Consider the following 57,671-nt stretch of genomic DNA (forward strand, 5'->3'; position numbering starts at 1 on the left):
CAAACTGCGCACGGCTTGCACCACGGGTCCCCCAATGTAAGGACCATCCGACCCCGGCTATCATCAGAAGGAACTTTTCCCCCACAACTTGCCCCCGAGGAGACTGCATGCCCCAGTCCGCAACCACGCAGCAGGACGGGGATCACCGCGGTTCCGAACGGGTCCAGCGGCGCAGGGATCGCCGTCGCGCCCAGATCTTGGCCCAGGCCACCCGGGTGTTGATTGCCCACGGGTATCAGGGCCTGCACTTGGAAGACGTGGCAGAGCGCGCCGACATTGCCAAGGCAACTCTGTACCACTACTACCCCAGCAAAGATGCCCTGGTGGCAGCAGCCCTGAACAACATTTTTGATCAGGTCATGGCGCGACTCCGCCATCGTTTGGAGACGACCACATCCACCTCCGCTCAGTCCTTATTGCGGGAACTCATTGCTGAACAGTTGTTGATCAGCACGGAGGCTGACACCCAGGATGTTGCCGTGTTCTTCTACCCCAGCACCTGGCCCGCCACCTTTGAGGAGGACATTCGGGCCAAACGCCGGGAACATGATGCTTTGATCCGTGCGGTCGCCCAGCGCGGCATGGACAACGGGGAATTCACTTGCCCCGATCTTGCCGTGGCCATGCACTGCCTTCACGGCGTCCTCAACCAGGCACCCCTGTGGGTTCGCCCCACGTGGCCACACGATCAGCGGCAGACCGCACGTGACCAGGTGGCCAACAGCGCCATGCGGCTTTTCCTCTGAAATACGCTCGAACGACGACGCCGGTCGGCACCCAAGGGGGCCGACCGGCGTCGTTGTGGGGTCAGGTGACGCTCAGCGCGAGAGGGCGGTCATGTCCATCTTGTGCAGGGTTTCGTTGGCCTCGCGGGCACCCAGCAAATCACTCTTGCGCATGAACAGCAGGCCCAGCAGTGAAACCGCAGCGGTGACGGCAAAGAACCAAGCCGGAGAGGACACGTTGCCGGTGTTGGCGATCAGCCAGGAGGCAATGAACGGAGCCGTACCGCCAAAGAGTGCCACCGGAATGTTGTACCCCAACGCAATGCCGGTGGAGCGGACCCGTGTTGGCAGCAATTCACTCATGATGGCGTATGGGACGCCGCAGTAGAGCCCGAATCCGATCGCCACGGCAATCAGCGGTAGCAACAGGCCTGCGGGGCTGGCGGTCGGTGCTGTGTAGAAGAACCAGACAACGGCGGCCGTGAAGTAGATGGTCACCCCGATCAGGAAAATACGCCGATCCCCCATCCGATCTGTGATCAGACCACCGACGGGCATCAGAGCAGCGCCGATACCGCCAGCCACCAACACGTAGGTGAAGGTGATGCCGGGCTGCATCTCAAGGATGGTGGCCAAGTACGTGGTCATGTAGGTGAGGACCAGGTAGAAGCTGGAGGCCAACAGAGCGATCACGGATGCGGTCAACAACAGCTGGCGGGGGTAGCGCAGGACTTCGCGCAGCGGTGCTTTGGAGAGTTTGTTCTCCTTCTGCAGGGCCTTGAATTGCGGGCTGTCTTCCAACTTCAAGCGGATGAAAATGGCGACTGCACCCAGCGGACCCGCCAGTAGGAACGGAATACGCCAGCCCCAATCCGTCATGGTCTGCGCGCCCAGCGCCCACGTCATGCCGTTGCCCACCACGGCACCGATCAATAGCCCTGAAGCGGCAGTGGTCATCAGAAAACTGGTGGCCAAGCCGCGCGAACCCTTTTTGGCGTACTCGGCAATGAATGCGGTGATGGTCGAAACCTCGCCACCGGCAGAGAAGCCCTGGACCAGGCGCAGCAGCACCAACAGTGCGGGGGCCGCCACACCAATGGCGTGGGCGGTTGGCAACATGCCGATCAACATGGTGGCACCGCACATCATGGTCAAGACGATCAGCAGCGTGGACCGCCTGCCAATCTTGTCCGCCAACGGGCCGAAGAACAGACCGCCCAGAGGGCGGATGAAGAAGCTCAGGGCAAACACCGCAAAGGCGCTGAGGATTCCCACCAGAGGGTCCTCCGAGATGAAAAAGTTGGCCCCCACGTAGACAGCCAGGAAGCCGAAGATGCCGTAGTCATACCACTCGATCAGGTGGCCAACGGTGGCTCCAATGAATGCTCGACGGCGCTGTTGCGGCGAGACCTCGATCATGACGGACGGCGCTTCAGCCTCGGCAGTACGGGCGGACTCAACGGGATGGCTCACAGGCACTTGCTCCTACCGTGTGTGGGGATTCCAGCTGAATGCGCGGGCCTGCTCACCTGCGACAGCTGGAACGTTGAGCCTTACGGTAAGACCATTCGGGTGTGATTTCAATCACTTGGTCGAAAAATCGACTCATCGGTCGAAGATTTCAGGATGCTGTGCCCCCGAACCGCCGACTCCCCATCTGGCTGCAGAATCCGCCTCCAGGACGTGGGGCGTCGGCGCAAACCGGGGAGCTCGACAGCCAGATGGGAAGTGGATTCATCCTGCGGGACCTGATGGTCCGCTTGCCTCGCTCACGTTTCCGGATGATCAGTGGAAACCGGTCCGCTTTGATCACCGAAACGCATGCTTGACGTGTTCGTCAACGCCCCAGCAGTACTTGTCTGGCCGCGTGGAGACCGCTGTTCCAGGCACCGTGCACCGTGCCCACATGTGACTCAGCAAGTGCCTCCCCCGCAAAATAGATTCGCCCCTCCACGGGGGAGCGCAACACGGCCCGGTCTGCCTGATCTCCGTTGCTGCCGACATAGGAATATGACCCCTTCACGGATGGGTCCAAGGACCACCCGGTGGTCACCCAGTCAATGGGCTCCGGAACATGAGGGCCGTACATTTCCCGTAGGGCGACCATGGCATCGGCTCGAACTGTCTGCGGGTCTGCCGATTCGTATTCGCGTGCCACATCACCCCCGTTGAAGCCAATCAGGAGGTTTTGGTTTTGATGGCGCGGACGAAACCAACTGACCCATCGGACAGGATCTGTCCCCACCAGGTTGTGCCAATCTGCCTGGGGTTCCCAGAATGGTTCCTCGAACAGAAACGCCGTTTTGCTCAGACACCCCATGGGAATCTTTGATGCAGCCTGGAGATGGTCATCAACAAAGTCGTCAAACTCCATGGCTCCCGAGGCCAACACGGCTGGCGGGACAGTCACAACCACGGCGTCAGCTTCAAAGACACCGGCGGATGACCCCACCGCTACCCCACGGTCAGTGGCACGCACGGTTGTCACCTGTGTGTTGAGCAGGATTCGGAGGTCGGCCATCACCGGTGCGAAAACACCCATGTATCCGTCTGGGAACGTGACATCACCACCATCCAACTCTCCGTCAGAATCTGCCCAGCTCGCCGAGATTTCACGGGGGCTGGCTCCGTAGTTCAGATCGAACAGGTTGGTCATCTGAACCCGTAGGTCATGTGCTTCAGCTGCGGTGAGTGGCCGTTCTGACAGATAGTTGTCAACGGCACTCTGGACCGAAACCTGAGGATCGTCCACCTCGGCAAGGGCTGCCCAGATGATGTCATCCCAGCTGGAGGGGGTTGCGCCCGGACCGGCTACGGGACCACGCTCGGTCTCCCCCTGGGTTAGCACCGTCGCAACTCCGGCATCTTTGGCCAGCCTTGTGATGGGATTTCCGTCAATGCCATGAATCCACGATGCACCCACATCGAGAGCCAACCCGTTCCACATCACAGTATGCACTCGGCCCCCGGCTCGATGCCTTGCCTCCAACAGCGTGACCTCAACACCGGATTCTTGAAGTAAAGAAGCTGCTGCCAGTCCAGCAGCGCCGGCGCCAACAACAATGACGCTGGCGGGTGTACTGCGCGATGATCCCGTGCTAACCATAGTGGCTCCCAAACCTGCTGTTCCAAGGATGAGCGAACGTCGTGTGAGTACGTGGGGACGTCCACCCATGCCTCGCTCCTGCCGCTACCCGCTAACACTTAACCGCTGACCTGCGGATCGAGAGCTCAAATGTATCGCGGCGGATACGAAAAAGGTCAGCCTCCGCGAGCATTCGCGGAGGCTGACCTGGTGGTGGAGCTGAGGGGACTCGAACCCCTGACCCTTTGCATGCCATGCAAATGCGCTACCAGCTGCGCCACAGCCCCATGTGTTGACCCGGAAACTCTACCATGCTGATGGGTGTATCAACGGTGGTTGGAACATGTCCCGTTGGTTCGATGTTCGTTCCCTGTTCGGACAACGCTGTAGAGCCTAGGTCAGATTGATTCAAACCCGCAAATCCACCGCACGCGATCCCTGCGTGCGCCGCTTCCTGTGGTGCACATCTTGCTGTGGATCACATCGAACACACAGAACTCCACGTACACCGGTCAGATCACGGTGGACTGCAACGTGTGCCTGTACTTGCCCCGGAAGAGGCGTCTGGTGGCGGGGTCCAGGAACCAGAGGTAGGCGCCGTATGCAATGGCGATCACAGCGGCAATGGTCCGCCCGGAACTGAGATCAATGTCCAGGTAGGGGAATACGTCGATTTGATCGGAGACCGCGTAGATCATGAAGAACGCGGTCAGGAAGAACAGCACGTCAACCTGCCAATCGGATCGGATTCCGGTCACGGCAAACAGCGGAATCAGCCACACCACGTACCAGGCTTGAATCATGGGTGCAAAAACCACAATGGCAGCAAAAGCCAAGGTCAAACGGCGAATGATCCGCTCATCCCGCCCCACGAACATCATGTAGAGAATCACCGGCACGGCCAAAAGCTGGCCGATGCTGTGGACCAGATCCATGGCTGTGCCCCCGTTGCCACCCACCAAGCCCACCAACACGCTGGCCAGCACCCCCAGCATGCCTACTGGGGCATACCAGATGAACACGGAGCCGGGGGTGGACATGGCAGAGACCCAACCGAACCCGAAATCTGAGACCAGACCCATCACCGCCATGATCGCCACAGACCACAGCAGCGTCAGGAACCAAATCAGGAACTTACGCGGCCAGGAGGCACCCTTGCCTGCCCACAACAAACCGATGAACGGCAGAAACACCAACGTGATGGGTTTGATGGCCACGGACATGGTCACCAGAAAGGCCCCCAGCAAACCGCCACGCCAGTCCCGCCAGGTGGCAGCCGCCAGCACACCTCCCAACGCCAGGGCAATCATGATGGCGTCATTGTGGGCGGCCAGGATGAAGTTGACCAGGAACAACGGGTTTGCAATGGACAACCACAGTGCTCGGGTGGGGTTGATCCCGTGCATCCGCGCCAATTTGGGCACCATCCATGCCATGGCAATCACGGAGATCACACACAAAGCGCGGAACAGCAGAACCGACTGGTCCGGCTGGGCATCCGTGATGGCCACTACGCCCTGTTCCATCCACAAAAACAGCGGACCGTACGGGGGTGGGGATTCACTCCACAGTTGGTCAGCACCCAGTTGAAAAAAGTTCTCAATGTAGGAAACGCCGTACTCATACGGGTTGAGCCCGGACTGCATGACCCGGCCCTGCCCAATGTAGGAGTAGATGTCGCGGCTGAACATGGGAATGGCGACCATCATGGGCAGGGACCACGCAATCATGGCCGCGTTGATCCACTTCCGTGTATCCGGGCCCCAGTGGTTGAGTTTCTGTCCCAACCGCAGCCACTCACGGACCAGCAGCATCCCGCCCAGGGCCACCAAGATGATGGACACGATGGCACCTGGCGTGGTGAAACGCAGCGCAATCACCACGGGGTTTTGCCTGATCTCAGAAACCGCCGCCAGCCATCCCACACCCAGGGAACCCACAAAGAGAAAAATCGAGCCGATGGTTCCGGCAATCACAGTTCGCAACGGAGAACGCCGCAGCCGATCCTGAGAGATGACCCCGGGCTGCGTCGTCGTCGTGCTGCCCGTGCGCTCAGCCGCGGCAGCGCCCTCCCCCGTTGTGGAGTGGCCATTCGCGCTGGACGGGCTGGGGTTGGAATTGGCTGCTGACACAGGTCCCCTCTGGTGTGGGCTGAGGAATGCGGGATACCTGACAACCACTGAATGAACCGCGTGTGCCCAACACAGTGAGGGGAGGATGCCCGCGGTCCAAGGCCGTGAATCTGCGGTCGATCGTGGGCCATCCTACCGGGGGCCATGCGGCGTAACCCGGGCGCCATGCGCATGACCGTGGCATTACAGGTGCAGTCGGGGGCTATAAAGTGGTGTGAGTGGCTATTTCCAATGAACGAATCGTGTGGATCGACTGCGAGATGACTGGGCTCTCCCTGGAGGATGACGCCCTCATTGAAGTTGCCGTTCTGGTGACTGACGATCAGCTCAACGTGCTCGGCGACGGTGTGGACGTGGTGATCAAACCCACGGATGAAGCGTTGACGCAGATGAACGATTTTGTCCGCAACATGCACACGTCCTCGGGTCTCCTGGAGGAACTACCCCAGGGCACCACCATGGAACAGGCGCAGCAAGCGGTCCTGGATTACGTTCGCCAGTGGGTTCCAGAACCCGGCAAAGCACCGCTGGCCGGCAACTCCGTGGGCACTGATCGTACGTTCCTGGTCCGGGACATGCCGGAACTGATTGAGCACCTGCACTATCGCGTCATAGATGTCTCCACCATCAAAGAACTGTCCCGCCGTTGGTACCCCCGCGCGTATTTCCAGTCCCCACCCAAGACCGGCAACCACCGTGCCCTGGGTGACATTCAAGATTCCATTGACGAGCTGCGCTACTACCGCGGTGCGGTTTTTGTTGCCGATCCTGGACCGTCCTCGGACAAAGCCCGGGACGTTGCGGCCAGCATTGAAGCCTCCCGCACCGGCAGCGACTCACACACCGCCACCCCCAACGACGACGCCCCGCGAACCAACCTCAGCTGAGCACCTCACACGCGGCACGCAGTCCATCACAAATGGGTTATAGTGGTCCGCGTTGCTTTCGCGGCTGGAGGATGTTCCGCTGTCCGTGAAGTGCATCTTGGTGGGCGTAGCTCAGTCGGCAGAGCGCCTGGTTGTGGTCCAGGAGGTCGCGGGTTCAACCCCCGTCGCTCACCCCATCACTTTGTGAGGCCAGCTTTCCCGTACGCAGCGGGAAAGCTGGCCTCACGTTTTCTTCTGTGCCGGCTGAAAACTCACACTCGGCTGGAGGCTCGGGCTCACGGACACTCGGGGCGCCGTCGACTTCCCCCTGTGCGGTCGACTTCCCCGGAAAGCGCCGAGCTCCCACCTTGTAGGGCCCAAAAATGCAGCCGGGTGGGAAGTCAACGCCCGGGTGGGAAGTCAACCGCATTCCTGACCCGCGTAAGGTGGTTCCGTGAACACCCCTGAACACCCAGCGAGCGGCGGAACCGCCGAACACCAGCCCTCCCCGCGCGGTCACACTTCCGGAACCTCCTGGGATTCACTGATCCGTAACGGCGCCCTACTCCTGGTGCTGCTGGTCATGGTGTGGCTGGTGTTCAACGTTGATCTACCCACCGCTGCTCAGATGGAAGACCGGATAGATGATTTCGGTTGGCTGGCCTGGTTGGTGTTCATTGGCGTTTACGCCGTCGTAGCGCTGACTCCCATCCCGGTCACGGTCATGGCGGTCACCGGCGGCCTGCTTTTTGGCGTGGGCTTGGGCAGCGGCCTGTCCGTGATCGGAGTGCTGCTGGGCTCGTGGGGTGGGTATTGGATCGCACGGGCGTTGGGCACTGATCTGGTGCGCAAGCTCCTGGGCTCGCACGGGCAGAGGGTGGAAAGTTATCTGGATGGAGCAGGTTTTGAAGCCGTTGCAACCCTGCGGCTGATGCCCGGTATCCCGTACTGGCCGGTCAATTACGGCAGCGGGGCATTTGGCATTGACCAGCGCACATTTCTGTCTGCCAGCGTGGTCTCCGTGGTGCCTGGGCAGATCTCACTGGTGGCGTTGGGCGCCGTCGTTGCCAATCCCACCTGGTACAACATGACCGCCGTGGGCGTGGGATGGGCTGCGGTGATCACCATGACCGTGGTGGCATCCCGGCGCTGGAAGCGCGCCACCCGCGAAAACCGCAGCCATGGCTGACACTCCACTGCACCCCACAACGACGACGCCCCTCCCCCGGCCCACGCTCAGGCCTTGCGGGTTCTGAATCCCTCCGGTGCCACTGCGAGCTTCACGGCAAAGGCCAGGAACAAGGACATTGGAACAATCTCTCCCAGGGTCTCCGTCCAGGCCACAACACGCAGCACCTGACCGGGAACGTGGCCTTGCAGCATGATCGCCAACATGTCCAAACCGATAGCAAAGACCGCCAACAGCGCCAAGATTCCCACCATGACCCACGATTGTTTGCGGGCCCAGGCATCCGCTTTGAGGTATGCGGTGACCAGTGGAACCAGCACCATGATGCCCAGTACCGCCCAGATCAGCAGCTCCCCAAAGTCCTCCGGGCGCAAGCCCAGTGCGGGTTGCAGTCCCAGGGACTCAGCCAACACCTCACCGGCTTCCTCGTGGACCTGAAAGAGGTCGTCAACAACCACCACGAACAGCGCGAAGCCCCAGGCACCCAGCAGCGCACTGCGGTGGGCTCGGGCCAGGACGGCCAGAACAACTGCGGCGGCGAACAGTTGGATGTGGCCCCAAATCTCAATGTGGGAACCGTCGTAATCTCCCTCCCAAGCCAACGGGGCAAAGATGCCGAGGATGCCTTCCTCGGTACCATCGCCCATGTTGTGAGCCACGTTGGCCAGCATGAAGAAGGCATTGACCAACAACAGGATCAGCAGCGTCCACCACACCACGCTGCGGGCAGGCAAGGGTGCACGCAGGGTGGCAGCCCGTGCGGATTCTGGAGGCACTGACCACTCGGCCGCAACGGCCGCTGAGTCTTCCCGTGACGTGGTGTGCTTGCTCATGTTGATCCCCCAATGATCGAGTTGCTGAGTCGAGCCCGTGTCACACCCGTGACGGCCCGCGTTCCCAATGGCACGCCATGGTAGCCCGGAAAATTAAGAGAGTTTTAATGTGGTGTTCACCGGGAATGCCCAGCTCTGTGATCCGCAGCCAGCTGGGTCAGCCTCTGCGCGTCACGGCTCGCACGGCCAAGAACAGTCCCAGGGCGGCCCAGATCGCCAAAATCAGAACATCTCTGCCACTGGCGGTGAAGGTCTCCGAGGCCAGTCCAGCCCGGATCAGATCGGCTGCCGGACGCACGGGAAGGGCATCGTGAACAGCTGCAAACCACTGCGGCAGCTGGGATGCCGGGAACGTCACGGGCGAGAACAGCAACACAAAAAACACCAGAACCTGTGACAGCAGCTGCGCGACCATGGGCTTGAAGGTCAAAGCGATGGCATAGCCGACCGCTGTGGCCGTGATCGCCACCAACAGCGCGGCCCCCACCAGCTGAGCCCAGCTGATCGAGAGCTCCAACTGATAGCGCACTGCCGCCACGGCCACGCCTGCCGCCACTCCGGGTAACCCCACCACCAGCCACAACACCAGATCCACCAGAACCAGCAGCGGGCGGGCAATGGGCAGTGAGCGCATGTAGTCCAACGTGCCATTGAGCCTGGCCGTGGCCACCGCTTGGGGCACAATCACCAGCCCTATGGTCATCAGCAGCACCGTGGGGATACCGGTGGAGAGAAACAGCGCGGTGTCCGAGCTGATATCGGGGATGATGAAACCAAAACCGACCGCTATTCCGGCGGCCATCATGACTTGGACAATCAGCACCAGTGGCAACATGGGCCCCACTGCAGCCAGTTGCCAACGCAGCAGGGTGGTGCACTGTGTTGCCAAGCCCACCGCCTGAGCCTGGGGAGCAGCCAGCCCATCCGGTTCCCGCCACCCATGGCCATGCCTGAGCTCATGGCCACGCCTGAGCTCATGGCCGCTTTGGGGCTCATGGCTGTCGCGCTGGACGGGACTCATGCCGCCTCCCCTCCGACTTCCCCGGTCAGGCGCAGATACACCTGTTCCAGAGAACTGGCGGGATCGTCGTGGCCTCCGACTGCGGGCAGCAGCTCCCCCGGCGTTCCGTTGGCAACAACCCGGCCCCGATTCATCACCACCACCTGGTCCAGTACCCGTTCCGCCTCCACCACGTTGTGCGTCACCAACAGCACCCCGGCGCCGTCGTCCGCACGGCGTCGTACCGCATCCCAGAGACGACGACGCCGTGCAGGGTCAATGTCGTTGGTCGGTTCATCCAAGATGATGACCGGCGCGGGAACAGCCACCGCCATGCCGAATGCCGCCAAGCGGCGAATACCGCCGGACAAGCCCCGCCCTTCTGGAAGGGCCCGCTGATCCAGCCACTGGGCAATGTCCAGCTCCTCTGCCAGTTCCGTGGCCACCTGTTTGGCGTGGGACCTTGAGGCGCCACGCAATCTGGCAGACAGCCATATGGCTTGACGTGGGGTGAGGCCATCTATTGGCGCCTGCGACTGCGATTGGGCTGCCACCACGGTCCGAGCCTTGCCGGGGTGTGCCACAGCATCAATGCCTACAACCTGGATCTTGCCGCTGTCCGGGCGCAGCAACCCCAGAACTTGGGAGACCAACGTGGTTTTCCCCGCGCCGTTATGTCCCAGCAGCCCCACCACCTGGCCGGATGAGACGGACAGGCTGACGTCGTCGTTGGCCACAACCGACCCGAATCGACGAGTCACGCCCTGAATCTGGAGCAATGCACTCACATCATCACCTCAAATACTGTTGGTATCCGAATACCAACAGTATTTGAATTTGTGAATGCCGGTCAAGGCCATCAGACAATTAAGCTCTATCCATGACCGCCGATCACCGCGACCCCTTGTCCCGCAAAGACCGGCAAGAGCAAACCCGTCAGTCCTTGATCTTGGCGGCGCGCTCCGTTTTCGCCCGGGATGGTTACCACAAGGCCAATCTGGCAGCCATTGCCCAGGAGGCCGGCTTCTCCAAAGGCGCGGTCTACTCCAACTTCCCCCACAAAGCTGCGCTGTTTCTGGCCGTGATGGACGTGAACATGCTGACCTCCGGCCATGCCGATGACTGCACCTCCACCGCTGCTCTGACCCGCACCACCGTCCCCGACACCGCACCGCCCGATGCCGTACGAGGTTTTGCCCTGGCCACCCTGGAGTTCATTGCCGTGGCTGCCCGTGATCACACGCTGAGCCACGAACTCGCCGAGCGCCAGGTCAAGCTCACGGAGCACTACACCGTGATCGCAGAAGCGCAGCGCCATGAGCATGACCCCTTGACCGCTGGAGAGCTGGGGAGCCTGATGGCGGCACTCGATCAGGGGATTGGGTTCCTCACGTTGGCCAACCGTGATGCTGTACCGCAAGAACTGCAGCACGTGGGCATGCAGCGTCTTCTACGCTCATCTGTCTAGCTGGAGAGGCTGAGCCGGGCACCGGCGGGCAACTGAATTGTTGTGGTCACAGCTGTGACACCTGGAACGCGCGGTGTGGAACTGAACCCAAAAGTTGGTGCAGGCACCACGTCCGTCAAATCTCCCAAGGACAGACCGTCCCAGTGCACTCGGGAGTGGGTCAGACGGTGGAGGTCATGCGCTGCGTACCATTCGGTGCGATCCCCTCCGGCAGAGCCGAGGGTTTGCACCCCCGGCATCACACGGGCAGCCACAGGGTTGGCCAGCCGTGCAAAAGTGTGCGTCCTACTCATCTGTGGCGGCACCGCACACAGTAGATGTCCCAGGGAAGTTCGCGGCCCGACGGTGAAATCCCAGGTCAGTGGGCCGACAGAAACCGACCAGTTGGAACCACGGTTGGTGCCCGTGCGCGCCAGATGCACGGGTGTGACCACCACCTGGTCAAAGCCATAGGTGCTACTCACAAACTCCGCCGCCCAAGGATCAGGAGCCAACAACACGCGGTGGCCATCGGATCGTTGCACCATGACATCCGCAAAAGCCCCGTGCGGCGTGCGCCACCAGCTACCCAGAACCAAGCGCGTCCCTTCGGCTGTCCCAGCCCCCACAATGTGACCGTGAAAACGCAACCGCTGTGATCCATACATGCTTCGATGCTAATGAACGCTCCGCGTGGAGCACCTCGACTCACCAGGAGCGGATGCCGCCGCGCCACCCCTCCCGCCGCTGGATGCCATGTCATACCGTGGTCTCATGTCCTTTCTGACGCGCAACCTGCCGCTTTCCACCGCCGGCTTGCTGGCACTCGGTGTAGCACTGACCTCGTGCGGTGAATCCCGGGACTCCTCCCAGCCGTCCCCCACCACGTCCGTTGCATCCCCCGCATCCGGTGCAGGCAGCCCAGGTTCGCCCTCCGCAACCGGTGAAGACGACGACGCTGCGGGGGCGACGTCGTTCTCACTGTCTGAGGAGCAAAATCCCCCGTTTTCGGTGGAGGCCGTGGGGACCTACGACTCTCCGTGGGCGGTGGAGATTCTGCCCGGGGGCCAAAGCCTTCTGATCACCACCCGTGACGGCACTGTGATCCTGCGCGATCTTGACGGTGACCGTGAGCTTTCGCTCACCGGGGTGCCTGAGCCCGTTGTTGCAGGTCAAGGTGGTTTGGGGGACGTGGTGGCCGGTCCCACGTATGACCAGGACGGCACGGTGTACCTCAGCTGGGTGCAGGCTGGCGATACCGGCACAGGTGCTGTGATCGGGCGCGCCACCTTGGAGGATTCGGGCGATCAAACAGCCTTGGAAGACCTGGAAGTGATCTGGGAGCAGGTTCCCAAAACCACCGGCAACGGTCATTTCGGCCATCGCATGGCCTTCAGCCCGGACGGCGAGCATCTGTTTGTGACCTCCGGTGACCGGCAAGAAATGGACCCGGCCCAAGATCTGGACAGTTCACTCGGCAAGATCCTGCGTCTGACCCCAGACGGGGAACCGGCGCCGGGCAATCCCTTTGCCGACCGCGGTGAGGTGGCAGCCGAGGTGTGGAGCTACGGCCACCGGAATCCGCTAGGGCTGGCTTTTGCCCCGGATGGCACGCTGTGGTCCTCGGAGATGGGACCCCAGGGAGGTGATGAACTCAACCGCATTGAGGAAGGCCAGAATTACGGGTGGCCGCAAGCATCCAATGGTTCGCACTACGGCGGTGGGGACATCCCGGATCACACCGACTCAGACGAGTTCACCGGCCCGCAGGCCTGGTGGAATCCCAGCGTCTCCCCCGCGGGCATGATCATCTACGACTCTGATCTGTTCCCGGATTTCCAAGGGGATGCGCTGATCGGAGCACTCTCCGGGCAGGCGCTGATCCACGTCCGGATTGACGGCGACCGTGCCATTGACGGGCAGATTTGGCCGATGGAAGCGCGGATCAGGGACATCGCACAGGCACCGGATGGCTCCATCTGGGTGATTGAGGACGGCAGCGACGCTCAGTTGTTACGCCTCACACCGCAAACGTGAACGGCCAAAGCTGCCCCGGTCCACGGGAAACGCAGGAATCTCAGGTATCTCGGGAAGCTCAGGCGCGAGAAATACGCGATGCCTCCGCCACCTGTTCACCCGACGGGCGTACGCCGGTGTAGAGCACAAATTGCTCCGCGGCCTGCAGGGCAATCACCTCAGCACCGGTGATGACGGGTTTGCCCACTGACCGAGCGGCCAAGACCAAGGGGGTTTCCGAAGGAAAGGCCACAACGTCAAAGATGGTCTTGGCGCGGTCGATGGCATCCTGTGGTGCCGCCAGATCGTGCTCGGCAGGACCACCGGACATGCCCACGGGTGTGGCGTTCAGAAGCAGCTCGGCTTCAACACCATCCAAGGTCGGTGCCCAGGCGTGACCGTACTGCTCGGCCAGAGCACGCCCGGTCTCTTCATTACGGGCCACCACGGTTCCGGGGCCGAACCCGGCATTGGTCAGCGCGGCCACGGCAGCCTTGGCCATGCCACCCGCACCCAGCACGGCAAAGGAGCACGGCTGCACCGCGTGTGAATCCAGAAGGTCGTAAATCGCCTGGTAGTCGGTGTTGTAGGCGGTCAAACGGCCGTCGTTGTTCACGATCGTGTTCACCGATTGGATGGCTTCCGCCGACTGCGCCATCTCATCCACCAGTGGAATGACATCTTCCTTCCACGGCATGGACACAGCACAGCCGCGGATGCCCAGACCACGGACACCTGCAATGGCTTGGGTGATGTCCGTGGTGGTGAAGGCCTTGTAGACGTAGTTCAGATCCAGTACCTCATACAGATGATTGTGAAAGCGGGTCCCGATGTTCGTGGGCCGGGCTGACAGTGAGATACAGAGCTGGGTGTCCTTGTTGATGTCTTTCACCTGCACACAATCTCACGGGTTGGGCGCCCTACACCGTTTGTTGCGCCATTTGTTGCGCCAGGTTTGCCCGTAAAAACCGTGTGCTGGCGGGGAGACAGGATCGTATGTGACCTGTCTGCCCGCGTGCACAAGGTTCTTCCAGCGAATCAGGCCCGGGGCCTGATCGCTCAGTCCCAGGAACCGTTCCGCTCAGTTCCGGGAACCGTTCCGTTCAAGGGCCAGCAGACTCTCCTTGGCCTCCAATCCACCCAGGTAGCCTCCCAAACTGCCATCTGTACGGACCACCCGGTGACAAGGCACCACAATGGGCAGCGGGTTGGTGGCGCAGGCAGAAGCCACAGCGCGTACGGCACGGGCGTTACCGGCCAGCTCGGCCAAGTGGGCATAGGACACGGTGTGGCCGTAGGCAATACGCGGTAGCTGACGCTGCACATGATCGCGGAACCCGCGGGACAGTTGATGATCCAGCTCAAGCTCAAATTCCCGGCGCTCACCCCGGAAGTACTCATCGAGTTGCCGGGCTGCGTTGTCCAAACGTGCGGGCGCGGACAGGATTCGCGGACTCACCCTCTGCGCCAGCTCACTGAGCAGGCTGTCGAATCCTTGGGACTCAAAACCGACTTTGACCACACCGCGTTCCGTGGTGGCCACCAGCAAGGTGCCCAGCGGTGAATCAAGCTCCCTGAAAGCCACGTCAAGCAGCCCGTCCTTCTGCGCTGTGGCAGCCAATTGGGAGCGCAGGCGGGCAACGTCATCTCCGGAGGCGTTCAACTGAGTCTCCAGGTCCGTCACAAAGTCCTGTTGGGTTGGGTTGGTCATTCTCTTCACCTGTTCTGTATCTCTTCCGCTGTGCAAGACGCCGTGTTCAGGACGAAGTCTGGCTGGTACCAAACTGCGCCTCATGCCCCAGGGCCTCCCGCAATGCCCGGACACCATCCGCAGAGGCTCTTCTGACGGAGGCCGCGCTGCCTCCAATCAGTTCCGCGGTCTGCGCATGACTCAAGCCGCCCAAAAAGTGATAGGCAACAGATAGCCTCTGGCGTTGCGGCAATGCCCCCACGGCCTGCCACACGTGGTGGTTCTCCACGTCCGGATTGCCCCACGGGGAGGCTGTCTCAGGCACGCTGTCCACCGGCACTGCCCCGCGGGATCGGGCACGCAGCACGTCAATGGTTTTTCGCTGTGCCACACGCACCAGCCAGGCCTGAACGTTGGTCTGGGCATCCAGTTGAGGCCACGCCTTCATGGCAGCCAAAAACGTTTCCGACCAGGCGTCTTCCGCCTCCGTCCCGGGACCAAGGGCTGCGCGGCAGACCCGCATGACCGTTTGGCCATGCGTCTCCACGGCATTCTCAAAGGGCTGTTTCATGTTCATCACACCGTAGACGCGTCAGAGGGCAGGTTTGTGAGGTCATCGGAAAAGTTTTTCTCCAGCATGTATTGCCGGCGCGCAACATCGGGAGCATGCACTCACCTCCGGGCAAGGCCGCCTGTGGTGCAATGGGTTCGTGCATGTCTTCAGTGTGATCCTTGCTGTCCTCCCGCTGGCGTTGCTTTCAGCGGTCAGCCCCATGGTTCTGGTGAACTCCACCACCATTCAATTACGTGATGGTGCCCGGGGCGGCCTGCAGTACCTCTTGGGAAATGCGCTGATTGCCGGCCTCATCTGCGTGGTCGGTGGTGGCTTGTTGGGTGCGGCCTTTACGACTTTTGTGGAGCGCGAAGTTGTCTCCACCGGCGTGGACACCGTCTTGGCGCTTGTTTTGCTGGGGTACGGCATTCACCTGCTGCGCCAGGATCGTCACCCCGCGCCCAACGCCGGGCAGAACGCGAATAATTTGACTCGCGGGTGCATCACCATGGCCACCAATTTCACCTCCATACCTCTGCTCTTGGCCGCATCTCAGCACTTGGGTGCCTCCAATTGGCCGGTGTGGGCAGTAGTTCCCGGGCTGGCAGTGGTCATGTCCATCACCCTGCTCCCGGCGTGGCTTCCCGTTCTCCTGGCCAAAATCATGCCCTCAGCTCTGGCTCGGATTCAGGCCCACCAGCAGCACGGGCATCAGAACGGGTGGGGCGCTCGGATTTCAGGTCTGCTGCCGGTGGCCACCTGTTTTCTGGGGGCTGCGGCCTTGATCCTGCACGCAGTTTCACACCTCTGAGCGCAGTTGGCCGCCGCCACGGCAAGCCGTCAGCGGCCCCTGCCACGCAGCTCCAGTAGAATCGGCTGCCGTCCCGGCACACACCGTAACCCGCACCAAGGAGCTGCTCGCATGCCCATTCGCCCCGTGGTCATCACCGGCAACCCCACCCTTCACCGGCCCGCCGCCAAGGTCACGGAGTTCAATCAAGAATTGCGAGACTTGGTTGCGGACATGCACCTCACCATGGACGCGGCCCACGGCGTTGGCCTGGCCGCTCCGCAAATCGGAGTGGGGCTGCGTATTTTCACCTTTGTTTTCCCCAACGATGACGACGCCCCCGACCGCGGCGAAATCATCAACCCCGTGTTGACGGTGGGCAAAATTTCCGAGGAGAACCCGGACCCGGAGGAAGAAACCGAGGGCTGCCTTTCGGTGCCCGGATTGAGTTTTCCGCTGAAACGGGCAGACTGGGTGAAAATTGCGGGCTTTGACGTTGACGGTCAACCCATTGGCTGGGAAGCCAATGGTTGGTTTGCCCGCGTGATGCAGCACGAGTACGACCACCTGGACGGCAAGCTCTACGTGGATCGACTCAATGCCAAGTGGGGGAAGAAGGCCAAAAAGGCTGTCCGCGCCCAGGGATGGGGTGTACCGGGCAACAGCTGGGAGCCCGGAGTTGATGAGGACCCGTTCGGCCACGATCAGGATTGAACGCACGCCCAGGACTGAACACAGCCCGAAAACTGCTGACCCCACCAACGCGTAGCAGCGTGAACGGCACTAGGGCATGTCTCCCCAAGTGGGTGACGCGAGCCGACGCCGACTACATTCACGCAGTTCAGCCGCCGAGCCTCCAACAGGTACACGCCAGGAGCGGCGTTTGCAGATATTTCAAACCCCGTCAGATTCCGGTGAGCGGGTGGTGTGGCCGGGCTGGCAGCTCGACCTCGATGGTCTCGGCTGGCCTGAGTTGGTACGCAAATCGCCCAGGATCGAGGCGATTCTTGGTCTTTTGCGTACCGAATGAGGGCGAATGCGGACCGCAGGTGGAAGGGCAACGACGGCGCGGGTGCTCCGCCACTGCCCGGAATCACACCACGGTCTCGGGCAACACCACGGTGAGTTCACCGGCCTTGGTGGCCGTTGGTGCCCGCAGTTCAACCTCCCACAACTGCGCCGCCACTTCTGCAAGATCAGCCGGGGTCTCAATCCGAGTACCTTGAGCTTCTTGCTCTATCAAGTGCCTGGCCAATAGTCCGCGCGTGTGTTTGGCGTTGTGGGAAACCACTATGCGCACACCGTTGACCAGTTGCACCACTTTGACACCCACTGTGTTGGCCCGGGGTGCCTGGAAGGCAGCGGTGTAGGTTGCAGAGCGGCAGTCGATCACCAAGGTGTTTTCGGCTGAAGGAGTCAAGGCAGCAGCCAAATGGGGTTTCCAGTAAGTGGACAGTTTGAGGCCACCGGCTTTGCCAAGCCCGCGCAAACTGGTACCGCCGGACAGACGGTAAGCCGGCACTCGATCAGAAGGACGCACGGCACCCCACACTGCGGAGATCACCACCAAGGACTCAGCTGCCACCCTGCGTTGAGCTGCCGTGAAACCTGCGGGATTCAGTGCGTCAAAAAGAACCCCCGTGTAGACCTCCAGTGCCGGACCGGCCGGAGCTTGTTCAAGGTCACGGTTGCGGGCAACGTCCTGTGCCAGGGACGGCCCCACCCCCAGCACTTCCAGAGCGTTCTTCTGGGCGCTGACTTTGGTCAAAGCCTTGATCACTCGTGCCCGTGCGGCAGTGAGCTCGGGCCAGGACAGTGCCGTCAGGTCAACTGGGTCACCGGCTGCGGGGATGGCTTTGGTCTCGGAAGGGGGGAGCAAGATCAGCACTGCTTGATCCTATCCAGCGGCCCGGACACAGCGGCGTCACTTTTGGACAGGTGTCACTGGCTGTGACAGGCTCCACAACTATGGCGCAGAGCACAGCAACTCAACAGCCCCGAAAACTCCTGTCGCGTGAGCGCATTGGACTGGTCTTGGGACCGGCGTTGTTCCTGATCTTCTACTTTGTCCCTGCCCTGACAGGTCTGGAGGATGCACCGCGGGCGGTGCTGTCCGTGACGTTGTGGGTGGCCACCTGGTGGATCACCGAAGCCATGCCCATTCCCGCCACGTCCCTCATGCCGTTGTTCTTGCTCCCCATGACGGGCGGCACGGATCAAGCCACAGCGGCCATGGCGTACGCCAATCCCATTGTGTTCATGTACATGGGCGGCTTCACCATTGCCCTGGCCATTCAAAAATGGGACCTTCACAAGCGCATTGCCATGACCGTGATTCGCATGGTGGGAACGCGCGGTCACCGCATCATGTTGGGCATCATTCTGGCCACAGCCGGACTGTCCATGTGGATTTCCAATGCTGCCACCGCTTTGATGATGCTGCCCATCGGCTTGGCGTTGATCGAGGAGGTCAAAGAGAAGCAGCTCTTCAAGGACGGAGATCTGCAAAAGTTTGCCAAGGGACTGCTGCTCTCCATTGCCTACGCCGCCTCCATCGGCGGCTTGGCCACCTTGATCGGCTCCGTGCCCAATGCGGTTTTTGCCGCACAGGCAGAAATCCACCTGGGAATCCGCGTCAGCTTTGCCCAGTGGTTCATCTTTGCCTTCCCCCTGACCGTTCTGATGTTGCTGTTCCTCTACGTGTTCCTGTCACGAGTGCAGTTCCGCATCAAGGAACAGCCGGAGATCTCCTCGGACTTCGCCAAAGATCAGCTGCAAAAGCTCGGCCCCATGAGCTACGAAGAGAAGACCGTGCTGGGCATCTTTGTGGTGGTGGGTGCGCTGTGGATGACCATCGGTTTCATCCCGGAGGACTGGAACATCCCACTGACGGACCCCACAGTTTCCATCCTGGGCGCCGTGGCCATGTTCTTGCTCCCGGCCCGCCAGCTTCAGGACACCGGCGACGGCGAACCCCGCCGCGGTGGCATCTTGATCTGGAAGGACATGACGGAACTGCCCTGGGGCATTCTGCTGCTGTTCGGCGGTGGCTTGTCCCTGGCCGCAGCTTTTGAGGAATCCGGTCTGACCCCCTGGTTCGGCGAGCAGCTGGGCGGGTTGGAGGTTCTGCCCTATGTGGCCATTGTGGTGGCCATTGCCGCAATCGTGCTGTTCATGACCGAGATCATGTCCAACACCGCGGTGTCCAACATGCTGATTCCGGTCAGCGTGGGGCTGGCCCTGGGCATGGGAATTGACCCGTTTGCCATCATGGCCATTGTGGCGCTGACCTCCTCCATGGCGTTCATGCTGCCCATTTCCACGCCACCCAATGCTGCGGTCTTCACCTCCGAATACCTGACCATCAGTGACATGGTCAAAGCTGGTTTCTGGATGAACGTGGCCTCTCTCACCTTGGTCTCCCTGTTCATTCTGCTGTGGCAACCGGTGGTGCTCTCCAGTGGCATGTAATACCGCCTGTGGATTGTCGGTGACGGTGAAGCCGTCCCCAGGCAGGTAAACTCACCTGCCGGACAGGATGGCCGGGTGACCGCGCAGTATCGGGATGACCGATGCTTCGAGGAAAGTCCGGACTCCACAGAGCAGGACGGTGGGTAACGCCCACTCGGGGTGACCCGCAGGAAAGTGCCACAGAAAACAGACCGCCCACGCGATTCGTCGTCGTGGGTCAGGGTGAAAAGGTGGGGTAAGAGCCCACCAGCGCACCGGGTGACCGGTGCGGCTCGGTAAACCCCGTCCGGAGCAAGGTCAGACAGGATGCGTTGAGGGCTGCTCGCCCGAGTATCCGGGTAGGCCGCTGGAGCCCATCGGCAACGGTGGGCCTAGATGGATGGTCACCGCCGCGTTGTTGGGCAACCGCACGCGAGCACAAAATCCGGCTCATAGGCCATCCTGTCCCCCGCCCACGGTTCAACGGGCTCACCATGTCTCAGGAGGTTCTGCGACGAACCCTGTTCCGCAGAATCATTGACCAGAGCAGGTGCGGGATCAGCAGCCCGGTGGCCAGCGCCAGGGTGACCACCACGGCGGTGGAGGCATCCGTTGCCAGTTGCAGCAACAACTGGGCGTCTGCATTGCCCCCTGCCAGAACCACCACACCGGCCGCGGCCCGGAACATGTACATCCCCGGAACCAGAGCGACGACGGCGGCAAAGCCCGGTCCCACAAAGGGAATCCGATGCCGCTTGCACACCGGTGAGAGCACGATGCCCACCACCAGGCAGTGCACCAATCCGGCTGCCGCCAAAGACCACCCCAGCACCGTCAGCAAGTACCAGTGCAGTCCGTGGGCAAGCATGCTCACCCCGGCCGCCCAGGGCATGAACTTCACGGGCAGGGTGAAGAACACGGAGTAGGCAACTGCCACCAGACCTGCGGCCAGTACATCCGTGTATCCCATGGCCGGGTGAGTCACTCCTTCGACCGGTAGGGAGACTCCCCCGGCGGCCAGCCCCACCAGCACACCTGCGCTGATGGCCAGCACGATCAACCCGGCGTTGACAAGCCGGGCTGTCCCCAGATCCGCTCTGCGATGGGCCAGGTCCAAACAGCCATTGAGAATGTGCGGTCCCGGAACCAAGACCATGGCGGGACACAGTGCCACCAGGCGCGCGGAGTCACTGATTCCCAGGTGCACCGCCAGGGCACCTGCCGCACCGCCGATGAACGCAGCCGTGAAGATCTGCAGAAATTGATCGAAATGGCCGGCCATGGCTCGTCGCACCACACCGCCCAAAGCTGCAGCAGCACCGATCAGGGCCACGGAAGCCGGGTGCTGTTCACCAAAAATCAACGCCAAGCTCATGGAGCCCAGTCCACACGCCAGGGCAAAGACCCATGCTGGATAGGCCTTCAGCTGGGAAGCCGCCTGCAATTCGTGGCTCAGTGCGCCAAAATCACCGCGAAACTCTCCTATGGCGCGCAGCCCAGCATTGACCCGCCCCAGATGATGCTCGGTGGGACTGGCAGGCACGTACTGGGTTCCACCCTGATCTTGCGGGGCAAAAACCGTGATCCCGGACCAGTCCTCACGCATGGGGAAGTGAGCGGTGGCCGTCCCTTCAGGCTCTTGGGCCGTCTGGGGCTTGTTGTGAGCCGCCGCCTGGGGGTTGTGGGCCACTGTCTGGAGGTGTTCCATGGCGGAGATGGTGGCCTGCGTGGATTCACCGTTGCCGTGCAACAGAGCGGCCGCTTGGGCACAGACTGCTGCGGGGACCGGATCGGTCCCCGCAGCAGTCTTGTCCGCACGCATCAGTTGGTGGACTCCGGGTAAGCCGGAACCCACATGGCATCCTGCACGGTTTGAACCCAGTCATCCGAACTCACCGTGGCCACATTGTCCTTGACCGCCTGCTTGGCAACGGCAACGGCAACGGTGGCGGAGGAAGCGCGCAGGTTCTCCACCGAAGGCAGCAAGGCAGCACCGCGCTGGGACGGATCCACCTGACCCGCCACGGCTTCAGCAGCCGCCAACAGCATGCCGTCGCTCACCTTGCTGGCACCGGAGACAATGGTGCCCAGCCCCAGTCCCGGATACAGCAGCGCATTGTTGGCCTCACCGATTGTGAACGTCACGCCGTCATAGTCAAAGGGTGTGATCGGAATACCTGTGGCCACCAGGGCTTGGCCCTTTGACCAAGGAATGATGTCCTCAGGCATTGCTTCAATGCGCTTGGTGGGATTGGACAGCGGAAGAATGATCGGCCGCTGAACTCCCGCGCTCATGGCCTCAATGACATCCTGGGTGAAGGCGCCGTGATCCGTGGAGGTTCCAATCAAAATGGTGGGTTTGACCTGTTTGATGGTTTCCAGGAGATCAATTTTCCCATCCTGGCGTTGCCAATCGGAGACCTCAGATGCAGGCCGGGCATAGGCAGCCTGATAGTTCGGCAAACCCGTCATGTCATCGGTCACCAGACCGTTGATGTCCACCAGCCAGATACGCGACCGGGCGTTGTCGTCGCTGAGTCCGGCCCGCACCATACCCGCGTGAATCTGGTCCGCCATGCCGGTCCCGGCAGTGCCGGCACCAAAAACAAGGAGCCACTGATCAGCAAAGGAATCTCCCGTGACCTTCATGGCGGAGAACACCGCGGCCATCACAATGGCGCCCGTGCCTTGCATGTCATCGTTGAAGACTCGGTACTGATCCGCGTTGTCCACCAGAATGCGCCGCGCATTGGAGGGGCCAAAATCCTCAAAGTGCAGCAGTGCCTTGGGGAACAGATCACTGGTCACCTTCAGATATTCGGCAATCAGGTCATCGTACTGCTGCCCCCGGACACGTGAGTGGCGGTTGCCCAAATACGACGGCGAATTGAGCAGTTCCTCGTTGTTGGTACCGCAATCCAAGTTCACGGCAATGGTTCGTGAAGGATCAATACCGGCTGCGGCCGTGTAAATGGCCAACTTGCCAATGCTGATGTCCGTCCCGTTGACGCCCCAGTCGCCAATGCCCAAGATTTCCTCGGCATCCGAGACCACAATCAGGTCAACGTCATCCGGCCCCAGACCCAGGTTCTCGAATGATTCACGCACCTCCTCAATCTTGTTGATGTTGAGGTAAACGGCATCAGAGTCCCGGAAGTCCGCTGACCAGTTCTCAATGGCATCCCCGATGGTGGGGTCATAGATGATGGGGTTCAGTTCCGTGAGGTGATCCACCACAACTTTGAAGTAAAGCACTGCATTGCGTGCGTGCAGGCGGTCCAAAAAGATGTACTTCTGCAGGTTGGAGTCGTAGGTGTGCAACTGCTGATACGCGCGGGTTGCCTGTTCCTCCAACGTCTCCACGGCTGCCGGGAAGCGGCCCACCAGCCCCAGCGTGGAGCGCTGCTCAGGGGTGAAGGCGGTGCCTCGATTGCGCAACGGGTTGGTCACGACTTCTGGACGCTCTGACATGGATGATCCTCTCAGTTGAGTGGTCGATCGCACCGGTCACCTTCGTTGGTGACCGGCAAGGGTCCTTCGCAGATCCGCACAGGCCCATAGCCAGCGCAAGATCCTGAAGTCAGATTACTGACAGATATGTCATTAAATCGACCCCGCCATCAGTTTCTTACATCACATGTCATCGCGGCGTATGGGTACCGAGCAGAGCGAACATTTCCTCCAGGTCATCAGCCCTGGACGGGGAACCACCCAGGACCCCACGCGCCTGATCCTCCGGGTGAGCGCCGTGATCTTGCGCTGCGGCAACTCCGTCCAGCAACGCCTCCAAGACGGTCAACAAGGGTGTTCTGGACCTGAACACCGCGTCCGAGGTGTTGTTGAACTCCAGATGGATCTGCACCCAAGGTGTGGTGGCCGCCGGTGCGTTGGAGATCAGCACCGTGGTGGCACCGCGCCGATCGGCATAGAGCATGAGGGCCTTGATGGCAGCGGGGTCTCGGTCCACGCTGGAGGCCAGCACCACCGCATCAGAGGGCATGCCCGCTACTGCGTGCGGCCAGTGATCAGTTCCGGGTCCCAGCAGGACGGTATTGCCCCGCAGGTAGGCCAGGAGAGAGGCAAAGTGGGCCATCACAAAATGACCGGAGGCCACAGCGGCCAAGTACAGCGGCCTGGCCTCCTGCGCCAACAGATCAACCACCCGCGCCAAGGCATCCGGATCCACGGAAACGCTGGTGGCCTGCACGTTCTTTTGCACCAGTTCAGCTCGTCGGCCCAGAGTGTCTGAGTCTCCGGGGTGCTGGGCATCCCGGTCAGTGGTGACCGCCGTGTTCACGTGGTGGGCAGCCAACCGATCTCCCGGGTGCTGCAGGTGATGGTGGGCGTGACGGCGCAAGGCCGCATTGAATGATTTGAATCCGCTGTAGCCAAGCCGCTTGGCAAAGCGCGTCACGGTGGCGGTACTGACCCCGGCTCGGTCACTGAGCTGCTGCAGGTTCAGCAGAGCTGCCCCGGGCAGGGCGCGCCCCAGGTAACCGGCAACGGCGCTCTCCCCCGGCGGGAGTTCCCCGGCACTCGCAATCTTCTCCACCACGGACGCCAGCGGCTCTACACTCTCCGCGCCATCTTCCACACCCACCACTCAATTCACAAAAATGGCGCCGCAGGACGGACAGGTGGAGATCTGCGTGGCGTCCGCTTCCACGTCCACCACTTCCGCGGGGCTCATGGTGGACCCGCAGGAACCGCACACCGGTCCGGTCCGTTCGGTGGCTGCGGTACGAATGATGTGGCCACCGGTGCGGATGCGCTCATATCTGGTGACCAGGGCCGTGTTCCCCACAGCTGCCACACGAGCATCACGCCCCGCGGCAAGCTCCTGGTGTTCGGTCTGCATGCTGGCGCCGCGATCTTTGGTGGCGGCCACCAGTCGTTTGGCTTCAGCGTCAGCCGCTTGGAGTTTGGGCATCAGAACCGCACGCTGCTGCATAAAGCTCTCCAACTCCGTGGCCGCTGCGACCCTGGCTGCTCGCGCCTTTTCCACCTGGGTGGTCAAGGATTCAATCTGCCGCTGTAGTGCGGAGACCTCCTTGACGGATCCCCCGGCATCCCGGCGCGCTCGGTCTTTTTCCAAACGGTCCAAAACGTCGGTGAGTTTCTGTTCCGCTGTGGCCTGCGCTGCCACGAGTTCTGTGCGGCGGGTGTCCAGTTCCTTGGCCTTGGCCACAGCAGCTTGCCGGCGCTTCAAAGCGGTGACCAGTTCGGGTTCCGACTGCAACCCTTGCAGAGCTTCGGCCAGCGCTGTCATCCGCGTGTCCCGTTGCTGAAGTTCCAGCAGAGCGCTCAGGTTTTCCGGTGTGACTGTGGTCATCGCTTCTCCTACCATCGCATGGAACTGGTGTGTGTTGAGGGGCCGCGCATCCACTATTGCCAGCGGTCCTGGGGCTCTGGATGGGAGCTGGGGATCTGAAAATCCCAGGGATCGGTGCGACACCGGGAGACCACCACATCGACGTCGTACCCCGCCTCCCCCAGCGACTCCTTCAGTTGACGGGCGGCCACCGGTGCCCACAGCCATTCGCTGGCCGCATGAGAGAGGTCAATCAGGCACAGCCCGTCATCGCCGTGGCGGTGCACGGCAGCCTCACGAGCCTCAGACACAGGGTGATGGCGCAGGTCAGCTGTGATGTAAACATCCGCGTCCGTGGCAGCCACGTCTTCCAGCAACGATCCCCCTGCACCGCCGCACACGGCTACGGTTCGGATCTGGCGCTCCCGGGGACCGGCCACCCGCACTCCTTGAGCGGTGGGTGGCACCACGCCGGCAAGTCGCTGCGCCAGTGCCTCCAACGACAGTGGGGTCTCCAGTTGGCCGATGCGGCCAAGCCCCACGGCGGGGTCCTGCTCCAGCGGTTTCAGAGGGCGCGATTGGGGTACGCCACAGGCTCGGATCAGGGTTTCCGAAACACCGTCCCGGGCGCTGTCCGCATTGGTGTGACAGGCCAGCAGGGCCACGTGATGTTCAATCAGATCGTGGATCAAACGCCCTTTGTACTGGTCTGCGGCAATTGACGATTGACCGCCCAGCATCAGCGGGTGATGAACCAGCACCAGATCCGCGCGTTGATCCAGGGCTTCGGTAACCACAGGGCGCACGGGATCCACAGCCACCAGGATGCGCCGCACGGGTGCCTCCGGGCGCCCCACGATCAATTCGGAGGCATCCCAGGACTCCTGGGTGGCAAAGGGCCAGAGCTCTCCGGCCATCGCCACGATCTGGGCCACGGTGGGCACGGACGTGGGCGTCGCGGAGGCGATCTGTTGGGCAGATTCCATGGCCTCAGTCTAGGAGGCCACCGCAGCCGTGGAATAGGAAGGGGCCTCTCCGTGTTGGACACACACGTGAGAGAAATGACTTTTGTCCTGGCAGGCGGGTGCTTCTGGTGCCTGGATGCCGTGTACCGCATCACCCGCGGCGTGCTGAGCGTGGAGTCCGTTTACACGGGCGGCCACACGAACAACCCGGATTATCACAGTGTGTGCGCCGGCATCACCGGTCACGCCGAGGCCGTGGTGGTCACTTTTGATGCCGATGAGGTTGCGCCCCAGATCATCTTGGACATGTTTTTCACCGGCCACGACCCCACCACCCTCAACAGGCAGGGGCACGACGTCGGCACCCAGTACCGCTCGGCCATGTTTCCCGCGGACGCCGAACAGGAAGCACTGTTTCGGGCGGCCATTGAACGCGCACAGCCGCTGTTCGAGGACAAGATTGTCACCACCATTGAACCCCTGGGAACGGTGTACCCGGCTGAGTCCTACCATCAGGACTTCTATGGACGTCAGCCCTTCAACGGGTACTGCCAGGTGGTCATCAACCCCAAGTTGGCCAAGGTGCGCCAACGTTACGCCGAGTTTCTAACCCCATCATTACTTAGGGGTAACTGAAGAAATCTGGATAGCCTGGATCAGACTGCGCCAGCGCATTGATCCAGCGCATTCGATTCTCATCGAGTGTCAGCAGCAAGGTGGAAGGAAGAAGAAGCACTATGGGCAAGATCTACAACAACGTGACGGAACTGGTTGGCGGTACCCCCCTGGTTCGTCTGCACGAACTGGACAAGGACCTCCCAGGCAACGTGGCCGTCAAGCTGGAGTTTTACAACCCCGCCAACTCCGTCAAGGACCGTATTGGCAAGGCGATCATTGACGCCGCTGAGGCTTCCGGTGAACTGAAGCCCGGAGGAACCATTGTGGAGGGCACCTCCGGCAACACCGGCATTGCCCTGGCCATGGTGGGCGCAGCCCGCGGCTACAAGGTCATCTTGACCATGCCGGAAACCATGTCCACCGAACGCCGCGCCATGCTGCGCGCTTACGGTGCACAGATCGTGCTGACCCCGGGCGCTGAAGGCATGCGAGGTGCGGTGGAGCGCGCCCGTGAAATCGTGCAGAACACGGAAAACGCTGTTCTGGCCCGCCAGTTTGAAAACGAAGCCAACCCCACGGTGCACTACAACACCACCGGCCCTGAGATCTGGGGAGACACCGACGGCGCCGTGGACATCTTTGTGGCTGGCATTGGTACCGGTGGCACCATCACCGGCGCCGGCCGCTACCTCAAGGAGCAGAAGCCGGAAGTTCGCTTGGTGGCCGTTGAGCCGGCAGACTCCCCGATCTTGACCGAGGGCAAAGCCGGCCCGCACAAGATCCAGGGCCTGGGCGCCAACTTTGTCCCCGATGTTCTGGACCGCGAAATCTACGATCACGTGTATGACGTCACCTTGGATGACTCCATTCGCGTGGCACGCGATCTGGGCACCCAGGAAGGTGTGCTGGGTGGTATCTCATCCGGTGCCATCGTGTGGGCCGCCCTGGAAGAAGCCAAGAAGGAAGAGAACCGCGACAAGCTGATTGTTGCCATTGTGTGCGACTTCGGCGAGCGCTACATCTCCACCGTCCTGTACGACGACATCCGCGGCTGATCGCCTGGATGTCCTTGCCCCTGTCCCGTCGATCATGGCGGGGCAGGGGCGCCACCACCTTTCAAGGAGTCACGTGAGTTTTCTGGGCAGGCTGCGCGAGGACCTGGACACGGCCCGTAATCATGATCCGGCGGCACGCACGGATCTGGAAGTGGCGCTGAACTACTCCGGTATGCATGCCATCTGGCTGCATCGCATCAGCCATCGCCTGTGGGGCAATGACCGCACTCGCGGTGCTGCCCGCACGGTTTCCCAGCTGGGACGTTTCCTGACGGGGGTGGAGATTCACCCAGGCGCTCAGATCGGTCGGCGGTTCTTCATTGACCACGGCATGGGTGTGGTGATCGGCGAAACCGCGGAAATCGGCGATGACGTCATGCTGTACCAGGGCGTGACTCTGGGCGGAACCTCCTTGGCAGCCGTCAAGCGTCACCCCACCATTGGTGATGGTGTCACGGTGGGTGCCGGGGCCAAGGTCCTGGGCGACATTCAGATCGGTGCAGGTTCAGCGGTAGGCGCCAATGCCGTGGTGGTCAAGGACGTCCCTCAGGAATCGGTGGTCACAGGGATTCCCGGGAAGGCCCGGCCCCGCACCCCGGACAAACAGGAGCCGCTGGTGGATCCGGCTACATACATTGATCCCGCCATGTGGATCTGAGCTCTGGGCCGATCTGGCAACACCAAGGCGCCCCATTCAGCGTTTGCTGGATGGGGCGCCTTGGTGTTTTGGCCTCAGCCGAGGCTCATGCGCGGTTCAGCACGTGGCTCAGGCCTCCACCTCGGAGCGGTCAGCGCTCCACAGCGTGTGGAAGGCGCCGTCGGCATCAACACGCCCGTAGGTGTGGGCACCGAAGTAGTCGCGCAGCCCCTGGGTCAGGGCTGCGTTCAGGCGCGGGCGACGCAAACCGTCGTAGTACGCCAGGGAGGAGGCAAACACCGGGGCGGGAATACCGCGCTCGGTGGCCTCCACCACCACACGCCGCCAGGACGGCAGATACTCCGCAATGGCATCACGGAACACCGGGGCAAAGAGCAGGTTGCGCGGCTGGGCGCCGTCCTTGTAGGCCGCCATGATGTCCTGCAGCAATTCGGCACGGATGATGCAGCCGGCCCGCCACAGGGAGGCAATGGTGTCCAGCTTCAGATCCCAGTTGTGCTCACCGGAGGCCGTGGCCAACATTTCCATGCCCTGGGCATAGGCCACCAGCTTGGAGCAGTACAGTGCCCGCCGCACATCTTCCACAAAGGCGGCGTCGTCAACGGTGTCGGATTCACGGACTCCGGCAGCCAGAGTCTCCTGCGCTTCCAGGCGGGTTTCACGTTCCGTGGAGGACAGCGCGCGGGCAAACACGGATTCCGCGATGGCCGTGACCGGGGAGCCTAAGTCCAGGGCCGCCATGACGGTCCACGTACCTGTCCCCTTCATGCCTGCGGCGTCCACGATCACGTCCACCAGCGGCTTACCGGTCTTGGCATCCACCTGTTTGAGCACCTCAGCGGTGATCTCGATCAGGTATGAGGACAGTTCGGTCTGGTTCCATTCGGCAAAGGTCTTGGCCTGGTCGCCGGGTTCCTGACCTGCAACATCACGCAGCAGCTCATAGGCTTCACCGATCACCTGCATGTCCGCGTATTCAATGCCGTTGTGCACCATCTTCACAAAGTGCCCGGCGCCATCGGTTCCGATCCATGCGCAGCACGGAGTGCCGTCGTCGGCCTTGGCGGAGATGTCTTCCAGGAGGGGGCCCAGGGATTCATAGGACTTGGCCGAGCCGCCGGGCATGATGGACGGCCCGTTCAGAGCACCTTCTTCACCGCCGGAAACACCCACGCCCACAAAGTGGATGTTCTGCTCGGCAAGTGCCGCCTCACGGCGGATGGTGTCCGGGTAGTGGGAGTTACCGCCGTCAATGATGATGTCGTCCGCATCCAGCAACGGCACCAGCTGATCTATCACGGCATCCACGGGCGCACCCGCCTTGACCATGACCAGAATGCGGCGGGGTTTCTCCAGAGAATCCACCAGCTCTTGCATGGTTTCCGTGCGGATGAAGTCACCTTCATCTCCGTGGGCGGCCAACAGTGCGTCGGTCTTTTCCACGGAGCGATTGTGCAGGGCCACGGTGTGACCGTGACGAGCAAGGTTGCGAGCCAAATTGGCCCCCATCACCGCAAGGCCGGTGACACCGATTTGTGCTTTCTTCTCTTCAGCCATACGGCCAGCCTATCCCCGGATCAACGCCGGATCATTGTTATCTCTGCCCGCAACCGCGCGGGCTACGTCACGTGACTTTCACCCGGCGCGGTGTCTCATGTTCCGCAGTACTCATTCGGTGACCCGGAAGACACCGTGGGCTCCCCGTTCTGCATCGACCATCACATGATTCACCATGGGGAAATGACCCGGTTCATCAAAAGTGAGTTCCACGAATCCGCCCTGGGCAGCTTCCAATCCCAAGGCCTGTGATCCCCCGCCGGATACGCCGAACGGGTCCACCCCGTCACGCAAGGTGTAGGCCCCTTCTACGAACACTGTGTCGAACTGGTCTCCCACAATGTGAAAGCTCAGCGGCCGATTGGGACCGGCATCCAGCACCCAGACGCGGACCCGCTCCCCCACCCGCGCTTCCAGGGGTTCTTGGTCGTACTGATTGGCAGCCCCGTTGAACACCACGAAGGTGGGCTCAGCCCCACTGCCGGCAGCTTCTGCATCCACGGGTCGGGCCTCTTGTTTGGAAGCACCGTCACCATCCAGGTAGACCTCCGACTGCACCAACACGTATTCACGGTCCACCGACTGCAGGTCCTCTGGCTCAATGATCACCGCGCCGTGCATGCCACCGGCAATGTGTGCACTCATGGGAGCCGTGGAGCAGTGGTACATCCAGATCCCGGCCCGGTTGGCGGTGAACCTGTAGGTCAGCTCCTCCCCGGGCGCGATGGTGCGCATGTTCTGGTCAGGGGCCACTTCACCCGCGTGAAAGTCCACGGAGTGGCCCATGGTGCCGTTGTTCACCAGGGTGATCTCAAAGGTGTCACCGATCTTGCCGTGCAGGGTGGGTCCCACGGTGGAACCGTTGTAGGTCCAGCGCTGTTGCCACACGCCCGGAGCCACTTCCATGGGTTGCTCTGTGACCTCCAAACGCAGTTGGTGATCCGCGCCCTCACCGTCCCCAGATTCCACGGGGCTCAGCACGGGATCCACCACGGATTCCAGGGAGGCTTCAGGATCCACGCTCACACCGGCATCAGTGCTGTGGGAACCGTGTTCCATCCCGTTCATGGTGGCTTCGGAGGCGTCGTCGTCGGTGTTCTGTGCGCTGAGGCCACCTGAATCCGTGGCCGCCTCCACGGTGAGGTTGAAGGTCATGCCCATCTGGCGGTGCCCGGCCACGGTGCACCAGCCCTCCATGGATTCGGAGACCACCCCCAGGTCAAGTTCCCCGGTCTGCCCGGCCCTGAGCCGTTCGGTGCGTTGCCCACCGATCTGAAGGTCATGGATGTTGGTGGGATCGGTGTTGGTGAGTTCAATGATCACGTGGTCCCCAGCATTGACCGTGGCCTGATTGGGGGTGAAGGCCATGTCCACGGCGTCGATCTCCAGCCGGACGGTGTTGCCGGTGGGCTCCACCTGCGTCTGACCACTGACGGACTGGGTGCCGGTGAATTGCAGCCCGGCAGCCCCGAGATCCACACCGATCCCCACGGTCACGGCCAACAGCACCGCTGTAGCCCCCGCCGTCACACCGGAACCAGTCAGGGTCTTGGTCTGGGCGGCCACCCCCGAACGGGCTTGCGCTGCCGCTTGCGCGCCGCCGGGGCGCTCGGCCATCACGTGCGGCCGTTTGCCCTGGGCAGCCTCCATGGCCATGGTCTTGCGTTCCGTGACCGCTGCCTTGATGCCAAGCACCATCAGCGGCAGGAAGGCTGCCAGAGCAGCCAGGACGACGACGGAGGTGGTCACCTTGACCCAGGACGGCACGGGCAGCAGCCACACAGCCAACCCCAGGTTGATCACCGTCAGGCGGGCTGCACCGTAGCGTTCCAACCAGGCCGACCCGGCTTTGAGAACTCGCGGTCCGCCGCCCAGAACGGAGGGCAGCAAATAGGTCATGGCACCTGTGACCAGTTGCACCAGGAAGCCCACGGCCCAAATGGCGCCCAGCCGGGGGTAGGCCTCCGCAAGGCTCAGATCATCCAGACGCAGCACCGCCCAGCCTGTGGCCAGCCCGGCCACAGTGAACCACACCATGGCTGCCGCAATGGATGCGGACGCGAACTCACGCGGCGGGCGCTGCCGAGCCGGACCCACCAGGCTGCGGCCCCACCAGAGCAGCCCCAGCGCGTAGAGTCCCAGACCACCCACTGCCACGGGACGCCATCCCAACAAGGCCGCCGTGACAGTCACGGTCACAGCCACCAGCAAGATGGGCAAGGCTTGTCTGGCCAGGCGTTCCGAACGCTGGTCCATGCGGGTACGCAGAACGGTGGGCCAGAAGGTGACCAGAGTGCCCACCACGGTCAATCCCACCCAGCCCAGCAGCATGGTCATGGTGTGGGCAATCAGGAGCCGACTGTGCCAGGCATCGCCCAACCCCCAGGCCAGTGCAGCACCGAATCCTGCACCGATCGGCATGCAGGCAGCAGAGGCAATGTAGTAGCGGACCACAATCCGGAATCGCATGGGCAGGGCCCGGCGCAGGTCCCGGATGAGTTCGCCTGCGTGCCAGAGCACCATCAGGGAGACCACCACAACGCCTGAGACCACCAACCACCACTGCACGGTGGGCACTCCCACGAACACCGCAGCAGACCCCAATGCCAGCAGCCCCAGTCGCCTGTTCTGACGCGCAACGGCGGTTTCATCAGGTCGGGTCTTGAGCAGAGATGCGGTGAAGTACGCACTCCACACCATGATCGAGTGGGTGATGATGCCCAAGCCCACCAGGTGGATCAACAGCCACGCCGCCGATGGAATCCACACATGGGCCAGGGACACCAGCACGGCCATGACCGCCCAGACCACCACTGCAAAGTCGCGCCATCCGCGCCGCCGCCTCATGGAGGGGTTGTCAGAGGTGATGGATGATGCGCTGGACCGAGGAGTGTGGGACACCCCACTATATTAATACAGCCCGATGTGTATTAATTCGGGTACGGTACTGCCATGCCCCACCGTGGACCACGCCCCACCCCTCGTCCTGCCAGCCTCACCCCTGCCCAGCTCAAAGTTCTGCGCACCGTGGCAGCCCTGGGCGGCCAAGGTATCCGCCACACAGAGATCGCCGAAACCCTGGGTGGGCATCCCAACGCCGTTCGCCCGCACTTGGAGACACTGGTCCGCTCCAATCTGTTGGCCACGGAAGAATTCCGCGACGGTCACCGCGGACGCCCTCCCCGGATGTATCGCGTGACCGCCAACGGTCACGCCGCTCTCAGCCAAGATGCGAGCGCCGACAACAGCGCCCTGGTGGGAGCCCTCACGGACTTCATGCTTTCTTCGGGCCACGGCCCGCAGGACGCCCGCCGTGTGGGGCAGATTTGGGCCCAAGCCCTGGAGCAGTCACCTCACCACACCGACGACGACGCCCCCTCCACCCCTCCCAGCACACAAGTCCCAGTCACCGGGACGCCATCTACCGATGTCTCTGAGCGTGCGGTGACTCGCGTGGTGAACGTGATGGACTCCTTGGGTTTTGATCCCGACCTGGAGCCCACCGCCTCTGGGCACAGAGTGACACTCAAGGCTTGCCCCATGCTTGAGTTGGCTCAACAGAACCCGGAATTCATCTGCCGGATTCACGAGGGACTGATTGCCGGTGTCATGCACCGTGAAGGTGTCCCGGCCCACGTTGAGCTGCACCCCTTCGCCACTGAGACGGCCTGCCAGGTTCGGATCAATCCGCACAGCGCCAGCTGATTACCCGCTGGCCACACCGTCTCCAACGGGCTACACGGTCACCGCACCTCAGACACCTCACTCGGGACGGACAGTCAGAGTTTGGGCCACCGTGCCCACGGGACCGTCGTCGTCGTGAAGAGTTGAGGTGGTGAGCCCCACACCGGTGGGGCCAAAGGAGACCGCGGTGTCCAGCCCCACCCACGGCAACACCGGCTCACGGAAGAAATGGGCCGTCAGATCGAGGTTGGGGAAAGCCACGGCGCGGTTGTCCACACGGGGCGCCACGCCGTTCATCACATCCACCAGCCCCAGGAAAGCCGCGGTGGTGGAAACCGGCTCCTCCCGGATCAGCTCCGTGTCCGTGCGCAGCCACGCCATGGCTCGGCCAGGTTCATGTTCCGTGCGGCGCGCCGTCAAGGACGCGATGAATCCACCAGGCCAGACCGCGGAGCCGTTCCATTCGGGGTGCTCCTGCTGACCGAGTACGGCAGTCAAACCCACTCCCTGAATGGCCTCCGTGTTGTAGGCCTGCATGAACCAACCGCGTGCGATCACAGCATCCCGACCTCCATGTGACAGGCGGGCCTCCACCAGTTCTATGGTTCGCCCGGGACGCAGAACTGTCACCGAAATATCCACGGGTCCAATGTCAAAAGTGCCCAGGATGTCGTAGGACACCCGGGTCAGTTGGAGGGCAGCCGCACCGCGCTGATGCCTGTCATCCTCCATGCAGTGAGCCAGCAAACCCAGAGCCGGGGCAATGTGCTGCTCCATAGGATCCCATCCCCCACCCACATGTTCCGTGGCGGCAAAGGACGTGGGGCCGATACGCTCGAAGTACCAGTGGATGGGTGGGTGAGATGTGCTCTGTGTCATGTCAGCCATCTTGGCGCACCGCCAGGCCCCCAGCCCACCCAACCGCCAGAACCGCCGAAAGGAACAGCATGGACACGCGCAAGGTGATCTTTCTGGATGTGGACGGCACTCTGGTGGATTACCACAACAACATTCCAGAATCTGCACGGGTGGCCATCCGGGAGGCCCGGAACAACGGGCACCTGGTGTTGATGAGCACCGGACGCAGCAGGGCGGAGGTCTATCCGGAGCTGTGGGAGATCGGCCTGGACGGTCTCATTGGCGGCAACGGCAGCTACGTGGAGTTCCAAGGACAGGTGGTTCTGGAGCAAACCATGGCCCCGCAGCAGTGCCGCGCCGTGGTGGACTGGCTGACGGAGCGCGGTCTGGAGTTCTACCTGGAATGCAATGCAGGCCTCTACGGCAGCCCCCGATTCCAAGAGGTGGCCCAACCCACCATTCGCCAGTACGCCCGCACCAAAGGAAATGCCCAGGCCGATCACCTCACGGTGGGCGACGTCTTCCCGGACATGATCTTTGGGGCCGACCTTGTGCGCAGTGATGTGAACAAGATCAGTTTTGTTCTGAACTCTTACGCTGACCACACGGAGGCCACCGCCGCCTTCCCGGATCTGAAGTCAGGCACCTGGGGTGGTCGCGGCGGTGACGCTTTGTTCGGGGATCTGGGCGTGGCCAACATTTCCAAGGCCGTGGCCATCGAGCAGCTGGTGAAGCACGTGGGTGTGGATATTGCGCACACCATTGGTTTTGGGGATGCCACCGTGGACATCCCCATGCTGGAAATCTGCGGCGTGGGTGTGGCCATGGGCAACGGCAGCCAGGACGTCAAGGCTGTGGCCGATCACATCACCGACGACGTCGAAGAGGACGGTCTGGCCAATGCCTTCCGCCACCTGGGGTTGATCGACTGAGCGTGGACTGCTGGACTGAACGGGGTTTCACCAGCTGCGTCCGGCCCGAACCAAGTATCTGAGGTGAACACGCATGACTCGACGCTCCATTGAAGACATCAAGGCCCGTGCCGACGAGTTCGCCGACGCCTTCGAGAACTACGACCCGAAGCCCAGCGACCAGAATGCACCCCTGCCACCCTCGATGGCGGTCAAACTCGCCGCATGGCGACGCGACGCGGCAGAAAAGGAGCTTGCCGCGGCCGTGCGCGCTGCGCGTGACCAGCGCCTGTCCTGGCGCGAGGTCGGCGAGGCAATCGGCACCAGTGGCGAAGCCGCCCGCCAACGCTACAGCGCCTCCGCATGACCGGCGGGGGTTATACGCCAGAAAGTGTGTAGCGCAGGCCCCTGGATCCCAACCAGCAGTAGGGCAACACCAGCCTTGACATGCTTTGAGAGCATGTCAGGTGTCCCTTCCACGAAACAGACCCACGTGTGGTGTATGCGCCCGCCCCCTGGTCAAAAGCGGCACCACCATCGCTGGTTCCACCGGCTACCGGTGCATACCCTGTGGCTAACCCGCAAGCCGTGCGCAGTTTGATACCTCATCAGGGCTGATGGGGTATCAAACTGCGCACGGCTTGCGAGGGTTAGGTGTCTACGGAAGCTGGGAAGCACGGTGGCGCCCATAACACACCCGGGATTTACACACATTTTGGCGTATAACCCACTAACCCAGCGACGAAGGCATGGACGCCAAATGGGAGCACCCAACATCTCCTGATGTTGGGGCTCCCATTTGGCGTTGCGGGTGGGCCCTACCGGGATCGAACCGATGACACCTGCGGTGTAAACGCAGTGCTCTACCAGCTGAGCTAAAGGCCCTGGATTCCCCAAAAAATTGAGTGCACCGGGTGGACGACTTCCACAGACGCCAGCACCCAGTGCTGACGCCTACGCTACCCGGTGAAGTCATATCAGAGATGCCTCACACCGGCACAAATGTGTCGAAGTGTGTATGACATTCATCACATGCTGGAAATCTTGCCTTCACCAGTTGTTCATCTGGGCCACACGCTGGGTCCGGTCATGACCCGGACCACAACGGCTCCGCACCAGTCAGGAACTGCGCCACCTGCGCATCAATCTTGACGGCAGCATCCTGATCTGAACGCGTACGACCGTGATTGACAATCACCACGGGCTTGCCGTCGCGCACGGCACGGCGCACAAAACGCCTCCCGGAGTGCACGGTGAGGGAGGAGCCCAGCACCAGAATCGACTGGGCGGCATCCACCACGGCCGCGGCGTGGGCCACGCGGTCAGGGGCAGCGGACTCCCCGAAAAACACCACGTGTGGCTTCATCACACCACCGCACACGGGGCAATCGGGCACCACATAGGTTCCTTGGTAGTCAATCTCGGCATCGGCATCGGGGGCGAACTCGATTTCACGCGGGTCCAGGGACGCGCGGGCAAATTCTGGATTGGCCTCATCCAGCATCCGGCCCCACACCGCGCGCGGGATCAGCGATTGACAGGTCATGCACAGCACCTGGTCGTAGCGCCCGTGCAGATCGACGACGCCGAAAGACCCCGCCCGCTGATGGAGCCGATCAATGTTTTGGGTGATGATCCCGCTCACTGCGCCAGCGGCTCCCAGCCGGGCCAACACCTGATGAGAGACGTTGGGAGAAGCCTCAGCCAGATGATGCCAACCCACTTGGTTGCGCGCCCAATATCGGGACCGGTTGGCGGTCGTCGCCATGAATTCTTGGTAGGTCATGGGCTGACGCGGAGCCGAATCCGGCCCCCGATAATCAGGAATACCGGAGTCCGTGGAAATCCCCGCCCCGGTGAGAACGGCAACGGGCCCGGCAGCCAAGATCTCCAGCGCCCGTTCGAGTCCTCCATCCAGACTCAAGGCTTGGGGGTCAGGAAAAACGTCCTGATGGCCACGCTCCCCGTAACCTGCCCCCAGGATGCGGAGAGGACTCATTCCGATTCTCGTGACGCTGGCCCGGAGACCATACGGCTACTCGTCACCCGCTCAGCCCGCCGGCTGCTCAACCAGCTTGGCCAACGCCTCCCGGTAGGACTCCGTGGCGCGCGGCGTTCCCAATTCAGCGGAGCTGAAGCGATCCAGAATCAAGCCGTCGGCATCAATCAGGAAAGTGGTACGGCTGGGCACGCCCTTTTCCGGGTCCAGCACACCGTAGCTGTCGGCTACCTGACCGTGCGGCCAGAAATCGGAGAGCAGGTCAAACTCCAAGGACTCCTGGTTGGCAAAGGCTTTCAAGACGTGCGTGGTGTCCGTGGAGACAGCCAGCAGAAGGGCATCCACCGCTTGGACCTCCTCCAGCATGTCCTGCAGCTGGCACATTTCACCCGTGCACACTGATGAGAACGCAAACGGGTAGAAGACCAAGACCACCGGACGGCCCCGGTGTTCGGAGAGTTGAACATCCTCTCCGTATTGGTTGGTCAGGGTGAAATCGGGGGCAAACTGACCGATGTCAAGCATTTCTCTACCTCACAACCGTTGGTGCTGTGTTTCTAAAAGTTTCGCTTGGGAGCCAAACGCACTGCTGACCAGTCATTGCTGACACCTGCCGTGGTGGTTCGATGCAGCCCCGAGGTGGACGCCGCAGCCTCCACATCCCCCGGATTCACATATCCATCGCGGCCGGACTTGGGGGTGAACAACCACACCACGCCGCCGTCATCCAACTGGGACTGAGTGTCCACCAAGGCATCTACCAGATCGCCGTCGCCGTCACGCCACCACAGCAGTACGGCATCGACCACCTCTTGATCATCTTCATCCAGGATGTCTTCCCCGGTGAGTTCTTCGATCCGTTCGCGCAGGTCAAAGTCGACGTCGTCGTCGTACCCGAATTCCTGGACGATCGAGTCATCCGTGAGCCCGAGTTCGCTGATTGATCCGTCAGCGGTGGCCTTGGCCTCGCTCACTTCAGTTCTCCTAACCGTGGGCCCATGCCCCGTGATGTGTGGTGGCTGGCGTCCCTGCTGTTGGCAAAGTCATCCAGCTGATTGTTCGTATGTTACCTAGGATCCAGACAACACCGGATCGCAGCGGCGTGCAACCAAGGTGCAAGGAAACAGGCAACCACACTGAGATGTGGAGCCAACATGGCGCTTTACGCCACGCGCGTAGCCCTTTGATCTGGCACGGCTGGCATCCGGATGCGCACACGGCGGTGCCGGGTCCAAACCGGTGGTGGCCTACACATTGATGAGACCTGGCCTACACAGTGTGCGCACCGTGGCCCAGATGTTGGATGATAGGTGCCAGTGTTTACCAACGCTTCAACGCGCATCTGCCGCGGAACTCGACGAAGAGAGGTTGAACGTGGCTTCTGAAAGCAACAACCACATCCTGAGCGGTCTGACCAACGACCTGAAGGACTCCAACACTGAGGAGACCCAGGAGTGGATTGAGTCCTTCCAGGATCTGGTGGAGACCCAGGGCACTGAGCGGGCGCAGTACATCATGCGTGCCTTGCTGCAATACGCCGGCGCCAAGTCCGTGGGCGTGCCCATGGTGACCACCACGGATTACATCAACACCATTCCGGTGGACCAGGAGCCCGAATACCCCGGGGATGAAGAAATTGAGCGGCGTTACCGTGCCTTGATGCGTTGGAACGCAGCCATGATGGTGCAGCGCGCCCAGAAGCCGGAAATTGGCGTGGGTGGCCACATCTCCTCCTTTGCCGGGGTTGCCACCCTGTATGAAGTGGGTCAGAACCACTTTTTCCGCGGCCCTGACCACCCCGGTGGTGGTGACCAGGTGTTCTTCCAGGGTCACTCCTCCCCCGGCAACTACGCCCGTGCCTTCTTGGAAGGCCGCCTGAGCGAAGAAGACCTGGACGGTTTCCGACAGGAACGCACCAAGGAAGGCCACGCGCTGTCTTCCTATCCGCACCCCCGGATGATGCCCGACTTCTGGCAGTTCCCCACGGTGTCCATGGGGCTGGGCCCCATGAACGCCATCTACCAGGCGCAGTTCAACCGCTACCTGGAGAACCGCGGCATCAAGGACACCTCCGACCAGCACGTGTGGGCTTTCCTGGGCGACGGCGAAATGGACGAGCCCGAGTCACGCGGTCTGCTCCAGGCTGCCGCCAACGACAAGCTGGACAACCTCACCTTTGTGGTCAACTGCAACTTGCAGCGTCTTGACGGCCCGGTGCGTGGCAACGGCAAGATCATCCAGGAGTTGGAAGCGTTCTTCCGGGGTGCCGGCTGGAATGTGATCAAGGTGGTCTGGGGCCGCGAATGGGATGAGCTGCTGGAGAAGGACACCTCTGGCAACCTGGTCAAGATCATGAACGAGACCTTGGACGGTGACTACCAGACCTACAAGGGCGAATCCGGCGGTTTCATCCGCGACCACTTCTTTGGCCGCACCCCGGAAACCAAGGAACTTGTGGCGGACATGACCGACGACGAGATCTGGAATCTCAAGCGCGGCGCCCACGACTACTTCAAGATTCACGCCGCCTACAAGGCTGCACTGGAGTTCAAGGGGCAGCCCACGGTGATCTTGGCCCAGGGCGTGAAGGGCTACGGCTTGGGCCCGCATTTTGAGGCCCGTAACGCCACCCACCAGATGAAGAAACTCACGGTGGACAACCTCAAAGCCTTCCGGGATGCCCTGCGCATTCCCATCGAGGACGATCAGCTGGAGGATCAGTACAACGCCCCGTACTACCACCCCGGTCCGGATGCCCCGGAAATCAAGTACCTCCTGGAGCGCCGCGAGGCCCTGGGCGGCTACGTTCCGGAGCGCCGCCATGAGCAGAAGGAAATCACCCTTCCCTCTGACAAGGCTTTTGCCTCAGCCAAGAAGGGCTCGGGCAAGCAGCTGGCAGCCTCCACCATGGCGTTGGTGCGCATTCTCAAAGACCTCATGCGTGAAAAGGAGTTCGGCCACCGCATTGTGCCGATCGTCCCGGATGAGTCGCGCACGTTCGGCATGGACGCTTTCTTCCCCACCGCCAAGATCTACAACCCGAACGGCCAGAACTACCTGTCCGTGGACCGTGAGCTCATGCTCTCCTACAAGGAGTCGGAGCAGGGTGTGATCCTGCACCCGGGTATCAACGAGGACGGTGCCACCGGTCAGTTCATTGCGGCCGCCACCTCCTACTCCACCCACGGCGAAGCCATGATCCCGTTCTACATCTTCTATTCGATGTTCGGGTTCCAGCGCACCGGTGACAACTTCTGGGCCGCCGCTGACCAGCGGGCGCGCGGGTTCATCATCGGGGCCACCGCCGGGCGCACCACCCTGACGGGTGAAGGCACCCAGCACGGTGACGGCCACTCCCCGGTGCTGGCCAACACCAACCCCGCCGTGATCACCTACGATCCTGCCTACGGGTACGAAATCGGTCACATCATCCGCCGCGGCATTGAGCACATGTACGGCACCAAGGATGAAGACCACGACGTCATGTACTACCTGACGGTCTACAACGAGCCCATCCAACAGCCGGCAGAACCCGAGAACGTTGATGTTGAAGGCATCCTCAAGGGCATCTACCTGCTCAAGGAGTCGGAGAAGGACGGCCCGCGCGCTCAGCTGCTGGCCTCCGGCGTGGCCGTTCCCTGGGCCTTGGAAGCCCAGCAGATGCTGGCCGATGAGTGGGGCGTCTCCGCTGACGTCTGGTCGGTGACCTCCTGGACCGAGCTGCGCCGTGACGCCCTGGCCGCTGAGAAGGACGCCTTCCTGAATCCGGGTGAGGGTGCGCGCACCCCCTACGTCACCCAGGCATTGGCCGGTGCCACCGGGCCGATCGTGGCTTCCACGGACTACGTCTCCGAACTGCCGGACATGATCCGCCAGTACGTGCCCAATGAGTTCGCCACCCTGGGTGCGGATGACTTTGGATTTGCAGACACTCGCGCCGGCGCTCGTCGTTGGTTCCACATTGACGCAGCCTCCATGGTGGTACGGACCCTGGAAATGCTGGCCAAGCGTGGTGAGGTGGACTGGTCCGCCCCGCAGCAGGCAATCGAGAAGTATGACCTGTTGAACCCGCGCGCCGGTACCTCCGGCAACGCCGGGGGCGACGCCTGACCCCAGGGTGAGCCTTGAGAGGCCACACCGTGCAGTGAGCGCAATACGGCACCAGAGCCGTTGACCCGCTGTGGTGCCGTATTGTTTTGGCCATGCCAAAGGAGACAACGCCGGAGTCCGAAAATACGGGAGCCGGGGGGAAGGACCGCACCAGTGGTGGCTTCCTGGTATCGGGGTCGCGCTGGATCTTGGGGGGCCGTAGCTCACGCACCACGGTGCAGCGCACCGCTCGCACGGGAGCCCCGGTCCCGTCCAAGAAAACATTGGAGAACATTCGTGCCAATGTGGGGACCATGTCAGGGGTGGCCGTCCAAAAGCTGGAGGCCGAACTCCCCTGGTTCCGGGAGTTGCGCCCCAAGGACCGTTCGGAACTCGGGCTGGTGGCCCAACGCGGAATCGCCGCCTTTGTCACCTGGTACGAACAACAAGACGACGACGGCATGCTGCTCAACCGTCTCTTCCGGGACGCCCCCACCGATCTGGCACGGGCCATCTCCCTGCAACAAGCTCTGCAGGTGATGCGCGTGGTGGTTGAAGTGGTTGAGGACAATGTGCCGGAGCTTGCCACCAGTCACGATGAATCCGTGCTGCGTGAAGGGGTGCTGCGTTACTCCAGGGACATCGCCTTTGCAGCGGCGGATGTGTACGCCCGTGCCGCCGAAAACCGGGGTTCGTGGGACGCGCGATTGGAAGCCCTGGTGGTGGACGGTGTACTGCGCGGGGAGCACACGGATTCCCTGCGCTCCCGGGTTGCCGCTCTGGGGTGGACCAGCACGGGCCCCGTCACGGTCATGGTGGGCTACGCCCCGGATCAGACAAGTCCCGCCGGGGTGGCCAGGATTCGCAGGACTCTTGCCCGCCACACCACGGATGCGCTGGTCTCCATTCAGGGCAACCGATTGGTGCTGATTCTGGCAGGACTCTCCACGCTGGATCGGTCCCTGGAACGCATTGTGGGGCTTTTCGGCCCCGGACCTGTGGTTCACGGCCCGGAAGCCACCAACTTGTTTGCCGCAGCGGATTCCGCCGAACCTGCCCATGCCGCCCTCACGGTGGCTCCCGCTTGGCCGGAGGCCCCGCGTCCCGTGGACTCTGAGGAGCTGTGGCCAGAACGTCTGATGGCTGGGGACACCACGGCACGGGAAGCCCTGGTGGAACAGATCTACCGCAAACTGGAAGGCTCTTCCACGGGCCTAACGGAAACGCTTTCCACCTACGTCTGTGTGGGACACAGCTTGGAGGCCACGGCCCGTGAGCTGTTTGTGCACGCCAACACGGTGCGTTATCGGCTACGGCGGATTTCGGATGTGACCGGATGGGACCCTCTGATTCCACGGGACGCCTTTGTACTGCACTGCGCCATCATTGCCGGACGATTGGCGGATGACTGCCATCAGCCGTGAGCCTGGCGTCGTCGTGGAACAGACTGTGATCACCTCAATGTGGCAAACGCCGCATTCCGTCCCCTCAAATGCGCCGATTTGTAGAGTCCCCACAAACCTGACGCACGGGCTTGGTCCGTCACCTTCCTCCGCGGGTGGGGCAGCTGTTGGTGCAATAGTCGGGTGATTGCAATCGTCTGCCCCGGACAGGGTGCCCAAAAACCTGGACTGCTCAACGACTGGCTTGAAATCAATGGCGTTCGGGAACACCTGAGCGAACTTTCAGAAGCCGCCGGCTTGGATTTGATCCACTACGGAACCGAGGCCGATGAGCAGACCATCCGAGACACCGCGGTGGCTCAGCCTCTGATCGTGGCCACGGGCCTGGTGGCCGGAAGGCTGCTGCACGCCCAGCTCAAGGAGCGAACCGACCTGGTGTTCGCCGGCCACTCCGTGGGAGAAATCACCGCCACAGCCCTGGCCGGTGCACTGACGGAAACGGAGGCCATGGCCTTTGTCAGTGTTCGTGCCTCCGCCATGGCCCAAGCTGCAAGCACCGTACCCACTGGCATGTCTGCGGTTCTCTCCCCCAAGGAGGACGAAGTCCGCCAGGCCATCCAGGCCGCCGGGCTCACCGCCGCCAATTCCAATGGGGGTGGTCAGATTGTGGCCGCCGGAACCCTGGAACAGTTGGAGACTTTTGCTGCGCAACCTCCGGCCAAGGCCCGTGTGATTGCCCTGAAGGTGGCCGGCGCCTTTCACACCGAGCACATGGCCCCCGCTCTGGAACCCCTCCGGGACCTGATGGGCCAGCTGCATCCTCAACAGCCCACGGCACCGTTGCTCTCCAATTACGACGGCGCCGTGGTGACCAGCGGTGAAGCCAACCTTGAATCCCTGGTGGAGCAGGTGTGCCGTCCGGTGCGGTGGGATCTGTGCATGCAGCAACTCACGGACATGGGCGTGCAGAACATTGTGGAAATGCCCCCGGCCGGCACCTTGGTGGGTCTGGCCAAACGTGGCATGAAGGGAGTGCCCGCATTGGCGCTGAATTCTCCCGCTGAGCTTGATCAGGCCCGTACCATTCTGAATTGAGCGGCGTTTCCTGACGACTCCGTCCTGCAACGCTCGTCCAGTCCCTTGACGTATAAGGAGCACTCACCTCGTGGTGACTCTCAAGCAGTACACACCCAACGCCCACTCCCGAATCATGGGGATGGGAGCGTTCCGCCCCAGCACCATCGTGACCAACGATGACGTCTGCCAGTGGATCGAGTCCTCCGATGAATGGATCCGGCAACGTACCGGCATTGTGACCAGACACCGGGCCGATGCAGAGACTTCGGCCCTGGACATGGCACTGGGGGCAGCCCGTGAAGCTGTGGAAGCCGCTGGAATCCAGGCTTCCCAGGTGGACACCATTCTGGTTTCCACCATTTCCTACCCGTACCTGACTCCGTCCATGGCCGCGGTCCTGGCTGATCAGCTGGGCGCCTCCTCTGCTGCGGCTTATGACATCTCCGCCGCCTGCGCCGGATACTGCTACGGGATCGGACAAGCAGATGCTCTGGTCCGTTCCGGGATGAGCTCCTATGTGCTGGTGGTGGGTGTGGAGAAGCTCTCGGATGTGATCAACAACGGTGAGCGCTCCATCAGCTTCCTGCTGGGTGATGGTGCCGGTGCCGCCGTCGTGGGTCCTTCTGACACCCCCGGAATCGGCCCCACGGTGTGGGGATCGGATGGTTCCAAGCACGATGCCATTCGCATGACCCACCCCCTGACGGATATTCGTGAGGCGGAAGCCGGGCGGCAACGGCCCGTGCGCAAGGACTTGGTGGACCCGGAGACCGGCGACATGCCAGCCGATGCTCCCCTGTGGCCCACACTGCGCCAAGACGGTCAAACGGTGTTCCGGTGGGCCTCTTTCGAGGCAGCCAAGAAGGTCACGGAGGCCTTGGAGGCCGCAGGTTTGCAGCCCGAGGACCTGGGTGCCTTCATCCCGCACCAGGCCAACATGCGAATCATTGATCAGATGGCCAAGGTGCTCAAACTGCCCGAATCGGTGGTGATCGCCCGTGACATTGCCGATGCCGGGAACACCTCCGCCGCCTCGGTCCCCCTGGCGGCCCACCGGTTGCTGCAGGAACACCCCGAGCTCTCCGGGAAACCGGCGTTGCAGATCGGCTTTGGCGCCGGTCTGGTCTTTGCGGCCCAGGTCGTGATTCTGCCCTGATGTCCCACGGCGGTGCGCGCCCACCTTCTGTGAAGCAGCACACCGTCCGCACAACCACGGTCCTGCGGCCGAGGCGCACGCGCCGGAATCCTGCAAGACCCGCTGAGCCCAGGTGGCACGGCAGGTGACCGGGACGTCAAGTCTCACTTGCAACAATCCGACGCACCCGCCCGGGGACCGGTCACGCACGCCAGGCACGCCATGCCCGTCGTACAGTGGCACCGCACTGCACTCCGGTCGTCCCGGGTCCGGGGTACCACCCCGGCCCGACGATCCACCGGTCGTCACCCGCCGACCGAAACCACTGCAGGTCCGTGAGCGCGGGCCGCGAGGAAAGGAATGCCGACATGGCGAGCAAGGAAGAAATTCTGGCCGGCCTGGCCGAGATCGTGAACGAAGAAACCGGTCTGGAGACCGAAGCTGTCCAGCTGGACAAGAACTTCACCGAGGACCTGGACATCGACTCCATCTCCATGATGACCATTGTGGTCAACTGCGAAGAGAAGTTTGAGGTCACCATCCCGGACGAAGAGGTCAAGAACCTCAAGACCGTCCAGGACGCCGTCGACTTCATCGACAACGCCCAGGGCTGATCGCCCGCAACCCGCCGTCGAGCGGTACGCGCACGCTCTCCGCGAGCACGTCACGGTTCAGGTGCGTTGAGCACGCTGAATCGGGACGGCGCGTACCGCACGTCGCGCGAGGCGTAAGCCCCTCCCCGGACACCAGGAAGTAGTGCACATATGCCCCGCAAAGTAGTCGTCACCGGTCTGGGTGCCACCACCCCAATCGGCGGCACCGTCCCCGAACTGTGGCAGAACGCCTTGGAGGGCGTCTCCGGCGTCTCCAAGCTCGAAGAGGACTGGGTTGAGACCTACGACCTTGCCGTGCGGATCGCCGCCTCCGTCTCCACCCCCGCATCCGAGGTCCTGAGTCGAGTTGAGGCCAAGCGCCTTGACCCTTCCGGCCAGTTGTCGCTGATCGCAGCCCGGGAAGCCTGGGCGGATGCCGGCTTCTCCGCACCGAACGCCGATGAAGCAGAAGGCGTTGACCCCGAACGTGTTGCCGCAGTGTTCGGCACCGGAATCGGTGGCGCCTGGACCCTGCTGGGTGCTTGGGACACCCTGCGGGAAAAGGGCGCCCGCCGCGTGATGCCCCTGACCGTTCCCATGCTCATGCCCAATGGCAATGCCGCCACGGTCAGCATGGAGTTGAAAGCCCGCCGCGCCGCCATCACCGCCGTCTCCGCCTGCGCCTCCGGCACCGAGTCCTTTTACCAGGGCTTGGAACTGATCCGCAGCGGCAAGGCAGACGTGGTGGTTGCCGGCGGTGCCGAATCCGCCAACCACCCCGTGAACTTTGCGGCCTTTGGCGCCATGCAGGCGCTGTCCCGCCGCAATGACGAACCCGAGCGCGCCTCCCGGCCCTACGACGTCGACCGAGATGGTTTTGTGATGGCCGAAGGTGCCGGATGCGTGGTGCTGGAATCCGAGGAGTTTGCCAAGGCTCGTGGTGCTCGCATTTACTGCGAACTGGCCGGTGCCGGACTCTCCGCAGATGCTTTCCACATCACCGCCCCTGACGACGCCGGTGCCGGTGCCGCCCGGGCTCTGACGGAGGCCATGGAGTCCGGTGAGTTTGCGGCGACTGACGTGATCCACGTCAACGCGCATGCCACCTCCACTCCCAAGGGTGACATCCCCGAGGCAGTGGCCCTGCGCCGAGCCTTTGGTGAGACCGTGGACAACATCCCGGTCTCCGCCACCAAGTCCATGACCGGGCACATGCTCGGCGGCGCCGGAGCCGTGGAAGCCATCCTGGCGATCAAGGCTCTGACGGAGCGCACCGCACCGTGCACCATCAACTTGGAGAACAAGGACCCCCAGATTGATCTGGACGTGGTCACCACGGCGCGTGCATTGCGCCAAGACGGCAGCGTGGTGGTCTCCAACTCCTTTGGATTCGGTGGACACAACGCAGTGGTTGCCTTCCGCGACTACTGAGCCCAGTACCGTACGACGCCCAAGGCCGTACGACGCCCACTGCTGTACGACTCCCAGTGCCGTACGACGACGAACGCCCCCGGACCCATCAAGTCCGGGGGCGTTCGCGTACGCGCAGGAGGAAGTCGGTGCGGCTTCAGGAGACGCGGTGCAACCAGCGCACGGGAGCCCCCTCAGCGGCCAAACGGAACGGTTCCAGTTCCTCGTCCCAGGCTTCCCCCAAGGCCAAAGACAGTTCGTTGACCACCAGAGCCGGGTTGCCTTGGGCGGTGACGTAGGCGTGGCGAATCCGGTCTTCGGAGACCACCACATTGCCTGCGGCATCCGTGGTGGCATGAAACACCCCGAGGTCAGGAGTGAAGGACCAGCGTGAGCCGTCAGCACCGGGGGAAGGCTCTTCTGTGATCTCGAACCGGATCTTGCCCAGCGTGCGCAGTGATGACGCCATGAGGGCACCTGTTCCCGAGGGACCGGCCCATTCCAGCTCAGCACGAAGGGCCCCCGGTGCCGCCTCCTGGGGAACCCAGTGAAGGCCGGTACGCCCGCGAGCCAAAGACTCCAATGCCCACTGAACATGGGGACACAGAGCCTGCGGCGCGGAGTGAATCTGCAACACTCCGCGCGTGATGGATGAAGACATGACCTGTTCCTCCGGCGTGTAGGTGCGTCTTCCCCAACGACCTTCCACGGGTTCTGTGTCCGAAGGAACCGATCCACCAAGTGGACCCGCCCTGTCTGGTACTGGACAACGCAGTGGGATTCGAGGCCCACCGAGCTGTTCCAATGCTATGAAATTGGTATGTGTTCCGGTCACCGTGGATTCGAGGCCACTATTACCGGGACATGGCAATTTTCTTGATCTGGAAGGAATTAGTCAACCTGAAAGCGGCAATTGTGAAAGATCACCCGTTCCGTGGGTGCATCTTCCACACGCATTTCAGGCACGTGGGTGAGCCTGTTGGAACGCCGCGCCCAGCCGGTCCACGGAGACGTGGGTGTAGATCTGGGTGGTGGACACGGATTCGTGGCCCAAAAGTTCTTGGACGCTACGCAGGTCCGCACCACCGTCCAGAAGATGGGTGGCAGCGGAGTGGCGCAGGGCATGTGGGCCGCGGGCTGCCACATCCTCCTGTTGGGACAGCTCCCGATTCACCACGTCCCGGATCTGGCGGACTCCCATCCTGGCCCCGCGGCGCCCCAGAAGAAGTGCCCGGCCGGAGGTAGCAGTGCACAGCCAGGATCGCCGGTTGAGCCACAGCTCCAATGCAGCATCCGCCGGCGCCCCGAATGGCACCGTGCGCTGTTTGTTTCCCTTGCCGGTGACCACCATGGTGCGCTTGCCACGGTCAAGATCGTCCAGGTCCAGACCCGCCAGCTCGGCCACCCGTAACCCAGCGGCCCACAGCAGTTCCACGATCAGCCGATCACGGGCAGCCATGGCCAACGCGGGCAGGGTCATGTCAGCGGAGCGGCTTTGGGCTTCCAGCCGATCCGTGACCGCCAACAGATCAGCTGCGGACACCACGTCCGGCAAGTGCGAGTTCTTCTTGGGTGAGACCAGACGCAGCGTGGGATCAGCCTGCACTCGCCCCGTGCTGGTGCACCATCCGAAAAACGTGCGCACCGCTGAAGCCCGGCGGGCAGCGCTGGAGGCAGCACCGTGTCCTGAACTAGAGGCACCTTGACCTGATGTTGCAGTTAACCGCTGCGCCATCCAGGACCGGATCACGTCCAAGTCGATCAGTTCCAGGTCCAGATCATTCTCCGTGGCAAAAACCAGAAGGGAGGCCACATCACCGGTGTACGCACGAACCGTGGCAGCGCTGCGTGAGCGTTCCAGCGTGAGATAGGAGCCGAACTCTTCCAGATGGCTTTGCAGCACCGGTGACACATTGCCATGTTCCATGCCGCCTGCCTTTCCGGGGAGTACGCCCCTACCGCTGTTCTGGTCTGGTTCATCGCTGGCGGGGCCGCACCCACAGACCTCCTCGGTCAACGGCCAGCCCTGCCCGCTCCAGCCTGCGCAAACCGCCCAAGACCTGGCGTGTGGGCAACCCTGCCACACCAGCCAATGAATCAACCGTAGCGCCCTGCACCACGGGTAACGCATCTGCCAACTGCCGATCAGCTTCACTCAATCCATCAAAGATGGCCAGCTGAGGGTTCTCCCGGTCAACTCCTGCTGTGCCGAGCGTAGGAGCATCCACAGGGCCGATCAGCGCCAGGACGTCGTCGGCGTCGGTGACCAGAACAGCGGAGCCCTCTCGGATCAGGCGGTGGCAACCTGCGGAGGTGGCTGATTGCACGCTACCGGGAACGGCTCCCACAGGACGGGACAACTCAGCAGCATGATGGGCCGTGCTCTGGGCACCGGATCGCCACCGCGACTCAGTGACCACGGTGCCGGTGGCTAGGGCTGCGATCAGCCGATTTCGGTCCAGAAAGCGGAACCGAGCCGGCATGGTCCCCGGCGCGGCTTCGGAGATCACCAGACCTTGATCTGCCACCTGATGCAGCAACTCTTGATTGCCCCGCGGGTAGAGCCGATCCACTCCCCCAGCCATCACGGCCACCGTGGGCACTGCACTCGTGCCAGCAGCCAAGGCAGCCCGGTGAGCGGCTTCATCCACACCGTAAGCCCCACCGGAGAGGATGCTCCAGCCCCGGGCCGCCAGGGCCCCGGCAATCTCAAAGGTCACCGCACGCCCGTAGGTACTGCAATCTCGGGAGCCCACAACCGCCACGGTGTGCTGAGCAAGGTGAGCCAGGTGACCACGTTCGCCCCTGCCCCACAGGCACACGGGCTCGGTCTCCTGGAGATCATGCAATCCGGGCGGCCAGTCCGACTCTTCCGGGAGGCACATCCACAGTCCTTGGCGTTGCGCACGGTCCCACATCCGTTCTGGATCGCACTGCGCTGCCCGGGCTGACCAGCGTTCCACGGCTCGGGCGCCGGTTGCCCCTCCCAGACCCGGCAGCGGTTTGCCACATTCACGGATGGTGAGTTCCAGAGCGTGGTGCTCTTCTCCGGTGACACCACGCTCCCCGGAGATGATGCCCCACGCGGCCACCGGGCCCAGGGCGCGCAGGATGAGATGCCCGGTCAGATCCCGTGGTTCCAGAACAACCGACAATCCAATCCTGGCCATGCGGATCTGATGGATGTGATGGCTCTGCCAAGCACTCGTGTTCCCCTGCCGATCCGGACTCATGCCAGCTCCGATGAGCGAAAGTACAAAGCGGTGTCCACGTCTTGGGCATCAGGTGCGTCCCGCCCGTCAAGGTCTGCCACCGTCCATGCCACACGCAGTACTCTCTGCACTCCGCGAGCCGTCAGCACGCCACGTTCCATGTCCCGTTCCAGAGCGGCTGTGACCTTGGGTGGTCGTCGCAGCTCACCGGTGAGCAGGGAGGCACCGATTTCCGCATTGCACCGCACCCCGTAGGCCGCCAACCGTTCCCGCTGCCGGGTTCGGGCTTGAGCCACCCGCGCAGCAACGGTTGCACTGTCCTCCCCCGTGGGTGCGGACGTGAGTTCGGCGTAGCTGACCGCGGGGACATTGATCCGCAGGTCCACCCGGTCCAGCAGCGGTCCGGACAGCTTGCCAAAGTAGGAACGCCGTTCCCTGGGTGTGCATCGACATTCCTGGGCCTTGCCGGTGGATCTGCCACACGGGCAAGGATTGGCAGCCATGACCAGCTGAAATCTGGCGGGATACTGCGCGGATGTCGCCGCTCGGTCAATCCGGACCGTGCCGGTCTCCAACGGCTGGCGCAATGAATCCAGGACTCCGCGGTCAAACTCTGGCGCCTCGTCCAGGAACAGCACACCGTGGTGCGCTCTGGAGACGGCACCGGGCCGTGGAATACCACTGCCACCTCCCAGTAACGCGGCAGCGGAAGCCGAATGATGCGGACTTTCAAACGGTGGGCGTCGGATCAGTGCGGTGCGTGGACTCACCCGCGCATCCAGCGAATGAACCGCCGTGACCTCGGTGGCCGCGGCATCGTCCAGGCCAGGTAACAACCCGGGAAGACGCTCAGCCAGTAGGGTCTTGCCCGCGCCCGGAGGGCCGCACAGCAGAAGATGGTGGCCACCGGCGGCAGCCAATTCCAAGGCTGCGCGGCCGTCATACTGACCGGCCACATCGGCAAGGTCGGGTCCGCTGGAACCGGCCGTAGCGTCGTCGTTCGTCTGTGGTGCGACGGCGGTGTCCGTCCTGATCGGGGCGCGCACCAGTTTCCGGGGGTCCGCACCGGCGGCAGCCAAAACATCAGCCAAACATTCGTGACCCCGGACCACGGCACCCGGGACCAGGGCTGCTTCCGCTGCATTGGCCTGCGCCACCACCACGTGAGGGTTGCCGGCTGTCACGGCTGCCAACACAGCCGGAAGGATTCCGCGGACGGGACGTAATGCGCCATCCAGGGCCAGCTCCGCCAGGTACACCGTGTTGGGCGCGGGTGGCATCACGCCATCGGCCTGCAAGATGGAGGCCGCTATGGCCAGATCAAAATGGGAGCCTTTCTTGGGCAGTGTTGCCGGGGTGAGGTTCACGGTGATCTGGCGTGGACTCAGCGGCACCCCCGAGTTGCGTGCCGCAGAACGCACACGGTCTTTGGACTCGCGCACGGAGAGATCCGGTAACCCCAGAACGTTGAAACTGGGCAGCTGGGATCCAATGTCCGTTTCCACTTCCACCACGGTGCCCCGTAGCCCGATCAAGGCCACGGACAGTGCCCTGGCAAATCGTTGCGTCCCCACGATACCCCCATGCTGTTGCCCGAAAACGCGGTCCGTCACCGCGCCGCGTGGTGCCGGCTGAACCACGCTGAGCCCAGCTTGGAGGCCTGCGGCTGAGGGTGAATCACCCAGGCGGTGTCTGTGGACAGGGACCCGCGCCTCAACCGGCCCTCTCACCGCCTGTGGAGGATTCAGCGCGCGGGTTTGGGATTCGGGCCTTGCCGTGAAGCGCATGAGAGCTTGAGAGCCGCCAGAACTTGGGAGCGTGGGAGCACGTTGACCTCCCACCCTGCTGTCGAGTTCCCCGTTATGCGCCCAGTTCCCACTCTGTGGTGAAAAAATTCGCAGCCAGATGGGAAGTCGGTGAGCGCAGTGAGTGCAGCAGGTGCAGCGTGTGCGGGGTGTGCGGCGAGCGCAGGGTGTGCGGTTCAAGTCAATCCCGGGCGGTGCTCCACCGTCACGGCTGTGGGCTTGCCCGGGCGCCTCTGGAGGAGAACGGCCACGGCATCCACTCGACGTGTTCGGTTCAACTGTCGGTTTTCGGAGGCCCAGGCCACCAGGAGTTGATGCAGGCGGCGCAGCTTGATGGCGGTGATGGCTTCCAGCGGGTGACCGTAGCCCAATCCAGCACGTGTTTTGACTTCCACGGCCACCACCACGGGGCCGATCATGACCACCAGATCCAGTTCTCCGGCCAGTCCGTGCACCGACTTTTTGGCCCTCCAGTTGCGCGCCACGATCTGCGCCCCGTGAGCTGCCAGATAGTCGGCAGCCACCTGTTCGCCCAGCTGTCCCAGTCCGGATCTGTCCATTGCTTGCACGGTGCTCCCCTTTGGCCAACCGATTCCACCCCGGAACTCGTTGTCCGGGTGCTGCGCTCCACATCGGATGGTTGCCCTTCAGCCTGCACTGCGGCGTGGTGGGAGCACCAGAGAGTCAGCCAAGCTGTGGATGGAGGCCGGGGACACGGTTGTACCGGGGCTAGACCCCCAGTTTCCAAGAGCGCCGGTGGTATTCGCTGACTCCGTGTTCGATCAGTGCAGCCCGGTGGGCGGCGGCACCATAGCCCTTGTTCCCGGCCCAGCCGTAATGCGGGAACTCATGCGCAAGCTCCACCATGGCTTGGTCCCGTTCCACTTTGGCCACCACGGAAGCAGCCGCAATGGAGGCACAGTGCAGATCTCCCTTGACCACGGTCTGCACCCGCCCATTCCACGCAGAGTGGACAGTCCCCGAGGCGGAGACCGGATCAGACACCGCTGTGAACAGATCAGCCTGCGGGTCCGTGAGCCAGTCATGTACGCCGTCCAGCAGCACCGTCTGAGGAGTCAGCGGCGGTGGAATGGAAGCCAATGCCCTACCTCCGGCAAGGCGCAATGCCGCAATGATGCCCAGGGCGTCGATCTCGGCAGGAGAAGCCGAACCGGTACGAAGACACAGGGCCCAATCAGCCAGTTCAGGCAGCAACGCCTGCCGCACCGCAGGCCGTAAGAGTTTGGAATCGCGCAGCCGCGCGGGAGCTTCCACGGTGGCGGCCCCCACCACGGCCACCCCCACTGTCACAGGTCCAGCCAGCGCACCGCGGCCCACCTCATCCATCCCGGCGACCAGATTCGGTTGCTCCGCTGCCTCCTGACCAGCGCCCAGAATCGCACGTTCCATGGTCAAGCTGGGTACCACGTCTAAGCCCATCGGTTGGACCTCTGAGTCGCGGGGGTGTCCGGAACCGCCTCGAACACCGTGGTGTAGTCAGTCAAGGCACCGGAACGATTCAAGGGCCACGTGACCACAAAGGCTGTCCCGATGACGTCGTGTTGACTCACAAAGGCGCGGTTTTCCGGCAGGTAGAACCGTGAGTCCCCGGAAGCACTGCGCCGATCTCCGAGCACAAAGTAGTGATCATCCGGCACGATCACGTCAAACGGTGTGTCTGAGGCAGGCTCCCCGGGTGGCAGGTACGTTCCGGCTTCCTCCACGGGGACGTCGTTGATCATCAGGCGACCTTGGGAATCGCAGCAGGTCACGCGATCACCGCCCACTCCGATCACACGCTTGACCACGTGGTTGTCCGAATCATCAACCGTCACGCCCAAGAACGCCATGCCGTCGTTGATCCAGTCCCACAGTGAGCTGGGTTCATCGGCCGGTGGCAGCCACCCTTGGGTGTCGTTGAACACGATCACGTCTCCACGATCAGCGGGCCGCAATGTGGTGTCCAGGACGTTGACGAACACCCGGTCTCCGGAGACCAAGGTGGGTGCCATGGCATCCGATGGGATCAAGAAGCCACGCACCAGCACGTGCTTGGCCACAAAGGCAATCAGCAGCGCCCACGCGACCACCACCAGCAGCTCGCGCAACACTGTCACCGCACGGCCGCGGGGGTGCGCAGGTGGATTCGCATCCCGTGCGCGCCGTCCCGAACGACGGCGATACATGGGGACGCCGTCTTCCCTAGTTGCGGGGGCCTCCCCCAAGTCCTCCCAGCGTTCAGTCACCCAGGTGTCTGAGCTGGGTTGTCTCACCGATCCTTCACGTTCGGAGGACCCTGTGGTGGACGGTGGCCCCCCGGGGGTCATTGGCCGTCCCCGGAGGCTTCCTCAACTCGGGCGAAGGTGTCCTCTTGACTGGAAAGACCCTGCCAACGGTCCATGGGCCACACAATGGCCATGGCCTTGCCCACAATGTCATCATCACTGACAAACGCGGTGCCCTGTTCAATGTGGTAGCGAGAATCGCCGGAGGCCGACCGGTGATCACCCAACATGAAGTAGCTGCCTTCCGGCACTGTCACATCAAACGGAATGGTGGAAGGGTCATCACCCTCAAACAGATACGGCTCATCCAAAGCCACCCCGTTGACGCTGATCCGGCCATCCGCATCACAGCAGGTCACGGTGTCCCCACCCACTCCGATCACACGTTTGATCAGGTAATTGGTGCTGGTGTCCGGGGCCAGACCCACAAACTCCATGGCACGGCGCACGGGATTGGCGGAGGTGTCTGCGGGCCCCATCCAGCCCTGGGTGTCCTCAAAGACGGCAATGTCCCCACGCTGCAAGTCCCCGTACCAGGAGTGCGCCACATTCACACCGATCTTGTCATCGAGCTGAAGGGTGTTCTCCATGGATCCGGACGGGATGAAAAAGATCCGGAACAGAAAAGTCTTGACCAGGAAGGAAATCAGCAACACCACCACAACGGTGATCAAGATCTCCTTGAGAAGCCCGCCGGAGGACTCTTTCTTGGGTTTCCCCTGAACGGCTGGCTCAGAAGAATCTGCGGCCGCAGCGGAATCACCGGGGATGGGGGGTTGGGTCACGGGCTTTCCTTCCGGGCCGAATTACTGCGGGTCAGCGCGGCCCAGCGGCCACAGCACCCTGACGGGTTCACCGATGATTCTATCTGCCCTGACCAGGCCTCCACCGGGGGCACCCAGCAGTGATCGGGAATCCACGGAAACCGAGCGGTGATCTCCCAGCAACCACAGGCGCCCCTCTGGAACCACCACGTCAAAAGCTGTCTCACTGGGGGAATCACCCGGATAGAGATAGGGCTCGTCCAGGGGTTGGTCGTTGACCACAAGCTGTCCGTCGTCGTTGCAGCAGGTGACGGTGTCCCCCGGCAGGCCGATCACACGTTTCACGAACGTGTCCTGGTTGGGCCGAACACCCAACCACGCGCCAAGTTGCTGCAGGGCTTGCACGGCTGGTGGGTCGTCATCCAACGGGGCAAAAGAACCGCGGCCATCAAAAACCACCAATTGCCCACGTTCCAACTGCGTCACGTCCACCATCTTGGTCACCAGCAGACGATCACCGGGTTCAACGGTGGGCTGCATGGAGGTGGAACCCACGTAATAAACATCCACCACCCACGCGCGAATCACCAGCACCAGGATCAGTGCAAGAGCCACGGCCACCGCACTCAACCGCCATCCGTGGCTCCAGCGCTGCCAGGTGCTCGGTGCTGCATCGCCCTCCGGACTGGGGGCTGCGGAAGCGGGTGGTGCAGCACAAGTCTCCTGCTGTGCTGGAGACGCCGAGAACCCGGCAGCAGAGTCTTCTGCCGCCGGGTTCTCGGATTTCTTGTGCTCAGGCACGGTAGCTGTGATCAGGGTGGGCATCAGATGCCGCACCCGCTGGGATCACTTGCCTTCGTTGCCGCGCTTTTCGCGGATACGGGCGGCCTTGCCGTGACGATCACGCATGTAGTAGAGCTTGGCGCGACGAACGTCACCGCGGGTCAACAGCTCGATCTTCTCGATCACCGGGGAGTGAACCGGGAAGGTACGCTCCACGCCCACGCCAAAGGAAACCTTGCGAACGGTGAAGGTCTCACGCACGCCGTCACCCTGACGACCCACCACAAAGCCCTTGAATACCTGAACACGGGAGCGGTTGCCTTCCACAATGTTCACGTGCACGTTGAGGGTGTCGCCGGGGCGGAACTCGGGAATGTCGTCCCGCAGGGACTTGGCATCTACCTGGTCAATGATGTTGGTCATCACAGTTTCTCCTGGTGAACGCCGCAGGTCATTCACGTGAGTCACGCGGCACACCAAACGACAATCACCGGGGAACCGGTGGGTGGTTGGTGTCCGCACAGTCAGTAACCCGCAGACCACTGGGGGGTCTTGGCGGGGTGTGTGCTGTGTGGTCGCTCTTCCCCCTGCGGCGGGGGCGTGCCCAGCACACACGCAGCGCACCATTATGCCACAGACTTCCCGTGACCGAACGACGACGCCCGCCCCCCCTTGTGAGCCGCACCAGCCACCACAGCGGTGTTCAAGGAGTGGGAGTACAGCCCTCTGGGCGATTCTGGGGCTGCGGTGGGAGCAGCGTGTTTTCCGTCACGGTCCAGCCGCAGTCGGCCAGAACGGAGCGGTCCGCCGCGTCCAAAACCGCAGGGTCCAGGGACGCGATCAGATCGGGCCGCCGGGCTGAAGTACGGCGCAGTTGCTCATCCCGGCGCCACCGCGCAATGTGCCCGTGGTGTCCGGACAGCAGAATCTCCGGGATCGGCCGCCCTCGCCACTGCGCGGGCTTGGTGTACACCGGGTACTCCAGCAAGCCGTCTGCGTGGGATTCCTCCACCAGGGATTCGGGGTTGCCGATCACTCCCGGCACCAGGCGACCTATGGCTTCCACCATGGCCAGCACGGCCACCTCTCCCCCGTTGAGCACGTAATCCCCCAGGGACATGGGGCGAACCTCAAAGGACTCCCGTGCCCACTCGATCACCCGTTCGTCAATACCTTCATACCGTCCGCAGGCAAAGACCAGGTGCTCGCGCTGACTCAGTTCCTGAGCCACCGCTTGGGTGAAGACCTGACCGGCCGGGGACGGCACGATCAAGACCGGTCGATCGGCGACCGGTGGTTGTGAACCGTCCAGGGTGTCCGTCAGCGCCAGAGCCCAAGGTTCAGGTTTCATGACCATGCCCGCACCCCCTCCGTATGGGGTGTCGTCCACGGTGCGGTGCCGATCTGCGGTGTAGTCCCGCAGGTCCGTGACAGACACGCTCAACAGACCATCACGGCGCGCCTTGCCGATCAGCGACAGATCCAAGGCCCCCAGGTACTCGGGAAAAATGCTGATGACATCAAGGCGCATCAGTCGGCTCCTGCTCAGACCCCAGTTCCAACAGGCCCGGAGGCGGGGTCAGCAGCACCGTCCCTTGGTCCTGATCAATGTCAGCCACGATTTCTTGCACAAAAGGAATGTCGATTTCTCGGCCGTCGGCAGCCAGCTTGACCTGGAGTAGATCCTGATGCGGCATGGTGCGCAAACCAGTCACGGTACCGA

Annotated in this window: 55 protein-coding genes, 3 tRNA genes and 1 other RNA gene (1 of these 59 running past the window's edge); 23 read left to right on the plus strand and 36 right to left on the minus strand. The window is 62.5% G+C overall.

The genetic code is table 11. The features are described 5' to 3' along the window. The first annotated feature begins 107 nt into the window (after positions 1-107). Complete coding sequence (locus Q4G32_RS05630) at positions 108-746, plus strand: TetR/AcrR family transcriptional regulator (protein ID WP_303349888.1); 639 nt, start codon at positions 108-110, stop codon at positions 744-746. A gap of 72 nt (positions 747-818) precedes the next feature. On the opposite strand, the gene Q4G32_RS05635 is transcribed toward Q4G32_RS05630, so the two are convergent. From Q4G32_RS05635 to mptB, 4 genes are all read right to left on the minus strand, one after another. Further along, the gene (locus Q4G32_RS05635) at positions 819-2,198 is read right to left on the minus strand and encodes an MFS transporter (RefSeq protein WP_303349889.1); all 1,380 of its coding nucleotides are present in this window, start codon (positions 2,196-2,198) and stop codon (positions 819-821) included. 364 nt (positions 2,199-2,562) lie between these two features. Then, the gene (locus Q4G32_RS05640) at positions 2,563-3,831 is read right to left on the minus strand and encodes a flavin monoamine oxidase family protein (protein ID WP_303349891.1); all 1,269 of its coding nucleotides are present in this window, start codon (positions 3,829-3,831) and stop codon (positions 2,563-2,565) included. Positions 3,832-4,021: 190 nt separating this feature from the next. Then, positions 4,022-4,097 (minus strand) — tRNA-Ala (locus Q4G32_RS05645). A gap of 225 nt (positions 4,098-4,322) precedes the next feature. Further along, positions 4,323-5,942: a polyprenol phosphomannose-dependent alpha 1,6 mannosyltransferase MptB gene (mptB, locus tag Q4G32_RS05650; RefSeq protein WP_303349893.1), complete on the minus strand. Its 1,620-nt coding sequence runs from the start codon at positions 5,940-5,942 to the stop codon at positions 4,323-4,325. 218 nt (positions 5,943-6,160) lie between these two features. Here mptB and orn point away from each other — a divergent pair, with 218 nt between their 5' ends. From orn to Q4G32_RS05665, 3 genes are all read left to right on the plus strand, one after another. Continuing rightward, positions 6,161-6,829, plus strand: a complete 669-nt coding sequence (gene orn / locus Q4G32_RS05655; RefSeq protein WP_303349895.1) for an oligoribonuclease — start codon at positions 6,161-6,163, stop codon at positions 6,827-6,829. A 100-nt stretch (positions 6,830-6,929) separates the two neighbouring features. Then, positions 6,930-7,005 (plus strand) — tRNA-His (locus Q4G32_RS05660). 257 nt (positions 7,006-7,262) lie between these two features. Continuing rightward, positions 7,263-7,997 carry a TVP38/TMEM64 family protein gene (locus Q4G32_RS05665; protein ID WP_303349896.1) on the plus strand — a complete coding sequence of 245 codons (735 nt, stop codon included), beginning with the start codon at positions 7,263-7,265 and terminating at the stop codon, positions 7,995-7,997. A gap of 47 nt (positions 7,998-8,044) precedes the next feature. Here the strand turns inward: Q4G32_RS05665 and Q4G32_RS05670 are convergent, their stop codons facing one another. The 3 genes from Q4G32_RS05670 to Q4G32_RS05680 form a co-directional block, all read right to left on the minus strand. Continuing rightward, a complete protein-coding gene (locus tag Q4G32_RS05670) occupies positions 8,045-8,830 on the minus strand; it encodes a hypothetical protein (RefSeq protein ID WP_303349897.1) in 786 nt (261 codons plus the stop codon). A gap of 157 nt (positions 8,831-8,987) precedes the next feature. Further along, complete coding sequence (locus Q4G32_RS05675; RefSeq protein ID WP_303349899.1) at positions 8,988-9,851, minus strand: ABC transporter permease; 864 nt, start codon at positions 9,849-9,851, stop codon at positions 8,988-8,990. Further along, the gene (locus tag Q4G32_RS05680; RefSeq protein ID WP_303349900.1) at positions 9,848-10,618 is read right to left on the minus strand and encodes an ABC transporter ATP-binding protein; all 771 of its coding nucleotides are present in this window, start codon (positions 10,616-10,618) and stop codon (positions 9,848-9,850) included. The genes Q4G32_RS05675 and Q4G32_RS05680 overlap by 4 nt, the downstream gene beginning before the upstream one ends. A gap of 92 nt (positions 10,619-10,710) precedes the next feature. On the opposite strand from Q4G32_RS05680, the gene Q4G32_RS05685 reads away from it, so the two are divergent. After that, the gene (locus tag Q4G32_RS05685) at positions 10,711-11,298 is read left to right on the plus strand and encodes a TetR/AcrR family transcriptional regulator (protein WP_303349902.1); all 588 of its coding nucleotides are present in this window, start codon (positions 10,711-10,713) and stop codon (positions 11,296-11,298) included. On the opposite strand, the gene Q4G32_RS05690 is transcribed toward Q4G32_RS05685, so the two are convergent. Next, the gene (locus Q4G32_RS05690; RefSeq protein WP_303349904.1) at positions 11,295-11,945 is read right to left on the minus strand and encodes a hypothetical protein; all 651 of its coding nucleotides are present in this window, start codon (positions 11,943-11,945) and stop codon (positions 11,295-11,297) included. The two genes, Q4G32_RS05685 and Q4G32_RS05690, sit on opposite strands and share 4 nt — an antisense overlap. A 106-nt stretch (positions 11,946-12,051) precedes the next feature. Between Q4G32_RS05690 and Q4G32_RS05695 the strand changes: the two genes are divergently transcribed. After that, a complete protein-coding gene (locus Q4G32_RS05695; RefSeq protein ID WP_303349906.1) occupies positions 12,052-13,314 on the plus strand; it encodes a PQQ-dependent sugar dehydrogenase in 1,263 nt (420 codons plus the stop codon). A 58-nt stretch (positions 13,315-13,372) separates the two neighbouring features. Here Q4G32_RS05695 and Q4G32_RS05700 read toward each other — a convergent pair whose 3' ends face one another. From Q4G32_RS05700 to Q4G32_RS05710, 3 genes are all read right to left on the minus strand, one after another. After that, positions 13,373-14,185 (minus strand): shikimate 5-dehydrogenase, encoded by an 813-nt coding sequence (locus Q4G32_RS05700; protein WP_303349908.1) that lies wholly within the window; start codon positions 14,183-14,185, stop codon positions 13,373-13,375. Between the two features lie 189 nt (positions 14,186-14,374). Then, positions 14,375-15,004 carry a methylated-DNA--[protein]-cysteine S-methyltransferase gene (locus Q4G32_RS05705; protein ID WP_303349910.1) on the minus strand — a complete coding sequence of 210 codons (630 nt, stop codon included), beginning with the start codon at positions 15,002-15,004 and terminating at the stop codon, positions 14,375-14,377. A 46-nt stretch (positions 15,005-15,050) separates the two neighbouring features. Further along, a complete protein-coding gene (locus tag Q4G32_RS05710) occupies positions 15,051-15,554 on the minus strand; it encodes an RNA polymerase sigma factor (protein ID WP_303349912.1) in 504 nt (167 codons plus the stop codon). 139 nt (positions 15,555-15,693) lie between these two features. On the opposite strand from Q4G32_RS05710, the gene Q4G32_RS05715 reads away from it, so the two are divergent. The 3 genes from Q4G32_RS05715 to Q4G32_RS05725 all read left to right on the plus strand — a co-directional run bounded on the left by Q4G32_RS05715 (position 15,694) and on the right by Q4G32_RS05725 (position 17,356). After that, positions 15,694-16,347: a hypothetical protein gene (locus Q4G32_RS05715; protein WP_303349914.1), complete on the plus strand. Its 654-nt coding sequence runs from the start codon at positions 15,694-15,696 to the stop codon at positions 16,345-16,347. Between the two features lie 111 nt (positions 16,348-16,458). Continuing rightward, positions 16,459-17,040 carry a peptide deformylase gene (gene def / locus Q4G32_RS05720; RefSeq protein ID WP_303349916.1) on the plus strand — a complete coding sequence of 194 codons (582 nt, stop codon included), beginning with the start codon at positions 16,459-16,461 and terminating at the stop codon, positions 17,038-17,040. Positions 17,041-17,209: 169 nt separating this feature from the next. Further along, complete coding sequence (locus tag Q4G32_RS05725; RefSeq protein WP_303349917.1) at positions 17,210-17,356, plus strand: hypothetical protein; 147 nt, start codon at positions 17,210-17,212, stop codon at positions 17,354-17,356. Positions 17,357-17,419: 63 nt separating this feature from the next. Here the strand turns inward: Q4G32_RS05725 and Q4G32_RS05730 are convergent, their stop codons facing one another. Then, a complete protein-coding gene (locus tag Q4G32_RS05730) occupies positions 17,420-18,214 on the minus strand; it encodes a YaaA family protein (RefSeq protein WP_303349918.1) in 795 nt (264 codons plus the stop codon). Positions 18,215-18,294: 80 nt separating this feature from the next. Here Q4G32_RS05730 and Q4G32_RS05735 point away from each other — a divergent pair, with 80 nt between their 5' ends. Both Q4G32_RS05735 and rnpB read left to right on the plus strand, forming a co-directional pair. Beyond that, a complete protein-coding gene (locus tag Q4G32_RS05735; protein ID WP_303349919.1) occupies positions 18,295-19,797 on the plus strand; it encodes an SLC13 family permease in 1,503 nt (500 codons plus the stop codon). Positions 19,798-19,860: 63 nt separating this feature from the next. Continuing rightward, an RNA gene (gene rnpB, locus Q4G32_RS05740) (RNase P RNA component class A) lies at positions 19,861-20,245 on the plus strand. A 30-nt stretch (positions 20,246-20,275) separates the two neighbouring features. Here the strand turns inward: rnpB and Q4G32_RS05745 are convergent. The 5 genes from Q4G32_RS05745 to Q4G32_RS05765 form a co-directional block, all read right to left on the minus strand. Beyond that, complete coding sequence (locus Q4G32_RS05745) at positions 20,276-21,598, minus strand: threonine/serine exporter family protein (RefSeq protein WP_303349920.1); 1,323 nt, start codon at positions 21,596-21,598, stop codon at positions 20,276-20,278. Further along, entirely contained in the window at positions 21,598-23,247 is a 1,650-nt protein-coding gene (locus tag Q4G32_RS05750) for an NAD-dependent malic enzyme (protein ID WP_303349921.1), read from the minus strand. The genes Q4G32_RS05745 and Q4G32_RS05750 overlap by 1 nt, the downstream gene beginning before the upstream one ends. A gap of 169 nt (positions 23,248-23,416) precedes the next feature. Continuing rightward, positions 23,417-24,379: a MurR/RpiR family transcriptional regulator gene (locus tag Q4G32_RS05755; protein WP_303349923.1), complete on the minus strand. Its 963-nt coding sequence runs from the start codon at positions 24,377-24,379 to the stop codon at positions 23,417-23,419. After that, positions 24,380-25,108, minus strand: coding sequence for a zinc ribbon domain-containing protein (locus Q4G32_RS05760; protein ID WP_303349924.1), 729 nt, complete (start codon positions 25,106-25,108; stop codon positions 24,380-24,382). It abuts the gene before it with no gap. Positions 25,109-25,161: 53 nt separating this feature from the next. Continuing rightward, a complete protein-coding gene (locus Q4G32_RS05765; protein WP_303349926.1) occupies positions 25,162-26,073 on the minus strand; it encodes a Nif3-like dinuclear metal center hexameric protein in 912 nt (303 codons plus the stop codon). 75 nt (positions 26,074-26,148) lie between these two features. On the opposite strand from Q4G32_RS05765, the gene msrA reads away from it, so the two are divergent. From msrA to epsC, 3 genes are all read left to right on the plus strand, one after another. Next, on the plus strand, positions 26,149-26,688 hold the full coding sequence (gene msrA / locus Q4G32_RS05770; protein ID WP_303350114.1) for a peptide-methionine (S)-S-oxide reductase MsrA: 540 nt from the start codon (positions 26,149-26,151) through the stop codon (positions 26,686-26,688). Between the two features lie 101 nt (positions 26,689-26,789). Next, positions 26,790-27,725 (plus strand): cysteine synthase A, encoded by a 936-nt coding sequence (gene cysK / locus Q4G32_RS05775; protein ID WP_303349928.1) that lies wholly within the window; start codon positions 26,790-26,792, stop codon positions 27,723-27,725. A 73-nt stretch (positions 27,726-27,798) separates the two neighbouring features. Then, positions 27,799-28,383 (plus strand): serine O-acetyltransferase EpsC, encoded by a 585-nt coding sequence (gene epsC, locus Q4G32_RS05780; protein WP_303349929.1) that lies wholly within the window; start codon positions 27,799-27,801, stop codon positions 28,381-28,383. Positions 28,384-28,491: 108 nt separating this feature from the next. On the opposite strand, the gene gndA is transcribed toward epsC, so the two are convergent. Both gndA and Q4G32_RS05790 read right to left on the minus strand, forming a co-directional pair. Continuing rightward, a complete protein-coding gene (gndA, locus tag Q4G32_RS05785; RefSeq protein ID WP_303349930.1) occupies positions 28,492-29,940 on the minus strand; it encodes an NADP-dependent phosphogluconate dehydrogenase in 1,449 nt (482 codons plus the stop codon). 111 nt (positions 29,941-30,051) lie between these two features. Further along, positions 30,052-32,841, minus strand: a complete 2,790-nt coding sequence (locus Q4G32_RS05790; RefSeq protein ID WP_303349931.1) for a multicopper oxidase domain-containing protein — start codon at positions 32,839-32,841, stop codon at positions 30,052-30,054. Between the two features lie 51 nt (positions 32,842-32,892). On the opposite strand from Q4G32_RS05790, the gene Q4G32_RS05795 reads away from it, so the two are divergent. Then, entirely contained in the window at positions 32,893-33,645 is a 753-nt protein-coding gene (locus Q4G32_RS05795; RefSeq protein WP_303349932.1) for a helix-turn-helix transcriptional regulator, read from the plus strand. A gap of 57 nt (positions 33,646-33,702) precedes the next feature. On the opposite strand, the gene Q4G32_RS05800 is transcribed toward Q4G32_RS05795, so the two are convergent. Continuing rightward, positions 33,703-34,503, minus strand: a complete 801-nt coding sequence (locus Q4G32_RS05800; RefSeq protein WP_303349933.1) for a thioesterase family protein — start codon at positions 34,501-34,503, stop codon at positions 33,703-33,705. A 68-nt stretch (positions 34,504-34,571) separates the two neighbouring features. On the opposite strand from Q4G32_RS05800, the gene Q4G32_RS05805 reads away from it, so the two are divergent. Next, complete coding sequence (locus tag Q4G32_RS05805; protein ID WP_303349934.1) at positions 34,572-35,414, plus strand: HAD family hydrolase; 843 nt, start codon at positions 34,572-34,574, stop codon at positions 35,412-35,414. Positions 35,415-35,487: 73 nt separating this feature from the next. After that, positions 35,488-35,760, plus strand: a complete 273-nt coding sequence (locus Q4G32_RS05810) for a hypothetical protein (protein WP_303349935.1) — start codon at positions 35,488-35,490, stop codon at positions 35,758-35,760. Between the two features lie 445 nt (positions 35,761-36,205). Here the strand turns inward: Q4G32_RS05810 and Q4G32_RS05815 are convergent. The 4 genes from Q4G32_RS05815 to Q4G32_RS05830 all read right to left on the minus strand — a co-directional run bounded on the left by Q4G32_RS05815 (position 36,206) and on the right by Q4G32_RS05830 (position 38,366). Then, positions 36,206-36,278 (minus strand) — tRNA-Val (locus Q4G32_RS05815). 202 nt (positions 36,279-36,480) lie between these two features. Beyond that, the gene (locus Q4G32_RS05820) at positions 36,481-37,392 is read right to left on the minus strand and encodes a Sir2 family NAD-dependent protein deacetylase (protein ID WP_303349936.1); all 912 of its coding nucleotides are present in this window, start codon (positions 37,390-37,392) and stop codon (positions 36,481-36,483) included. A gap of 51 nt (positions 37,393-37,443) precedes the next feature. After that, positions 37,444-37,917: a peroxiredoxin gene (locus Q4G32_RS05825; RefSeq protein WP_303349937.1), complete on the minus strand. Its 474-nt coding sequence runs from the start codon at positions 37,915-37,917 to the stop codon at positions 37,444-37,446. Between the two features lie 32 nt (positions 37,918-37,949). Next, entirely contained in the window at positions 37,950-38,366 is a 417-nt protein-coding gene (locus Q4G32_RS05830; protein ID WP_303349938.1) for a DUF3052 domain-containing protein, read from the minus strand. A 400-nt stretch (positions 38,367-38,766) separates the two neighbouring features. On the opposite strand from Q4G32_RS05830, the gene aceE reads away from it, so the two are divergent. The 6 genes from aceE to Q4G32_RS05860 all read left to right on the plus strand — a co-directional run bounded on the left by aceE (position 38,767) and on the right by Q4G32_RS05860 (position 47,120). Continuing rightward, entirely contained in the window at positions 38,767-41,502 is a 2,736-nt protein-coding gene (aceE, locus tag Q4G32_RS05835; RefSeq protein ID WP_303349939.1) for a pyruvate dehydrogenase (acetyl-transferring), homodimeric type, read from the plus strand. A gap of 92 nt (positions 41,503-41,594) precedes the next feature. Then, positions 41,595-42,905, plus strand: a complete 1,311-nt coding sequence (locus tag Q4G32_RS05840) for a PucR family transcriptional regulator (RefSeq protein ID WP_303349940.1) — start codon at positions 41,595-41,597, stop codon at positions 42,903-42,905. 162 nt (positions 42,906-43,067) lie between these two features. Then, positions 43,068-43,979, plus strand: coding sequence for an ACP S-malonyltransferase (locus Q4G32_RS05845; protein WP_303349941.1), 912 nt, complete (start codon positions 43,068-43,070; stop codon positions 43,977-43,979). Positions 43,980-44,049: 70 nt separating this feature from the next. Beyond that, a complete protein-coding gene (locus Q4G32_RS05850) occupies positions 44,050-45,117 on the plus strand; it encodes a beta-ketoacyl-ACP synthase III (RefSeq protein WP_303349942.1) in 1,068 nt (355 codons plus the stop codon). 347 nt (positions 45,118-45,464) lie between these two features. Continuing rightward, positions 45,465-45,710 carry an acyl carrier protein gene (locus tag Q4G32_RS05855; protein WP_006215098.1) on the plus strand — a complete coding sequence of 82 codons (246 nt, stop codon included), beginning with the start codon at positions 45,465-45,467 and terminating at the stop codon, positions 45,708-45,710. Positions 45,711-45,860: 150 nt separating this feature from the next. Next, complete coding sequence (locus Q4G32_RS05860; RefSeq protein ID WP_303349944.1) at positions 45,861-47,120, plus strand: beta-ketoacyl-[acyl-carrier-protein] synthase family protein; 1,260 nt, start codon at positions 45,861-45,863, stop codon at positions 47,118-47,120. A 136-nt stretch (positions 47,121-47,256) separates the two neighbouring features. Here the strand turns inward: Q4G32_RS05860 and Q4G32_RS05865 are convergent, their stop codons facing one another. From Q4G32_RS05865 to rimM, 12 genes are all read right to left on the minus strand, one after another. Beyond that, the gene (locus Q4G32_RS05865) at positions 47,257-47,760 is read right to left on the minus strand and encodes a DUF3145 domain-containing protein (RefSeq protein WP_303349945.1); all 504 of its coding nucleotides are present in this window, start codon (positions 47,758-47,760) and stop codon (positions 47,257-47,259) included. A gap of 297 nt (positions 47,761-48,057) precedes the next feature. Beyond that, positions 48,058-49,026: a tyrosine-type recombinase/integrase gene (locus Q4G32_RS05870; protein WP_303349946.1), complete on the minus strand. Its 969-nt coding sequence runs from the start codon at positions 49,024-49,026 to the stop codon at positions 48,058-48,060. Positions 49,027-49,075: 49 nt separating this feature from the next. Beyond that, positions 49,076-50,332 (minus strand): DNA-processing protein DprA, encoded by a 1,257-nt coding sequence (dprA, locus tag Q4G32_RS05875; RefSeq protein ID WP_303349947.1) that lies wholly within the window; start codon positions 50,330-50,332, stop codon positions 49,076-49,078. Continuing rightward, positions 50,329-51,885 (minus strand): YifB family Mg chelatase-like AAA ATPase, encoded by a 1,557-nt coding sequence (locus Q4G32_RS05880; RefSeq protein ID WP_303349948.1) that lies wholly within the window; start codon positions 51,883-51,885, stop codon positions 50,329-50,331. Before Q4G32_RS05880 ends, dprA begins: the two co-directional genes overlap by 4 nt. A 407-nt stretch (positions 51,886-52,292) precedes the next feature. After that, entirely contained in the window at positions 52,293-52,676 is a 384-nt protein-coding gene (locus Q4G32_RS05885) for a YraN family protein (protein ID WP_303349949.1), read from the minus strand. Positions 52,677-52,845: 169 nt separating this feature from the next. Then, entirely contained in the window at positions 52,846-53,526 is a 681-nt protein-coding gene (locus tag Q4G32_RS05890) for a ribonuclease HII (protein ID WP_303349950.1), read from the minus strand. 20 nt (positions 53,527-53,546) lie between these two features. After that, complete coding sequence (gene lepB, locus Q4G32_RS05895) at positions 53,547-54,389, minus strand: signal peptidase I (protein ID WP_303349951.1); 843 nt, start codon at positions 54,387-54,389, stop codon at positions 53,547-53,549. A 50-nt stretch (positions 54,390-54,439) separates the two neighbouring features. Further along, positions 54,440-55,186 carry a signal peptidase I gene (gene lepB / locus Q4G32_RS05900; RefSeq protein ID WP_303349953.1) on the minus strand — a complete coding sequence of 249 codons (747 nt, stop codon included), beginning with the start codon at positions 55,184-55,186 and terminating at the stop codon, positions 54,440-54,442. 21 nt (positions 55,187-55,207) lie between these two features. After that, entirely contained in the window at positions 55,208-55,990 is a 783-nt protein-coding gene (gene lepB / locus Q4G32_RS05905) for a signal peptidase I (RefSeq protein ID WP_303349954.1), read from the minus strand. A gap of 21 nt (positions 55,991-56,011) precedes the next feature. After that, on the minus strand, positions 56,012-56,371 hold the full coding sequence (rplS, locus tag Q4G32_RS05910) for a 50S ribosomal protein L19 (RefSeq protein ID WP_303349955.1): 360 nt from the start codon (positions 56,369-56,371) through the stop codon (positions 56,012-56,014). A gap of 280 nt (positions 56,372-56,651) precedes the next feature. Beyond that, positions 56,652-57,479 (minus strand): tRNA (guanosine(37)-N1)-methyltransferase TrmD, encoded by an 828-nt coding sequence (gene trmD / locus Q4G32_RS05915; protein WP_303349956.1) that lies wholly within the window; start codon positions 57,477-57,479, stop codon positions 56,652-56,654. Then, a protein-coding gene (rimM, locus tag Q4G32_RS05920; RefSeq protein WP_303349957.1) for a ribosome maturation factor RimM crosses the window boundary here: on the minus strand, positions 57,469-57,671 show its end. It continues 370 nt past the right edge of the window; 203 of the gene's 573 nt are visible here — the last part of the coding sequence; its start codon lies beyond the right edge, outside the window — the gene reads right to left on this strand; it ends in the stop codon at positions 57,469-57,471. The genes trmD and rimM overlap by 11 nt, the downstream gene beginning before the upstream one ends.

The organism is Kocuria sp., assembly GCF_030538595.1.
Classification (GTDB): domain Bacteria; phylum Actinomycetota; class Actinomycetes; order Actinomycetales; family Micrococcaceae; genus Kocuria.

Bases quoted from the DNA above. Each gene is read 5' to 3' on its own strand.
- Q4G32_RS05860 (WP_303349944.1), top strand. From the start codon at position 45,861: ATGCCCCGCAAAGTAGTCGTCACCGGTCTGGGTGCCACCACCCCAATC.
- Q4G32_RS05805 (WP_303349934.1), top strand. From the start codon at position 34,572: ATGGACACGCGCAAGGTGATCTTTCTGGATGTGGACGGCACTCTGGTG.
- lepB (WP_303349954.1), bottom strand. From the start codon at position 55,990: ATGCCCACCCTGATCACAGCTACCGTGCCTGAGCACAAGAAATCCGAG.
- Q4G32_RS05750 (WP_303349921.1), bottom strand. From the start codon at position 23,247: ATGTCAGAGCGTCCAGAAGTCGTGACCAACCCGTTGCGCAATCGAGGC.
- gndA (WP_303349930.1), bottom strand. From the start codon at position 29,940: ATGGCTGAAGAGAAGAAAGCACAAATCGGTGTCACCGGCCTTGCGGTG.
- Q4G32_RS05820 (WP_303349936.1), bottom strand. From the start codon at position 37,392: ATGAGTCCTCTCCGCATCCTGGGGGCAGGTTACGGGGAGCGTGGCCAT.
- Q4G32_RS05760 (WP_303349924.1), bottom strand. From the start codon at position 25,108: ATGACCACAGTCACACCGGAAAACCTGAGCGCTCTGCTGGAACTTCAG.
- Q4G32_RS05865 (WP_303349945.1), bottom strand. From the start codon at position 47,760: ATGTCTTCATCCATCACGCGCGGAGTGTTGCAGATTCACTCCGCGCCG.
- Q4G32_RS05695 (WP_303349906.1), top strand. From the start codon at position 12,052: ATGTCCTTTCTGACGCGCAACCTGCCGCTTTCCACCGCCGGCTTGCTG.
- Q4G32_RS05630 (WP_303349888.1), top strand. From the start codon at position 108: ATGCCCCAGTCCGCAACCACGCAGCAGGACGGGGATCACCGCGGTTCC.
- Q4G32_RS05855 (WP_006215098.1), top strand. From the start codon at position 45,465: ATGGCGAGCAAGGAAGAAATTCTGGCCGGCCTGGCCGAGATCGTGAAC.
- Q4G32_RS05870 (WP_303349946.1), bottom strand. From the start codon at position 49,026: ATGGAACATGGCAATGTGTCACCGGTGCTGCAAAGCCATCTGGAAGAG.
- Q4G32_RS05800 (WP_303349933.1), bottom strand. From the start codon at position 34,503: ATGACACAGAGCACATCTCACCCACCCATCCACTGGTACTTCGAGCGT.
- Q4G32_RS05675 (WP_303349899.1), bottom strand. From the start codon at position 9,851: ATGAGTCCCGTCCAGCGCGACAGCCATGAGCCCCAAAGCGGCCATGAG.
- Q4G32_RS05840 (WP_303349940.1), top strand. From the start codon at position 41,595: ATGCCAAAGGAGACAACGCCGGAGTCCGAAAATACGGGAGCCGGGGGG.
- Q4G32_RS05765 (WP_303349926.1), bottom strand. From the start codon at position 26,073: ATGGAATCTGCCCAACAGATCGCCTCCGCGACGCCCACGTCCGTGCCC.
- Q4G32_RS05745 (WP_303349920.1), bottom strand. From the start codon at position 21,598: ATGCGTGCGGACAAGACTGCTGCGGGGACCGATCCGGTCCCCGCAGCA.
- Q4G32_RS05705 (WP_303349910.1), bottom strand. From the start codon at position 15,004: ATGACCAACCCAACCCAACAGGACTTTGTGACGGACCTGGAGACTCAG.
- Q4G32_RS05795 (WP_303349932.1), top strand. From the start codon at position 32,893: ATGCCCCACCGTGGACCACGCCCCACCCCTCGTCCTGCCAGCCTCACC.
- Q4G32_RS05690 (WP_303349904.1), bottom strand. From the start codon at position 11,945: ATGTATGGATCACAGCGGTTGCGTTTTCACGGTCACATTGTGGGGGCT.
- def (WP_303349916.1), top strand. From the start codon at position 16,459: ATGCCCATTCGCCCCGTGGTCATCACCGGCAACCCCACCCTTCACCGG.
- Q4G32_RS05885 (WP_303349949.1), bottom strand. From the start codon at position 52,676: ATGGACAGATCCGGACTGGGACAGCTGGGCGAACAGGTGGCTGCCGAC.
- Q4G32_RS05670 (WP_303349897.1), bottom strand. From the start codon at position 8,830: ATGAGCAAGCACACCACGTCACGGGAAGACTCAGCGGCCGTTGCGGCC.
- Q4G32_RS05810 (WP_303349935.1), top strand. From the start codon at position 35,488: ATGACTCGACGCTCCATTGAAGACATCAAGGCCCGTGCCGACGAGTTC.
- cysK (WP_303349928.1), top strand. From the start codon at position 26,790: ATGGGCAAGATCTACAACAACGTGACGGAACTGGTTGGCGGTACCCCC.
- msrA (WP_303350114.1), top strand. From the start codon at position 26,149: ATGACTTTTGTCCTGGCAGGCGGGTGCTTCTGGTGCCTGGATGCCGTG.
- Q4G32_RS05640 (WP_303349891.1), bottom strand. From the start codon at position 3,831: ATGGTTAGCACGGGATCATCGCGCAGTACACCCGCCAGCGTCATTGTT.
- Q4G32_RS05685 (WP_303349902.1), top strand. From the start codon at position 10,711: ATGACCGCCGATCACCGCGACCCCTTGTCCCGCAAAGACCGGCAAGAG.
- trmD (WP_303349956.1), bottom strand. From the start codon at position 57,479: ATGCGCCTTGATGTCATCAGCATTTTTCCCGAGTACCTGGGGGCCTTG.
- dprA (WP_303349947.1), bottom strand. From the start codon at position 50,332: ATGAGTCCGGATCGGCAGGGGAACACGAGTGCTTGGCAGAGCCATCAC.
- Q4G32_RS05890 (WP_303349950.1), bottom strand. From the start codon at position 53,526: ATGGAACGTGCGATTCTGGGCGCTGGTCAGGAGGCAGCGGAGCAACCG.
- rplS (WP_303349955.1), bottom strand. From the start codon at position 56,371: ATGACCAACATCATTGACCAGGTAGATGCCAAGTCCCTGCGGGACGAC.
- Q4G32_RS05710 (WP_303349912.1), bottom strand. From the start codon at position 15,554: ATGAAACAGCCCTTTGAGAATGCCGTGGAGACGCATGGCCAAACGGTC.
- Q4G32_RS05825 (WP_303349937.1), bottom strand. From the start codon at position 37,917: ATGCTTGACATCGGTCAGTTTGCCCCCGATTTCACCCTGACCAACCAA.
- Q4G32_RS05735 (WP_303349919.1), top strand. From the start codon at position 18,295: ATGGCGCAGAGCACAGCAACTCAACAGCCCCGAAAACTCCTGTCGCGT.